Here is a 57,671-nt window from a genome sequence, read left to right as displayed (position 1 = left end):
TCGTGCAGCCGCAGCACGCCGGGGCAGGAATCGGGATTCGTACGCATCATGACCCGTCCAGCCTACGACCCCGCCGCCGCGCAATCAGCGACGGTTGCAACGCGTGACCGCCGACAGGGCCAGTCGCGAAATCCGGCGACGACAGTGAGGCTCGACTGCGCGAGTGCCTCGTCGCCAATCCCGCGCAATCGGCCCGCTCGGCCGTGACCGCCGCATCGGCTTGGGAACTGCGTCCAGCGCTGGATCGCGGCTTGATCATGTGAGCGGGCAAATGGCCATGCACTGTAAGACTTCCGAGCCTGGCAACGCACAGCCAAGACGGCGCCGATCTCCGATACTTCGCACTACCGCTCGGGCGCAGCCGGACAAATAGCGACCGACCAGTCGGCGTAGATCCTGGCCCGCCATTAAGGTTGGCGGAATGAGCGAAATCTCCACTGTTGCCGACCGACTCACGATCATCGATGTTGTCACCAGGATGTTCGTCTACACCGATCAGAAGCGCTGGGATGACCTTCTCGCGGAGGTATTCACACCGAAGGTCGACTTCGACGGTGGCTTCGGCGGCGAGGTGGCGGTGCGGCCCGCGGCCGATATCGTCGGCGATTGGCGCGCGGGCCTCGAAGACCTCGACGGAGTCCATCACCAGGCGGGCAATTTCCTGGTCGACCTGCAGGGCGACCACGCCGAAATCCACGCCGACGCCATCGCGGTGCACGTGAAGAACGATGCGTCCCACGGCAAGACGCGCACCTTCGTCGGCAGCTACAGCATCGGCGCCGAACGCACCGTCGCGGGCTGGCGCGTCGACAAATTCCACTACCACCTGAAGGTGATCGACGGAAACGCCGACCTGACCTGAGCGCCGGGCACTCACCTGTCGGCAAGCGGTGCGAGGCGGCGGGCTAGCATCTGGTTGCTCGGCGGGCGATGAGGAAACCGGTGGAACTCCGGTGCGGTCGCGCCACTGTCGAAAGCCAGACCCTCTCCGGCGAGCACCGTAACCGATGGGCGCGTCACCCGAGGAAGGCTGCCACCTGTGATTTTTCTGCTGTCGACATCCGACACCGATCTGTTGAGCGCGCGTGCGAGCGGTGCGGAATATCGGTGGGGGAATCCGGCTCGGTTGTTGGTCGACGACCTGCCCGCGCTGCTCGACGGCGTGGATCTGGTGATCGTGCGGATCCTCGGGGGCAAGCGCGCCTGGGAGGACGGGCTCGCGGCCGTGCGCGCGAGCGGGGTGCCGATGGTGGCGCTCGGCGGTGAGATCGCACCCGATGCCGAACTGATGGAATGCTCGACGGTGCCGGGCGGTGTAGCCGCCGACGCGCACAACTACCTCGCCGCCGGCGGTGCGGAAAATCTCCGTCAGCTGCACAACTTCCTCTCGGATACGGTGCTGCTCACCGGCCACGGCTTCGAGCCGCCGGTGCAACTGCCGAGTTGGGGCGAGTTGGAGCGCACGCCGAGCACCGATCTGGGCGCAACCGCCCAGTGCCCGCCGACTGTGGCCGTAATCTATTACCGCGCACAGCATCTCGCCGGAAACACCGCCTACATCGATGCTCTCTGCACGGCAATCGAAAACGCGGGCGCGAAGGCCCTGCCGCTGTACTGTGCATCCCTGCGCACCGCCGAGCCGGAACTCCTCGATACCTTGCGCACCGCGGACGCACTGGTGGTAACCGTGCTCGCGGCAGGCGGCACCAAGCCCGCGAACGCATCGGCCGGTGGCGACGACGAGGCATGGGATGTCGCCGCCCTCGCCGAACTCGATGTGCCCATCCTGCAGGGCCTGTGCCTCACCAGCGGCCGCGCCCAATGGGAGGCCAACGACGACGGACTCTCCCCGCTGGATGTCGCCACCCAGGTGGCCGTCCCGGAATTCGACGGCCGCATCATCACGGTTCCGTTCTCCTTCAAGGAATTCGACGCCGACGGACTGTCCACCTACGTGCCGGATCCCGAGCGCGCGGCCCGGGTGGCCGGTATCGCGGTCCGGCACGCACGGTTGCGCCACATCCCGGCCGAACGGCGACGCATCGCCATCATGATGTCGGCCTACCCGACCAAGCATGCGCGCATCGGCAACGCCGTCGGCCTGGACACCCCCGCCAGCGCGATCCGGCTCCTCACCGAGATGCGTACTGCCGGTTACGATCTCGGCGACGAGAGCGAGGTGCCGGGACTCACCGAACGCGACGGAGACGCGCTGATCCACGCCCTGATCGCCGCGGGCGGTCAGGATCCGGACTGGCTCACCGCCGAACAGCTGGAAGGCAACCCGATCCGCATCAGCGCCGACCAGTACACCAGCTGGTTCGACACCCTGCCCGATGACCTGCGCGAAGCAGTGGTCGAGGCCTGGGGACCGCCGCCGGGCGAACTCTACGTCGACCGCTCCGCCGATCCCAAGGGCGAAATCGTCATCGCCGCATTGCGTTTCGGCAATATCGTGTTGATGGTCCAGCCGCCGCGCGGCTTCGGCGAGAACCCGGTCGCCATCTACCACGACCCGGACCTGCCGCCCAGCCACCATTATCTCGCCGCGTATCGATGGATCGCCGCGCCGGACGGTTTCGCCGCCGACGCCATGGTGCACCTCGGCAAGCACGGCAATCTGGAATGGCTGCCCGGCAAGACCCTCGGCATGTCCGCCTCCTGCGGCACCGACGCCGCGCTCGGTGAGCTGCCGCTGATCTATCCGTTCCTGGTCAACGACCCGGGCGAGGGGACCCAGGCCAAACGCCGCGCCCACGCGACCCTGGTAGACCACCTCATTCCGCCCATGGCCCGCGCCGAAAGCTATGGCGATATCTCGCGTTTGGAACAGCTGCTCGACGAACACGCCAATATCTCCACCCTCGATCCGGCCAAACTGCCCGCGATCCGTCAGCAGATCTGGACGCTCATGCGCGCGGCCGCAATGGACCACGACCTGGGCCTCGCCGAGCGTCCTGAAGAGGATGTCTTCGACGATATGCTGCTGCACGTCGACGGCTGGCTGTGCGAGATCAAGGATGTGCAGATCCGCGACGGTCTGCACGTCCTCGGGCAGGCGCCCGCGGGGGAGACCGAACTCGATCTGGTCCTGGCCATGCTGCGCGCGCGCCAGCTGTGGGGTGGCGAACGGAATGTGCCGGGTCTGCGGGAAGCCTTGGGGCTGAACGAATCCGGTAGCGAGGTGCGCGAACGAGTCGACGCGGTGGAGACCCGAGCCCGTGGGCTGCTCGCCGCACTGCAAGCTGCCGAGTGGTCCGTAGACGCCGTCGACGGAATTGTCGACTCACTGGACGGACCCGCCCCGGCGTTTGCCGCGGTGCGAACCGTGCTGCGCTTCGCCGCGACCGAGGTCGTGCCCCGCCTGCGCCGGACCGGCATCGAAATCGACCGGATCCTGCACGCGCTCAACGGCGGTTTCATCCCTGCGGGGCCCAGCGGATCCCCATTGCGCGGCCTGATCAATGTCCTGCCGACCGGTCGAAACTTCTACTCGGTCGACCCGAAGGCGGTTCCGTCCCGACTGGCCTGGGAGACCGGGCAGGCCATGGCGGATTCGCTGCTCGAGCGGTACAAGGCCGATCACGGTGAGTATCCGCGCTCGGTCGGGCTGTCGGTGTGGGGCACCTCCGCCATGCGCACCTCCGGCGACGACATCGCGGAAGTCCTTGCGCTGCTGGGCGTCCGCCCGATCTGGGACGAGGCGAGCCGCCGGGTCACCACCTTGGAGGTGATACCGCTCGCGGAACTGGACCGTCCACGCATCGACGTGACGGTCCGCATCAGCGGCTTCTTCCGCGACGCTTTCCCGCATGTGCTCGCGCTGCTCGATGACGCGGTCCGTCTGGTTGCCGACCTCGACGAACCCGCCGAGTCGAATTACGTTCGCGCCCACGCCCAGAACGACCTCGCCGAACACGGCGACAAGCGCCGCGCCACCACCCGCATCTTCGGCTCCAAACCCGGCACCTACGGCGCGGGCCTGCTGCAATTGATCGACTCCAAGAGCTGGCGCACCGACGACGACCTCGCGCAGGTGTACACCGCATGGGGCGGCTTCGCCTACGGTCGCGACCTCGACGGCGCACCCGCCGCCGCCGATATGCGCACCGCGTACCGCCGGATCACGGTGGCGGCCAAGAACACCGACACCCGTGAACACGATATCGCCGACTCCGACGACTACTTCCAGTACCACGGCGGCATGGTCGCCACCGTGCGTGCGCTGACCGGCAAGAATCCCGAGGCCTACATCGGCGACAGCACCCGCCCCGACGCCGTGCGCACCCGCACGCTCTCGGAGGAGACCTCACGCGTGTTCCGTGCCCGAGTGGTGAACCCGCGCTGGCTCGAAGCGATGCGCCGCCACGGCTACAAGGGTGCATTCGAAATGGCGGCCACCGTCGACTACCTCTTCGGCTACGACGCCACCACCAATGTCGTGGCCGACTGGATGTACGAAAAGCTCGCGGAGAGCTACGTTTTCGATGACGTGAACCGCAAGTTCATGGAACAGTCCAACCCGTGGGCGCTGCACGGCATTGCCGAGCGGCTGCTGGAGGCGGCGCAACGGGAGTTGTGGGAGCATCCGGAGCAGGCAACACTGGACCGGTTGCGCCAGATCTACCTGGAGACCGAGGGCGAACTGGAATAGCCGGAAAAGCAATACCCCAGTTCCTTGGGTATTTCCAATTATTTGATCTTGCAGCATAATTCGATTTCCTGATTCCCGCGACGCCGAGTGTGTCGAGGGCGCATGATGATTGATGTCCGATGTCCGTTTCTCGGGAACATCGATCGAATCGGCTGGATGATTGGAAATCATAATGAAGATCAAAAAGTTGGTAGCGACAACGGTTTTGACCGTTGCCGCGACAGGCATCACCGCAGCCACTGCCTACGGCTCGCCCGAAGTATCGTCGGAAACCGTTCTCAACGGCGTTGATCACGGTGTCCGATACACCGCTGCGGTGGCGACGGACCGCTCCGATGCCACCATCACGCTGGCTGCGGGCAAGTTCGTCCTTACGCCCGATGCGGGCATCACGGTGCTCGCACCCGACGGCTCCGTGGTTGCCACCGTACCGACCACACTGCAGACAGTGGCGGGCCAGCATGTGCAGGTCGCGCCCGAAGTCGACGCCACGGCAACGACATTGACGCTGACGCCGGTCAACGCGCCCGCATCGCAATCGGCTCCGTTGCAGTTCATCGGTGATGCGGGCACGACGGTCGCCGGTGTGCTGATCGGATGCGCCGTCGGTGCGCTGATCGGGCTGCTGTTCTTTGTCGTCGGATTCCTGCCCGGATGTGTCATCGGGGGAATCATCGGCGGCATCGCCGGTGCCAATCAGTAATGAGTTGATTCGAGCTGTTCGAATAAGTCTCGAACGGGTGATCCCGGCCGGGCAATCCGTAGAATTCGCCCGACCGGGATTGCCGCTCATCGAAATTCAGGACACATCGAATTTCAACTATCGCCCGCTGCTTTCCGAAACCGTTCGGCAGTTGCTCGGAGGTGTGCGGCGAGCTCCGGAGCGTCCAGGACTTCGAAATCGACATCGAGCAGTCCGAGATACAAGGTCAACGAATGGGGTGTGTCCGAACCGACCTGGATCACACAGTGGTTCGGGCCATCGGATTCGATAGTCACAGCGACGGGCAGTCGCGTACGCACAGCATTAGCCGGAGCCGCGACCCGCACCCTGGCCCGGTAGCGCCACGTCGCCGCACCGACCCCGCGCTGTATCCGTTCGGCCACTTCGGTTTCCGGAACGCTGCGCGGGGTGAAGCGCGCACCGTTCGGTGTCCGCGGCGTCATCCGGTCGACCCGGAACGTGCGCCAGTCCGCGCGCACGACATCCCATGCCACGAGATACCAGCGGCCGTTCCAGTGCGCGAGCCGATGCGGTTCCACCTCACGCCGCGACGGCGATCGTTGCTCGATTGCGTCCGAATGGGTTTCGTAATCGAAGCGCAACCGCTCGCTCGCCCGGATCGCCGCGGCGACGGCGGTCAGCACTCCCGCATCCACATTCGTCTGACCCGGATGCGGCACATGCACGGTGGCGGCGGTCAGCGCACGCACCCGGTGCCGCAGCCGCGACGGCAGCACCTGCTCCAGCTTGGCCAGCGCCCGCACCGAGGTCTCCTCGATCCCGGTCACCGCCCCATTGGCCGCCGTCGCCAACCCCACCGCCACCGCAACGGCCTCCTCGTCATCCAAAAGCAATGGCGGCAGCGAAGATCCGGCCCCCAGCCGATACCCACCCGTGACCCCTGGCGTCGCATCCACCGGATACCCGAGCCTGCGCAACCGCTCGATATCCGTACGAATAGTCCGCGTCGAAACCCCGAGCCGCTCAGCCAACGCAGGCCCGGTCCAATCCCGATGCATCTGCAGCAACGACAACAACCGCAACAACCGTGCCGAAGTCTCCAACATGGGTCGATCATCTCAGGAATTGCGGAACAAAACCTTCCGCGTTCGTCGAGCAGGTATCGGGTCCGCCGACGGACCCGCATCTCATCGACCCGATTCCAGTGCCCGCCCCAGAACACGCGCCCTCGAACAACGCCAGCCCACGTCCCGGCGAGTTGCGGACCCGTGAATTTCGGCCGAGACGGGCGTCGACCACGAGGGCGACCAATCCGATCGCAACACGGGTTGCGGATACGTCGACCGTCGCGGGATCGGTATCTCCGGTGAGCGCGTCGCCGAGGGCGGCCAAGGCGATCGTGCCGGTGTCATCGCATGGCTGGGCGCTGCACCGGATCTGTCCTCAGCGAGGCGGACATGAGTAGCGGAGCTGAATTTGCGCAATGTTCGCGTACTCGGCTACTCGTGATTTCGCCGGATCTACGGCCGACCATGGTTAGGAGCCATCCTGAATCCGGGGCGACGGGCCAACGTTCGCGTGATCGACTTGGTGCGCCGCGTCAGACCACTGGAGATCGATGCGGGTCGGACCGCATGGCCACCGTTCAGGATGAACCTCAACCCACAATTGCACTTCGGATTATCAGTGGTCCGCTGTTCATTTCGGGCGGTACGGCTCGGTGTCGGCGCAATCCGATCAGCAGGCTCAGGTGGCTGGTGCCGCAGTTGCCGGGCGGCAGCGCGACCAGCTATTCCGGAAGAATTGGTTCAGACCCCCGAGGTGGCCAATACGTAAACCATGCCAGTAATTCCTTTCAAGAGGTGTCCGGATGCGGCACAAATTTCTACTCACGGCTCGATGAGCGCTTGTGACCAGCTGTGGAATCAGACAGCGTATGCGAATCCATCGGTGCCTATTGCTCATAACTATCGCCTTAGCTGCGGCGGACGTCGGTTTCTCTCGTCGGGCCAGGGCTATTCGTCCTGCGTCGAGCGCTTTCCTGGCCACACTTGACCAGACCCGGCGCGCGAGGCGGAGGCCCGCTGCTGCCCCTGCCACTTTCGCGGCAGGGGCAGCAGCGGCCGTCGCGGTCTGCGCCGGTGCTGTAGCCGAACTACACGACCTTGAAAGTGGTCCGGTACAGGCCACTTGCCCCCTTGAACTCCAGTACGGCCGGTTGTTTCGTCGGCAGTGCCTGCGGGCGGCCGATCTCGTCGTCGTTGCCTTTCGGGAGTTCCATGAAGACCTCGTTCAGTGCACGCAGCGAGTCCGAGATCGCCTGGGCGAGAACGGGTCTGCGCTGACTGGCCGATTGCCCGATGGTGCGAGCGAGGGCGGCGGTCCACGCCAGATTCAATCCGGTCCGGTACGCGCCCGTCACATCGCCGGCCACGTCCCGCCCATCGTCCTTTTCGATGAGCTGGACGACATAGAGCGACGCGGGGTCGAAGGTCGCTACCAGAACGTCACGGCTGCGCCGGTCACCGTCGTCCATCACATCCCAGAATCCTCCGGGACCGGTGACCGTGAACTCCGTCGACGACTGCACGGCAGCCCCGGTCGGAATCCGGCCACGGAACAACAGCAGATACACGTCGTCCGAACCCCACTCGTCGATGCCGGAGCCGGATTCGTCGACACATTTCATCTCGTCCACATATACGTTCGCCATGAGATTGTTTCCTCGAATTCTCCTTCCGGAGCAGCTCCGGAAGTTGCGGTTGATTACAGGAAAACCGTATGTCGCCCGAGTGGCGATGCGCGTCGGTGCGGACACGGGAACTCGGATCCGTGCCTGTACGGAATTTATGCCCGTGGCTGCATCGATTCTCGCTTTCGCACCGATATCAAAAGTGCGGACGTATTCGTTCGTGCTATACCTGCACACCGCGGAGGAGGCCGATAATGGCAGGCCGTCCGGCCAGTTCGATGAGCCGTCGGATTTCGATATCGGTGCTGTGCATGGCGGCGCTGTTGATCGGAGCGGTAACGGCGGCGACCGACTGGTCTACCCCTGCGCGGCGCGATCCGGCGCGCGCGCTGCTGCTCGGCCCCCGCGAGGCGTTTGTCGCGGGGGCGGGTCCGAATCCTCCGGTATTCGAAGTCACTGAACTGGTGTTGTTCCTCGCCGCAGGCGCGGCGTTCGTAGGGACGGGGGTGATCGCATGGCGCAGAAGACCTTCCGATTTGACCGGCCGACTCGTCGTCGCCGCGGGATTGCTCTGGTTGGCGGGCGGGCTGCGCCGCTCCGGTGAACCGGCCGTCTTCACCGCGGCGATCATTCTCACCAATCTGTATCTGCCGGTCCTGATTCAGCTGATGCTGGGATTTCCGTCCGGCCGACTGCGCTATCGGTGGGAACGTTGGTTTGTCGGCAGCTGCTGGGTGCTCGCGACGGTCGGCGTCGCCGGTGAGTGGATCTTCTTCGACCCCCGCGCCGTCGCACTCGAGTCGCGGTCGACATCGGTGCATCTCCTGCTGATTCGGCACAACCCGGCGCTGGCCGCGATAGTGCAGATGGTGGTGGGTGCGCTCGCCGGTGTGGCCGGACTCGTGCTAGTGGTCGTCGTCCTCATCCGGTTGCGCACGCGATCGCCCGCCTATCGAGCTGGATTCGCGCCTCTCGGGCTTGCTTGTCTGGTCGCCGTGCCGGTGACGATCGCGATCCTCGCCAGCGCGATCCGGTTCCCCGGATCGCAGACCGGATGGCTGCTCGACCTGCGCTATCCGACAACCGCTGTCCTGCCGTTGGCGATCGCGGTCGGTGTCGCGCGCTATCACGTCGCACGCGTCGCCCTCGCCGACGCGATGGTGGAAATCGGCGGCGCCTCGCTCGACGAGGGGTTCGTCGCGGCGTTGCGGCGGGCACTGCACGACCCCTCCCTTGAACTGTGGACCTATTCGCACCACGAGCGCCGCTACGTCGATCACGAAGGCAATCGCCGGGATCCGCGGATTACGGCGGTCGGGCGAGCCGTCACGGTGTTCGAACGAGACGGCACACCCGCAGGGGTTCTCGTCCACGACGAGTCGTTGCAGGCACAGTCGGAGTTGCTGGCCGCGGTGCGCGGCGCCGCCGAGCTCGCGCTGAATCACCAGCGGATGGACGACGAGTTGCGCAATCGACTCGGCGAAGTCAGGAGGTCGCGCCAGCGCATCGTGACCGCTGGCGATGAACAGCGGCGCCGGTTCGAGCGCGACCTGCACGACGGGGCGCAGCAGCGTCTGGTCGCCGCATCGATCATGCTCGGCCGGGCGAAGCGTGCCGCCGACGAGCAGATCAGCCGCGGCCTGCTCACACAATGCGCCGACGAAATCGACTCCGCCCTCGCAGAATTGCGCGAATTGGCCCGCGGCTGCTATCCGCCCGTCTTGTCCGAACGAGGCCTCGGTGCGGCGCTGACCTCACTTGCCGAGCGCTCGCAGGTTCCGGTCGAGATCACCGGAACGCTCGATGGTCGGCCCGACCGCGACACCGAACTGGCCGCGTATTACACCGCCGCCGAGGCCGTCACCAACGCGACGAAGCACGCCAACGCCACGCTCGTCCGAATCAGTCTCGACAGACACAACGACGAGCTCCGAATGATCATCTCGGACGACGGCCGAGGCGGCGCGACGCCCACACCGGGTGGTGGGCTCGCGGGCCTGTACGACCGGATATCGGCGCTCGACGGCCACCTCGAACTGGACAGCCCTCCCGATGCGGGGACCACCATCGAGGTCACCCTTCCGTGGCAGGGAGGTGAGAGGTCGTGACGCTGAAAGTCGTTCTGGCCGAGGACTCTCCATTGCTCAGAGCTGGAATCGCCCGGTTGCTCACGGACGAGGCGATCGATGTCGTCGGCCAAGCCGCCGATCCCGACACGCTTCTCCACATCGTCGCGGCCCACGTCCCCGACGTCGCTGTCATCGACATCCGGATGCCGCCCACTCACACCGTCGAAGGCATCGAGGCCGCCGTGACCATCCGCGCCGAGCATCCGTCGACCGCGGTCGTGCTGCTCTCGCAATACATCGAAACCGAACACCTCAACACCCTGCTAGTGTCCGGTGCCGCGGGTCTGGGCTACCTTCTCAAGGATCGCGTCGCCCATATCGGTGAATTCGTAGAGGCCTTGCACCGAGTGGCGCGGGGCGGGACGGCGATCGACCCCACTCTGATCGACCGAATTCTCGCGCGACCGCATCGGGTACGCCAGCCGATCGACGCACTGACCCTCCGTGAACGTGAAGTGCTCGCCCTCATGGCACAGGGCCGATCCAATCGAGCCATTGCCGCCGGACTGTTCCTTACCGAACGCACCGTCGAAACTCACGTCGGCGCCATCTTCGCCAAACTCGGCCTCGCACCCGAACCTGAGAATCACCGCCGCGTCCTTGCGGTGCTGACCCACCTCGACGCACAGCACAGCTGAGGGATGGCTGCGGCACTATGTTGGGCTGCCGGTGTCCGGATGGCCGGAATTGATGGATGGCGAAGGCTACTGGAGATTTTCAGTCGAATCCTGGTATTGCGGAAGTAGATCTTCCGCAATGGGGATGAGAGTGGTTCACATGACGAACACAGGAGATATTCGCCCCTTCCGGATCGACATTCCGCAGGCCGAACTCGACGAGTTGCGCGCGCGGCTCGCGAGCGCGCGGTTGCCTCATTCGGTGCCAGGCGCCGAATCCGATTGGGGCCGTGGCATTGCGCCGGATTATCTGCGGGAGCTGGCCCAGTATTGGCGGGACGGGTTCGATTGGCGGGCGCAGGAGGCCAAGCTCAATGCGTATGACCAGTTCACGACCGAGATCGATGGGCAGACAGTGCATTTCTTCCATGTGCGGTCGCCCGAGCCGGACGCGGTGCCGCTGCTGATCACGCACGGGTACCCGAGTTCGGTCGTGGAGTTCCTCGAGCTGATCGGGCCGTTGACCGATCCGCGTGCGCATGGTGGGGATCCGGCGGACGCGTTCCATGTCGTGATTCCGTCGCTGCCGGGCTTCGGGTTCTCCACGCCGCTCGCATCGACCGGATGGGAACTGGCGCGCACCACCGAGGCCTTCGCCGAGCTCATGGCTCGGCTCGGCTACGAGAAGTTCGTCGCTCAGGGCGGTGATATCGGTGCGGGTGTGACCGGGCGCCTGGCTGCCACGCATCCGGAGCGGGTCATCGCGACGCATGTGAACAGTGACCGGGGCTCACTCGGTTTGGTGGGCGAGCAGCTGCCGATGCCCGAGGGTTTGACCGAGGACGAACTGGCCGCCATCCAGACCGCGCAGGCCAGGTGGAACCAGCAGAAGGGCTATCTGGTCCTGCAGTCCACCCAGCCCAACGCCATTGCCGACGCACTGACCGATTCGCCGATCGCGCAACTGGCGTGGATCGCGGAGAAGTTCCAGGTCTGGACCGATCCGTCCCGCGCAACCGGCGAGGCGGTGGACCGCGACCTGCTGCTGACCAATATCAGCATCTACTGGTTCACCCGCAGTGGCGCTTCGGCCGCGCAATTCCTCTGGGAGACAGCGCATTCCGGCATGGACTGGGTGGCGCCGTCGGGTGTGCCGCAAGGGTGGGCGGTATTCAATACCGATCCACTGATGCGTCGGGTGATGAATCCGGAGGGGTACATCGAGCACTTCAGCGAATACGCCGAGGGCGGTCATTTCGCCGCGCTGGAGCAGCCGCAACTCCTCGTGGACGATATCCGTACGTTCTTCCGCACCTATCGCGGCTGATCAGGTCAAATGCGGCGGGCGTCGGCTCACACCCCATTACGTCGTCAGGCGTACGCGCGAGTCTGTCCGCATACGGATGTCGCGGCCCTCGCCCCGGCCTACCGTTCAGGTATGACTTGGAACGAAGTGAGCACGAGCAGTTTCGCCCTGCTGACCACCTACAAGAAGGACGGCACACCGGTCGGCGCCCCCGTATGGGTGGCTCCGGACAGTGAGCGGATCGTGGTGTGGACCAATTCGAAGACCTGGAAGGTCAAGCGGATTCGCCGCAATCCGGCGGTGACCCTGCAGATATGCGACGCTCGTGGCCGCCCGAAGAGCGAGGAGCAGGTCGCTGGCAAGGCCGAGTTGCTGGATGCCGCGGGAACGCAGCGAGTGCGCGATCTCGTCTCGCGCAAATACGGGATCATCGGCACCGTGCTGATCCGTCTGCACAAGCTGTTCAAGGGCGCGGACGGATCCATCGGGATCGCGATTACACCGGCGTAGGTCAGGCCGATTCCGCGAGGCCCGCCGAGCGCCAGGTATCGGCGAGTTCCTGCAGCGGAATTTCCAGCGCAGCCGCCAACGACACGATCGTGCCGAATGCGGGCGTCGGCAGCCGCCCGGTCTCGATCTTGCGCAGCGTCTCCGGTGAAATTCCGGCTGCCTGGGCGATCCGAGCCGGATCGCGGTCGGCGCGGGCGGCCCGCAGCCGGGCCCCGAGACGGCGACCTGCCTCGACCTGGGCGGGAGTCAGCGGAAGTCGGACCATGTGTTCATACTATGGACGGTATTTAAATACCGCAAGCTGCCGCAGGGCCGAGTGCGCGAGGTTGCCGAGCGACTCCGCGAGCGGCGCGGTGCATCCCTGAAATCCGTCCACAGTGCGGCATCGGTGTCGTCAGGGAGATTTCATCGCCGGCGGGCAGTCTGGGCGAAGGTTTCCTCGGTCGTGCGATCGGGGATTCGCAGCAGACTGTTCGGGACGGAGGACATCTCGATGGTGCGACCGAGTTCTATCAATGCCGGTGTGTTCGATGCGGAGTATCAGGACACGCTGCACACCCTGTCGAATGCTTCGGTGCATCGCAGGTTCGATCCATATCTCGATATCGATTGGGAATCACCGGAGTTCACGATCGAGCCTGACGACCCGCGGTGGGTGCTGTCGGCGGTGGAGGATCCGTTGGGGGGCACGCAGTGGTACCGGGATCTGCCGCTCGCGCGGCAGATCGAGATCGGGCGGTGGCGAGAAGCCAACACGCTCAAAGTGGGGCTGGCGTTCGAGAGCATGCTGGTACGGGGCCTCATGCAGTACGCGATCAAGCTGCCGAACCAGACGCCGGAGTTCCGGTATTGCCTGCACGAGCTCACCGAAGAGTGCAACCACATCCAGATGTTTCAGGAGCTGATCAATCGGATCGGCGCCGACGTTCCGGGTATGCGGCCGCTGCTGCGGATGCTGTCGCCATACGTCGGTGTGCTCGGCGGGTACTGGCATACGGTGCTGTTCATCGGGATCGTGGCCGGTGAGGACCCCAACGATCGGCGACAGAAGGCGCTGATCCGGGAGGGGCGTGACCGTCGGCTACCCCCGGCACTGGTCAGGACCATGGAGATTCACGTCGCCGAGGAAGCGCGGCACATCTCCTTCGCGCATCAGTTCCTGCGCGTGCAGCTGGCGCAGAAGGGACCGCTCGGGCGGGCCTGGATCGGGTTGCTGTTCCCGCTGTTCATGCGCTGGCTGGCGGGGCAGATCATGACGCCCCCGCGATCGTTCGCCAAGCAGTTCGGTATTCCGAAAGACGTGATGCGGGAAGCGTTCTGGCATGGTCCGCACGCCCGTGAGCTGATGCGAAGCTACTTCGACGATGTACGCACGCTGGTGGAGGGCCTCGGGCTGATGAACCCGTTCACCCGGCTGGTCTGGAAACTGCTGCGCATCGACGGGTTTGCCGCGCGCTACCGGGGTGAGCCGTACCGCGTCGCTCGCAGCGTGGCCTGATGTCTCATGTGGTGACGGAGTCGTGCTGCAACGATGCCTCGTGCGTCTACGCGTGCCCGGTGAACTGCATTCATCCCACTCCGGACGAAGCCGACTACCACACGGCCGAGATGCTGTACATCGACCCGGCGGCCTGCGTGGACTGCGGGGCCTGTGTCGCGGCGTGTCCGGTCGGTGCGATCAAACCGCACACCGAACTCGACGACAGCCGACAGGTGTTCCTTTCGGTGAACGCGGAGTTCTATCGGGAGCCACGCTCACGCCCACTGCTCGCACCCTTCGTACCACCGTTGACCGTGAGCACGCGGCACGCGCCGTTGCGTGTCGCGATCGTCGGGTCCGGCCCGGCCGGAATGTATACGGCGGAAGAGCTTCTCACCGTTGCGGACGTGCGGGTCGATCTGTTCGAGCGACTCGACGCACCGTACGGGCTCGCCCGTTTCGGCGTGGCCCCCGACCATCGCGAAGTGCGGAAGATTCTGCGGCTGTTCGACCGCATCCGCGACGATCCGCGCGTGCGTGTGCTGTGTGGCGTCGAGATCGGCCGGGACCGCACCTACGCGGATCTGGCCGCAACCTACGACGCGGTCGTCTACGCCGTCGGCGCGGTCGGGCGACGGCTCGACATCCCGGGCAGCGCATCGGCCGGTGTCGCCTCCGCGCCCGATTTCGCGGCCTGGTACAACGGGCATCCAGCGCTGAAGAACCGGGTCTTCGACCTGTGGCACCCCCGGGTCGTCATCATCGGCAACGGCAATGTCGCGCTCGACGTCGCGCGCATCCTGGTCACCGATCCCGAGCGGCTGGCCTCGACGTCGATCTCCCCGTACGCGTTGGACACGCTACGGCGCAGCGGTGTCGAGGAGGTGGTGGTCGTCGGGCGGCGCGGACCGGCCGATGCCGTGTACACATTGGCGGAACTCATTGGTCTGCAATCGAATTCCGAGGTCGACTTCGTCGTTGCGGCAGAGGAGCTGGCCCGCGAGCAGCGCCCGGATGCGCGTGTGGAGCTGTTGCGCAAGGTGTCGGCGCGCAGTGAGCCATCCCGTGGTGACCGGCCGCGCCGAATCGTATTGCGCCACCATCTGTCTCCGACACGTATCACGCACACCGGCCAGATCTCGCACGTCGAGTTCCGCCGCACCGGACCCACGGCAGCCGAGCAGGTCGAGTCGATCTCGGCGGGCCTGATCCTCACGGCTATCGGCCATCATGGCCGCTCGGTCGCGGGACTCCCGTTCGACCACGCCGCCGGTGTCGTTCCCAACGAGCACGGCCGAGTGGTGGATCCGGCTCACCGTCGCATCGTCACCGGCACCTACGTCGTCGGCTGGATCAAACGGGGACCGACCGGATTCATCGGAACCAACAAGACCTGCGCTCAAGAGACCGTGCGAGCGCTGATCGACGACTACAACGCGGGGAAGTTGACCGGAGCAGCAAGGGAGTTAACCGTATGAGTACCAACGACAGTCGTGTCTACGATGTCGCCATCGTCGGTGGCGGCATCGGCGGAGCCGCCCTGGCGGCTGTTCTCGCGCGACACGGAGTGCGCGTCATCATGCTCGAAGGCGGCGGCCACCCGCGTTTCGCCATCGGCGAATCGACCGTTCCCGAGACCATCCTCTTCCTGCGCGCGCTCGCACTGCGATACGACGTGCCCGAGCTGAGCAACCTGGCCTCGCACGGCCCGTTGCGCAGGCATGTGAGCTCAGCGTGTGGAGTCAAGCGCAACCTCGGCTTCGCGCACCACACCGAAGGCGTGCCGTTCAATCCGGCCGAGTGCACGATGAACCCGACCTTCGGCGCACCGCTGGGGCCGGATGTGCACTTCTTCCGCCAGGACGTCGACGCATACGCCTATCAGGTGGCGTTGTCCTACGGTGCCGACGGGCTGAATCGAACCTATGTGACCGACGTCGAATTCGATGCGGACGGGGTGACCGTGTCGACCGCCGACCGCGGCGAGTTCCGTGCCCGCTTCCTCGTCGATGCCGGTGGGATGAAGAGCATCCTCGGGCAGCGATTGAACCTGCGTGTGGAAGAACCGAGCTATCGGACGGCCACCCGCACAATCTTCAACCACTTCGTCGGCGTCGAGCCGTTCGATCGGCTGGTTCCTTCCCGTGAGCACAAGATGCCGAGTCCCTTCGCGCAGGGAACGCTGCATCATCTGTTCAAAGGCGGCTGGGCCTGGGTCATCCCGTTCGACAATCACAAGACCTCGACCAACCTGCTGTGCAGCGTCGGAATCAGCCTGGACCTGAACCAGTATCCGAAGGGCGACGAGTCGGCGGAGCAGGAATTCTGGCGTCAGGTGCGCAGATTCCCGACCTTCGCCGAGCAGATGCGCAACGCCACCGCCGTGCATCCGTACACAGAGTCGACGCGGAATCAGTTCCAATCGACGAAGATCGTCGGCGAGCGCTGGTGCCTGCTGCCGCATGCGTCGGATTTCATCGATCCGCTGTTCTCGAGCGGTCTCTCGGTGACCTTCATGGCGTTGAACGCACTGGGCCACCGCCTGATCCGCGCGGTCCGCACCGACGACTTCGCCGTGGAGTCGTTCGAGTATCTGGAGACCTGGATCAAGAAGTCGTTCGGCTTCTACGACGACCTCGTCAGCTGCTCCTACTCGTCGTTCGACAGCTTCGAGTTGTGGAATGCCTGGTTCCGGGTCTGGGCGATCACCTCGGCGTATGGCATCAACGGCCTCATGGGGTCCATCTTCGCCTTCGACAAACACCGGAGCGCAACGGTATTCGATGCGCTGGAGCGGGCACCGTATCGAGGAGTCCAGGGCATCGACTACCCGCCGTGCGCGGAGATGTTCCGCGCGGCGTCGGTCGCGATGCAGGAGTACCGCGACAAGGAAATCGGCGTCGACGAAGCATGTGAGCGCATCTACGCCGCCATTCGCGACAGTCGGCTCTCTCCGCCGGTGTGGAAGATGCTCGATCCCGAATCCCGTTGCCCAGCACCGTCATTGACGCTGGTGCCGATGTCACAGGTCCTGTTCTGGGGCAAATACCTCAGTCCCGGCCACGTGCGGGGACAGTACTTCACGAGCGGGTACAGCGCCGTGGCGAAGATGTCGCTCGGCTACTTCCGTGGACAGCTGGAACAGAGTGGATCGACGGTCTACCAGGCGACGCGCGACCTGTTCTTCATTCGGAATCGCGACTGGCGCACGGTCGGTGGAGATATCCGGCCGGGGGAACTGACTTCCTGAGCGGGTGTCGGATGCGGTCCTGACTGCGATGCCGGGCGTCGAGGTCAGGACCGTTCGCCTGTACAGCACATATGGACCGGGGCGAATATGCCTTCGCCGGTGCGGGGTGACCTGATTCGGCCGAACTTCAGAATACGTCTTTTATTGTTCTTAAAGTTATGTCACGATCATTGGACGGCTCTTACCGTGCCCGGGAGGAGAAGCAGTTCAATGGCTCGGAAGCTTGTTGTCCAGATAACCGATGATTACGACGGCGGAATCATTTCCGACGGCAACGTCGAGTCCGTGTCATTCGGTTTGGATGGCGTGAATTATCGGATCGAGCTACGACCGGACAATGCGGAGAAGTTGCGCCACGACCTCGGAAAGTGGATACATGCCGCGCAACGGGCGGACGACGGGCAGGACCGGCGGTTGCGGAGGGTGTCGGTCGAATGCGGGACGCGCTCTCGTGAGGAGTTGAATATCATCCGGGAATGGGCCCTCGGGCAGGGGTACCGAGTGGCGGCCCGCGGGCGAATCCCCGTGCGCATTCTCACCGCGTTCGCCGACGCGCATCTCATGTCCGGTGGTGGCGAGCACGAGGATGATCTGTCGCGCCAACGCGAGGCCGGCTAGTTCAGAAACCCGATGCGCGCAACGAACTCTCGTAGAAATCTTCGCGGGCAAGGCCGGGGCCGCCGAGCGTATGCTCGAACGCCGTGCGTAGTCCGCTGCCCGGCCGGACGCCCAATTCGTCGCGCAGTACTCGTTCGGCCAGCTTGTACGCCTCGACGGCCTCGGTATGACGACCGACCCGGCGAAGCGCGGTGATCAGTTGTAGTCGCATCCGCTCGTTGAGCGGGTCATCGTCGATGAAGCGCTTCGCGTTCCCGATCACCCGGTGGTCGTGGCCGAGCGCGATCCACGCATCGAGCAGCAATTCACGGGCGGTTCGCCGAGCCCGGTGGAGTTCATCGGCGGCCGCCGCGGCCAGCGGTCCGTCCAGCACACCGAGTAGGTCGTGATCGTGCCACAGGTCCAGGGCTTCCTCGAGTACCGTGACCGTGCTGGACGGGGCGGCGGGACCCAGGGTCACCGCGTGCTCCACCTGAGTGAGGAACCGGTGTGCGTCGACCGCCGAAGGGGGGACGCCGAGCCGGTATCCCGACGGGGTTGATTCGAGCATTGTGCTTGCGGCGCCGGCGCTTTGGCTGTTGAGCCAGCGTCGCAGGCGCGTCATGTGTGCGTGCAGGGTGTTCGAGGCGTTGCCGGTGGAGGCCAGCAGATCGAGCTCTTCGATCAGCTCGTCGCGGCGCACCTCATGACCGGCGCGCAGCGCGAGGACCGCGAGGATGGCCTGCAACTTCCGGCCGGGGAGCGTGGCCTCGACATCGTCGACGACCGATCGTATCGGGCCGAGAACCCGAAACTCTATTCTGGACATATGTTCATCTTTCCGGTCTCGGTGGGCCGCACCGGGTAGACGACACTGTCCCGGGCAATGCGCGAGTTCCGCGGCGTTCGTGAGATTTTCGGCGAGTATGCCGAAAATTGAGAATAGTTCTCGACTCGAACGAGCCGTCGGAATACTACGCTTTGCTCTCCCCCCGGTCCTGCTTTGTGATCGATCGACTATTGCTATTACTGCCGATCCTTCGTCGATTCGAATAATCGTCGATCGTGTTCGGTAGGTCACTATAGTCGACTATCGTTAGGCTATCATCGGGATATGTGCGTGTCAATCGATGGGTAAAATGTCCGACAAGTGCTGATTCGGCGCGGATATTCGTCATATCTGCGTACTTGTCCGGATATCAATCGGAAACAATTCGAATTCTTTCGGGGATGCGCTGCGGCAGTATTCCCCGCAGCACGACCAGCGCTGCCGCATCGCCCTGGAGGGCGATTCGTCCGGTGGCGATCGCCTCGTCGAGGGCGAGGCGCCCAGCGCTCAGGTCGCTGATGGTCGCCGAATCGGAGATGAGTGTCGCATCGACCGGCGCGAGCGGACCGGCGGTCACCTCGGCCTTCCCGTTCCGGATCGACAGCAACGCCGAGGAGTCGCCGAGGCGGAAATGGTAGGTATAGGCCGCGTCGACCGCGCTCGCGTCGATGAACCGGGCAAGGACGACCAGCGTCCACTCGGCCTTGTAGGCGTCCTCGGGTCCGGGCGCGAACAGACGCCGCATTCCCCACAGCGCCAACGGAATCAGCGCCTCGGCCAGCTCGTTGCCCGACTCGGTCAGTTCGTAGACCACCGCGGCGGCCGGTGGCGGCAGTTTCCGGTGGCGGACGACCGCGTCCTCTTCCAGTTGCCGCAGGCGCGCCGCGAGCAAGCTCGAGCCGATCCCGTCGAGCGCATCCGAGAGATCGATGTAGCGCTTCGGCCGGGCCATCAGCTCGCGCACGATGAGCAACGTCCAGCGTTCCCCGACGATATCGAGACCTCTTGCGAGACCACAGAATTGGTTGTAGGTGCGTCGAGCCACCGAGCCAGTCTAGCGACGCCGCCGTAAACCGGCGGGCGGTCGCTTCAGCGCCGTTTCAGTAGGTGTCAGGCCCGTTGCGGCGCTGCGGAAGATCGCTCGTCGACGACTTGGATTCCCGCCGTCTCGAGCAGCCCCTGCATCTGGCGCAGGGCGAAGACCTCCTCCAAGCCGAAGCAGCCGGTGGACCCGGCCCCCTCGACGCGGTGCAGGAGTTCTTCGCCGAATACCGCGGCAGCGGCTGCGGCGTGGGCATAGCCGCCGCGGCATTCGACAGTCCTGGTGGCGAGCCGAATGTCGCGGCGTTTCACCGACATCCAATGCATGATGGGTTCGGCGCTCGGCTGGGCGGGCGGGGTGCGGCGTCCGACCAGAAACGGCGCCATCGGAACCTCGGACAGCAGGCCCAGCGGATTGAGCGCGACCACGGTGCTGTGCAGGCGGTGCCGGTCCAGATACGCGTACGTGCGCACGACCCGTCCGGCCGAGGTGTCCAGCAGCCACGCCCGTTCCCGCTCCGCGAATCCGAAACACCGCTTGCGGCCGATGGGTTCGGGAAGGTCGATCGACGCGGTGTCGTGCCGGGGCGAGCGGCGGTTGTAGACGCCGTGCCGCCCGATGGTGGTGAGATTCTCGTGCACGAACGCGACCCCGGCGCGGCCGCTCATTCCGGTGGCGGGCAAGCACATGACGAATTCGATCGTGTCGGCCTCGGGGTACTCGCTGAGCAGATGAGCGATGACCAGATTCGTCACGCCGGGGGAGAGGCCCGCGTTCAGGACGACGGTGCCGTATGCGCGTTGCTGGGCCGCGCGCACGCGCAGTCGGCGTGCGGCGCTCGTCGGAATCGTCGCCAGATTGAGGACTCGGCCGCCATGGTCGAGGACCCAGCGCTCGACCGTGAGGTCGTGGTCGGGGACGGTATTGACGATCAGGTCGGCTCGGAAGGCGGTGTCGTGCAACGTCTCCGGGCGAGTGAGGTCGATCTGGACCGTACCCGGAGCTTCGGCCGGGCGTCGGCTGCCGCGCAGTACCTGCCATCCGATCTGAGCGAAAGTCGTTGCGACAGTGGAGCCGAGTACTCCGTCCGCGCCGACAACGAGCACAGTTCCCATCATCATTCGCTCCTCACTCTCGCGCGATAGAAAGCCGTCCCAGCCTGATTTGTACCGACCGTTGGTCGGCTACATACTTCAAGTATGTCATGTCGGGAGCGGCTTGGCAACGAGGTCGAGACAGGTGGGCGCGCGGCATCGACGCTGATCCGGACGGTCGGGTCGCAGACGAGGAAACGGGCGTGTCACCGATCGCGCGTAGATGTGGCCGACCGGATTGCGCGCAGAGGTACGACGATCACGACGAGGGCGGCCACGGGCGCGATGACAGGTATCCACGGCAGGTGCGCGGCCCCGACATCGGCCAGCAGGGCGATCGCGCTGAACGCGACGGCTCCGGCCGTACCCGCACCGATCTCCCGGATCGACGCGGGAGTCCATTTCATCTGTGTGCCAACGAGATACACCGTGGAGCCGAGACCGGCGACTGCGAACGACGCGGGGGAGGCGTCGAGCAGCACCAGCGTGACAGCCGCGACCGCTACCGCGGCGCACGCGGAGCGGACGTCGCGCAGACCCGCGAGCGTGAGGACCCCTGTCACGGCGAGCGCGACGACGTCGATCACCGTGACCTCCGCGGTGCCTCGAATCGCTGCGGCAGGGCATGGATGACCTCCGCGAGTTGCTCGGACCCGCCCCAGCCGAGGACCTCGACACCGGCGATGCCCATGGCGCGGTGCAGGGCCGCGCGGTCGAACGACCACAGGCGCGCCACCAGCGGATCCCCGTCGTCACGGAACGGGCTGTCCGGCAGGACGTCCACGACCACGACCCGATGGCCGCGCTTGCGTAACTCGATGAGCGACAACGCGAATCCGCTCTCCAGCAGCGTGGAGAACGCGACGATCGTCGCACCGGCGGGCATGGCCGCCGGCGGTGGCACGCTGCCGGTGAACCGGATCGCCGGACCGTCGTCGGGATCGAGCAGCGCATCGACGAGGCCGTAGAACTGGCGCCGCCCGCCGCGCGTCGGAACCCACCGGGACCCGGCGCCGGTGCATACCAGCCCGACCCGGTCGCCGCCGCCCAAGGCGGCCCAGGTGAGTTCGGCGATGGCGCGCACGGTCCGATCCAGGGCTTCGGGAGGTGCGCAGGTCGTGGACATCGACTCGTCGAAGAGCACCGCGACATCATTGGCGAGTTGCAGACAGCGCTCGGTGGTATGCAGGCTCGCCCGCCGTGCGGTCGCAGGCCAATTGACCACTCGCAGTGTGTCTCCCGGCGTGAAGGCGCGAATGCCCGCGAATTCCTGGCCCGAACCACGCAATCGGGAGTCGTGCCGTCCGATTCGCCGGGAGCGAGCCGTGCCGGACACCAGCGCAGTGCCCGGGACTACCAGCGGGTGCACCACCAGCTCGGCGACGTGGTGCCGGGATCGGAGGCGCACGAGCCCACCGCCGACGACCGCGAATAACTCGACAGGGATCGAATACCGCCCCCAGCGCCGCGCGGTGACCCGCAGTGTCATGGAGGTGGATGTCTGTGCTCGGATCTCTATCTCCAGTCCCTCGACATGCAGCGGATGTGCAATGTGCACTGCGCCGCTGCCGCGTGGCGCGATCGCGAAGACGAGATGGACTGCGACGGTGTCGGTTTCGATACACCGCACCTGCGCGGCGCATCCTGGTTCGGCCCCGGCCGCCGTGACCCGGATCTGTTCGGTGGGCGTGCGCCAGCCCAGCGACACCATGCCGAGCATCGGCGCCGCGAAGACGACCAGCTGCGGTTCGGTCAGCGAAACCGCCAGCGCGAGAACCAGTCCCGAACAGATTGCCAGCGCGACGGCGAGCGCGGTCGGATGGTAGGACGACCCCACCGGTGCGAGGTTGCGATCTCGTACCGCGGTCACAGCCGAGTCATCCGTTCGAGAATTTCACCGAGCGTGGCGCGCCCCGGACCGGGGACGCTGTCCGCGGTTACCATGGCCGCGGACGGGTCCACCCACCGCCACAATTCGGGGCCGAAGAAGTCCCGTCCGGCCTCGCTGAGGGCGTTCCCACCAGGCTCCGGAGATCCGATCGCCAGCAGGAATTCCCGCGCCAGCAGCGGTCTGACCTGCCGGTCCCACTCGCCGCGCGACCCGTCGGCATATTGCAGCAGGACCGAGGTCCGTGCGCGCCAGCGCGTCACGGACTCCATGCCCGGGGATTCCACCGGCGGTGTCACCACATCGCCTGATGCTCGCATCGACAGTGCAGCGAAGGCCACGACGATCGTCGCGAGCGCGATCCCCGACACGACAGCGAGCAGGCGCCGGTCGACAGCCACCGCCGCGAGTTCGACACCGGCGACAGCCAGCACTGCGACGAAGACGCCACGGTCGAAGGTCATTGTGCCGAATCCTCTTTCAGTCCGGCCAGCACGGCGCGCAGCAGTGCCGCGGCCTCGATCCGATCCCGCTCACCCATCGGGTGAGCGCTGTAGCGGGCCTCGGCGAACAGGGCGACCAGGCGGGCAGCGGTGTGGTGCGCGACGACGCCGAGTTCGACCGCACGCGCCAGCACATCGGACGGGGTGTCGGCGAGTGCGGGCGACAACCCGGGAACGGCGGCGAACTCCGCCTCCATCGCGCGATAACACGAGATGATCGTGGCGCGCGGATCTCGTTGGGGCGCAGCGGTTTCGTGGACCGCTGCGGAGACGGCGCGGGCCAGCGCCGTCCGCACGGTAGCCGTGTCGGGCACCGGGGCGGCTACTGCGGCGCGGCGACGGACGGCCCGCACCATGACCGCACCGACGGCGGATACCGCCGCCAGTATCGCCGCCGCTGCCGCAATGCCGAGGACGCGGAATTGGTTGTCGTCCAATGGAATCAGCGTGCTGCCCGGCGGTGCCGGGGTCGCTGCGGCCGCGTGCTGTGCGCCCGCATCAGCGGGCCGGGCAGGATGGTCCGCCGACGGCCGCAGAATCAACCAGCTCGCCGCGACGGCGGGTCCAGCCATGACCGCGAACAGGACGGCGAGCATCAGCAGCTCCCGCCCCGATACCCGGCGGCGGCGCCGGTCGCCGAGTACACGTTCGGCCGACTGCCTTGCCCCGCCCGCCGGTCGGCGCAGGAACGAGAGAACCGAGACGACCACGATGCACACCGAGACACCAGCAATCGCGGCCAACGGCACCACGGATTGCCGTTCTTTCGGCGATTCCGTCGCTGCGTGACCGGCGACGCCCGGCAGGTAGCCGTGCAAGGCGACCACGGTGACGACGACGGCCACGATCCCGAATACCGACCGCGCGATCCGCCGGTCGATGCCACCGTCGAAATCGCTATCCGGCAAGCTCACCGACCTCCCGACCGTTGTGAGCGAACGTGCCGATGCGTGGCACGGGAGTTCGGCCGAGCACATCCGCGACGATGTTCTCCCCGCGGATCCGGCGCACCCACACCTCCGGTCGCAGCGTGATGCGATGGGCCAGCACGGCGGCCGCGAGTGTCTTCACATCCTCGGGCATCACGAAATCGCGTGCCTGCAGCAAGGCGTGTGCCCGGGCGAGCTGGAGCAGATCGAGTTCGCCGCGCGGGCTGGCACCCACCTCCACCTGCAGGTGCGTTCGCGTGGCGCGTACCAGCGCCACAATGTATTCGAGAATGTCGTCGTGGACGGTGACGGCGTCGACCGCACGCCGCAGTCGCAGCAGCTGCCCGGCACCGAGCACTTGGCGCGCCACCGGTTCGTGCGCGGTCAGGTCCAATCGCCGTCGTAGCAGGGCCTTCTCATCCCCGGCGCTCAGATAGCCCAGCGCGATGCGGATCGCGAAGCGATCCAGCTGGGCTTCCGGTAGCGCATAGGTGCCTTCGTGTTCGATCGGATTCTCGGTGGCGAACACGATGAACGGCGTGGGCAGCGCGCGGGTGGTGCCGTCGATGCTGACCTGCCCCTCGGCCATCGCCTCGAGCAACGCCGACTGCGTCTTGGGGGGCGTCCGGTTGATCTCGTCGGCGATCAGGAGGTTTGTGACGATCGGCCCCGGCCGGTAGTCGAAGCCCCCGGTGCTCATGTTGTAGATCGCCGAGCCCATCAGGTCCGCGGGCAGCAGATCCGGCGTGAACTGCACGCGTTTCGTCTCGAGTCCCAGCACAGTCGCGAACGAGCGGGCGAGCAGTGTCTTGCCCAGTCCGGGCAGGTCGTCGATCAGCACATGCCCGCCGGCCATGATGGCGGCCAGCACCATCCGCACCGGTTGCGGCTTGCCGACGACCACGCGGTTCACCTCTGCCTGCACCCACTGCGCGAGCTCCGCGCACGAGGCCATTTCGTCGGAGTACACCGAGTTGCTCCTCATCCGGACAGCCGGGCTGTCCCCACGGCTGTACCCCAGATAGTCAGGGACATCAGCAGATTCGCGAGAACGGTGACAATGATCGACATACGGATCGCGCGCCCGGCGGCGATGCCGACACCCTCCGGGCCGCCGGTCGCGAAGTAGCCGTAGTAGCACTGGATGAAGACCGCCAGCACCACCAGCACGATCAACTTGAAGATGGAATAGAGCACGTCCACCGGCGTCATGAAGATGTTGAAGTAGTGCATGTAGGTGCCGTCGCTGACGTCGCCGATGAACAGCACCGTCAGCTCGGTGGACAGATACGAAACCGCCAGTGCCGCAACATACAACGGCACCGCGACCACAGCCACGGCGATGATCCGGGTGGAGACCAGGAACGGCATCGGACGGATAGCGATGGACTCCAGCGCGTCGATCTCCTCGGCGATACGCATCGAACCCAGTTGGGCGGTGAAACGGCACCCCGCCTGCACGATGAACGCTTGCGACGCCAGCAGCGGAGCGATCTCACGGGTACCGCCCAGCGCCGTGATCGATCCGGTCACCTGCCCGAGGCCGAGCAGATTCAGGTTGGTGAATGCCTCGATGCCGACCGTCATGCCGCCGAAGGCGCACATCGCCAGCATCACGCCGACGGTCCCACCGCCGGCGACCAAAGTGCCGTTGCCCCAGGTGACATCGACGATCAGCCGTGCCACCTCGCGCTTGTAGTGGCGCAGCGTCAGTGGGATCGCCATCAGTGAGCGCACCAGGAAGAACAGCAGGTGACCGAACGCGGCCAGGCCACGCGCCGGGGGTGCGACCACGCGGGCCGGGCGCAGCGCAGGGGGGATGTAGGTAGCAGCCATGACTCACACCAGTTGGGCGGGGAAGAGGGTGTTGTAGACCTGCGAGATCAGCACATTGGCGCCGAACAGCACGAGCGCGGACTGCACGACCGCCGCATTGACCGCATTCGCGACACCGGCCGGACCGCCGCGGGCATTGAGTCCGTGGTACCCGGCGATGACGGCGGTGAAGAAGCCGAACAGCGCCGCTTTGAACAGCGCAACGGCCACGTCGTTCGCACTGGCGAATCCGATGAAGGCCGCCACGAACGATCCCGGAGAACCGTGCTCGACATAGATGAAAAAGCCATAGGTGGAGGCGAATCCGACGAAGACGACGACGCCGCACAGCATGGTGCTGACCAGCGTCGCGGCCAGCAGCCGGGGGCCGACCAGACGGACCAGTGGATCAACGGCCATGGTGCGCATGGCGTCGATCTCCTCGCGAATCGTGCGAGAACCGAGGTCGGCGCAGATGGCCGAGCCGACCGCGCCCGCGATCATGATCGAAGTGACCAGTGGGGCGCCCTGTTTGACCACGCCGATACCGACAGCGGCGCCGTCGAACGATTCCGCGCCGACCTGCTTGACGACCAGGCTCACCTGCAACGACACGACGACACCGACCGGGATCGCCACGATCATGGTGGGAATCGCCGACACGCTCGACATGAACGCGCACTGCCGTACGAACTCGCGCCAGTTGAATCGGCCGCGCGCCAACGTGATCGCGAGGCCGATCAGCAGTTCGCCGGCCATGGTGATCTGCCGCCCGAAGGTGTCCAGCGCCTGGCCGGGATGGTCCTTCCAGAACCGTCGCACCAAAGCGGGCCGGGCTGCTGGATCGCTACCTCCCGTCGGCGGTGGTGCGACTGGTCGGTTCTGCGTACTCACACACAATCACCTACTCTGCGTATTAAACCGAATCCAAGTATGCGAGTGTGTGCAAGGTTTGTCCAGGGCTCGCGCGATGCGAGAAGGCTTGCGTGCCCGACATGTTCGATTCGGCGTCGGGCTGGGCCCGATGATCGGGGCGTTCCTGGACGTGGAGGCGGGCACGTTGACCACTCGCATACCCTGAGTACTATCACATACGTCGAGTAGGCCAGCGAGCGTCGACGGATATCGATGGAATGGATCGCCGGTCCGAGCAGCGGAAGGACACACCACCGATGTCAGATCACGGTCCGGGGAGATTCCTCGCACGCGTCGCCGGGAACCGACGATGGGGCGGTAGCCGGATGCCGGTTGTACTGGCCCTGCTGCTGGTGCTGCCGTTGCTCGCGGGCGCGGCGTACACGGTCGCGGACCGGGATCGCGATTCGTCGTCACGGCCCACCGTCGCTGTTGTGATCGGTCGAGCCGATCAGCAGACCGAACCCGGGGCGGGGGCGACCAAATTCGTCGAGATGCTTTCCGCCACAGCGGATTTCACCTGGCAATCGCGCAGCACCGACGACGCGCAGCGGGCGCTGACGAGCGGATCGGTGCTCGCGGCGGTCGTCGTACCGACCACCCTCGGCAGCTCGAGTGGTGCCGCGCAACAGATTTCGGTCCTCGCGAGCCGGACGGAGTCCGATCCGATCGCGATCGCCCGCCTGGTCGGTCTGGTCTCGTCGAGTGCGTCCGCGGTGACCGCGAGCGAGGTATCGACCTCGGTGTCGAAGGCGCGCAAGGACCTCAACCTCGCCGCACTCACGGCGACCGGGATCAAAGGCGCCGTCAGCCAGGCCGACACCACGTTCTCACAGGCGCTCGGCACCGTGGATCAGCTGATCACCCAGGCGGAACCGCTGATCGACAGCGCGACGACACTGCTGGCCGGAATCCGGGACAACACAGCGGTCGTCCACGACATCGCCGCACAGCTCGCGACGTTGTCGACCAGCATGCGGGGAGTCGACCTGACCCTTGCCGACATCCAGCGCGGGGTTGCCCTCGCCGACCAGAGCAGCCGATCGGCCGCGGATTTCGTCCGCCAGACGGCCGCGGTCCGCGCCCAGTTGAGCGCCATGATCCGTCCGATCCTCGAAGCGCTGAACGCGGCCGGCCTGCCCGACCAGGGGCTGATCGACCAACTCGCTCGAGTGCTGACGACCGTCGACGGTAGCTCCGACCAGCAGGTGTCCAACGGCGTCGACGCGGTGCACCAGGCATCGGAACAACTCGCAAAGCAATTGGCCGACCTGTCCGGGCTGGTCGGTGCTCCCGTGCAGCCGGAGATGCAGGTCGCCGACGTCCTGGACCTGGCGGTCGAGCGCCTCGGATCCATCGAAACACTGTTGAACCAGGGCGATGCCACGATAAGCCAGGTGACCACTCAGCTCAATCAGGCGAAAGAGCAACTGCCGGGGATCCAATCCACCGTGCGGTCTCAACTCGACCAGTTCAAGCAGGTCAGTGCACAGCTGGTCGACTCGCTCGACCGCGGCGTGCGGGAGCTCCCCGCGCAAACGGGGCCCGCACCGACCGGCAAGAGCGTCAGCGTCGCCGACTCCTCGAACCTAGGGGCCGATGTCGGCGGACACCCCGCGGCCCGAACCGCCCTGCTCTTGATCACCGGAGCGCTGTTGATCGCCGCCGTCTGCTCCGCATTGAAAGACCGTGTCCACGTCGGCTGGTTCACGTCGGCGAAGGTCACTGTGCTCTCGACGGTCGGCCTGATCGTCAGTGCGGCAGCGATTCTCGGGATGTCGGCCCATCGTGTGCTACTCACGGTGCTCGTGGCGTTGTCCGCGTTCGCACTGGTCGGCGCGGCGGTGGCGCTGGAGCGACTGTTCGGGCGATGGGGGCTCGCGGTGATGGCCGCGGTCGTCGTCGCCGCGGCAATGATCGGAACGAGTGGGACGTACCAGGACGCGAGCGGGCGCGCGATACGCCGGTTGCTGCCCACCGACTATGTGATCAGCAGTCTGAAGGAGGCCGCCACCGCGGGCTTCTCCTCGCAGCTGATCCTGCCGATGGCCGTACTCTCGGCGCTCGTGGTGGTCTCCGCCGTTGCGGTCATTGTCACCGACGCCGGTCGCCGACGCGTCGAGGGCGCCGAGTGACCACCATCGGCCGCGGATTCGACGTACCCACCGCGTTGATACCCCTGGTCAGGACTTGGTGTGCAGACCTTCGAACATGCGCAGCATGACGGCCTCGACCTTCTCGGCCGAGGTCTGCGGGTCCGCGGAGAAGGCGATCAGCATCGATGACTCCGACAGTATGTGAAATACCAGCTGCGCCGCGATGTCGATGTCGACAGGCTGCAGTCGATCGGCGTCGTGCACGAGCTGCACAAGGCCGCGGATCAACGGCAGGACCAGTTCTGAGTCCAGCTGCTGCCTGCGCTCTGCGCCGAGTACCGTGCTGGCCTGTTTGAGCAGAGCGCAGCCTTCGGCGTCGGCCGCGCGCCTGCGCAGCACCGTCTGGGAACAAGCGACGATCAGGTCCCACGGGTCGGCGTCGAGTTGTTGCCCGTGCACCTGCATGACCGCTTCCATGAGCTTGCGTTCGGAATCTCGGTAGACCTCGACGAATAGCTCCTGCTTATCGCGGAAATGGTGGTAGACCGCGCCTTTGCTGACATCGCAGTCTCGGGCGATGTCGTCGACCGATGCGGCGTCGAAACCCTGCTCCACGAAGAGCCTGCGTGCCGATTCCAGAAGTGCGGCGCGCGTCATGGCGGCATATTGCTCTCGCCGAGTCATCTTCGCAGTAGTCACATACCCGATAATACTCTCTGGCCGCCGGTCGTTTACATACTCTGCCTGCGGAAGCGCCAGAAACTCCAGGTAATTCGGGTCGTGGACGAGGGCTCGAATTTCAGCGCGATTTCATCGGCGCGGCCGATTATTCGACGCCGGAAAACTCAGCCCGCTTCCCGTTGGGTCTCCGGTGGCGACGGTGTGGGTCTGATGAGCGCCAGTGTGCGTGTGGCACGGGCGGATTCGGCGTCGGTGACGTCGATACGGGCCATGGCGCGCCGCAGGATGGGTGGTGCCATGACCGAGGTCACCACCGCGACCAGGATGAGAATCGTGTAGGCCTCGATGCTCAGCACACCGAGACGCAGACCGACCATCGCGATGATCACCTCGATGACGCCGCGTGCGTTCATTCCCGCACCAAGGGCGATCGACTCGGTGCGGCTCAGGCCGCTCACCGTGCCGCCGAGGTACGCACCCAGGAATTTGCCGACGATGGCCATGACCAGGATCCCGAGGGCCGCGAGCAGCAGGGGCACTGTGGTGAGTCCGGACAGGTCCATCCGCAGGCCCGCGGTGGCGAAGAACAGCGGTGCCAGCACCGACATCACGACCTGGTTCAGGGGGGCCAGCGGCGCGAGGTCGACGCGGGTCGAACCGAGCAGCGATCCGCACAGGAAGGTGCCCAGGATCGCTTCCAGGCCCAGCGACTGGGTCGCCGCGGCACTGGCGAACAGCAGGATGACGACGACGCCGATCGCTGTGGAGGGATCGCCGCTGCCGGTGGCGCGGCGCATGATGAGCTGGGCCAGTGGCCGCCCGAGCGTCAGCGCGAACACGACGATGCCTGCCAGATACCCCAGCGAGGTCAGCACGGTTGCGGTGCGCAGGCCGTGGGTGGCCATCGCCGAGACGACCGAGAGTAGAAACCAGCCGACGGCGTCGTCGATCATGCCTGCGGTCAGAATGAGCTGTCCGACATTGCGATGCGTGAGATCGAGCTCCATCAGCGTCTTGGCGATGACGGGAATCGCCGACACACAGATCGCGATCCCCATGAACATCGCGAACACGGCGGGCGAGGTGTGATCCGGGCGCAACGGTACCGGTGCCAGTAGGCCACAACCGATTCCGAGTGCCAGGGGGACGACCAGACCGGCGATGCTGACCGCGGCGGCATTGCCCACGCGCTGCTTGATCCCGTCGAGTTCGAGTTGCATACCGGCCAATCCGACCAGCAGCAGAACCCCGACTTGGCCCACCGCGTCGAGCAGGTGCGCCTGTTCACCTTGGGCCGGGAACAGCCAGTGCGATGCCGTCGGCCAGGCGTGTGCCAGCAGCGAGGGGCCGAGCAGCACGCCCGCCACCAGTTCGCCGACGATCGAGGGCAGTCCCACTCGGCTCACCACCGCGCCGAGCCCGCGTGCCGAGACCAACAACACCGCGAGTTGCACCAGCAGAACCAGCAGCGCGTGGGCGGGTATGGGGGGAGCTATGGGGCTGCTCGCGAGGATCATTGCCGGACCCACGGATTCATCTCCTCGTATTGATGCGGCCAGCGGCACGCGCGGCCTTGGTTGCGGCGAATTGCCGAAAAACGCGGTTGCCCAACGAGTTCGCCTGGGCCTCGGTGCGCCGGGCGAGATACCAGTCGAGTGCGCGACCGCCTGGACCGCTCGTCGGCACGCTGCGGGCTCGTCTGCGCCACCACAGCGCGACGTCGTGCGGTTCGCCGGTGACGATCCGCTCGGCCACGAGCAGACCGGCATACGTTGCCATCGCGACTCCGTGGCCGCACCATCCGGCGGCGACGAGGGTGTGCTCGTTCGGCGAGCCGATCACGGGCACGCTGTCGAGCGTCATGCCGATGGGACCCGACCACGCGTGACTGAATTGCAGGCCGACCAGACTGGGGTGCAGCAGGCCGAGCGCGGCGGCGAGATAGCCCCGGTCGATCACGCTCGACCCGTGCACGCCGCGGCGGACGGCGCCACCGCCGACGATCACCCGTCCGTCGACGGTGAGCCGGTAGTAGGGGGCGAGCTGGCCGAGTTCGATCAGTGAATGGTTGCCGAGCCAGCCCACGCGGGCCAGCTCGTCATCGGTGAGGGGGTGGGTCGCCGCGGCCTGTGCCCGCATCCCCACCACACCGGTGGGTCCCAATCCGGCGGCGAACCCGTTGAGCGTCAGCACGACACGGTCCGCGGTGACCTCGCCGTGCTCGGTGTGTGCGCGCGTGGGCGTGCCGTACTCCACGCGACGCACCGCGCTGCGCTCGAAGATCCGGACCCCGCGCTGCTCGGCGAGCCGAGCGAGCGCGGTGGTGAGAGCCGCCGGGTCCAGGGTCGCGGCAAATGGGTAGCGCAGCCCGCCACGGTACTGGCCGGGGCGGGTCGGCAACGCCGACGCGGGGACCTCCTCGATGCCGAGCTGAAGTGCTTGGGCCGCTTCGAGTTCGAGCTCCATGGCCCGCTCCGACTCCGCGTCGGCGGCGACGGTCAGCTGGGTGGCGCGGGTCAGGTCGCAGGCGATGCTGTGCCGCGCGCACAGGTCGATCACATGCCGGACCGCGTGCTCGGAGGACTGGTAGAGGGCCCGGGTGTCCTCGTCCCCGTATCTTCGCCGGGCCACCGAGAGCGGTGGTCCGACACGGGGTCCCAGCAGACCTGTGCCGCGTCCGCTCGCCCCGGCCGCCACTCGATCCGCCTCCAGGACGACGATGTCGCGGTTCGGGTCGAGTTCGGTCAGATGCAGTGCGGTGGACAGACCGGCGAGGCCGCCGCCGACCACGACGACCTGGCAGCGCAGGCGCGTGTCGAGACGGCCACGTGACTGCGATGGCTGTTTCCACAGGGGTTGGTCGCCGCCCGCTCCACTCGCGGGTATGCCGCCGTTCGTGCTCATCGCGCGAGGGCCCTCCGCTCGGCGGCCGGGTGGCTAGGCCGTCTTCTGCGCAGGTCACGGCGATCTGCGCGGTCGAGCAATTTCAGATATGCCGCAAGGCCTTTCGTGCGTGCGAACGCCGTCGGGATGGTTGGCGCGCCGGTTCGCAGCCACGGGATCGGCGGTGCCGGGTTGCCCGCGAGCTGCTGACCGAACTGCCACGCGGCCACCACCGAGGTCGACAGGCCGTGACCGGTCCACGCGCCCGCGTAGTACAGACCACCGCGGCGCGGCACCTGCCCGACGACGGGTAGCCGGTCGAGCGTGCCCGCCTCGAGCGCCGACCAGCGCGCGGCGATGGCCACATTGGTGAGCGCGGGGAACCGGCCGATCATTTCTCGGTGCAGCCGTTGATATGTCGCCGATGCGCCGGACCGATCCAGGACCGGGCGCTGTCCGGGCAGCGTGGTGGGTCCGCCGCCGAACAGCAGCCGGTGGTCGGGGGTGAGCCGATAGTGGTTGAAGAAATTCCGTTCGTCGATGATCGCGCCGCGGCCGTTCCAGCCCAAGTCGTCGAGCTGCTGGTCGGTCAGCGGAGCGGTCGCGAGCGCGTAGCCACGCAGGGCGAAGACCGACCGGGGATGCGGATTCAGCACTTCGCCATAGCCATTGGTCGCCAATAGCACGCGGGGCGTGGTGATCCGGCCGTCCTCGGTCTCCACGACGGGGGTGGGCTGGCCGGTGTCGACCGCGACGACCGGGGTGCGCTCGTAGATCTCCACCCCGGCCCGCCGCGCCGCCTCGGCGAGCCCTACCACCAGCCGGTACGGGTCGACCAGCAGCGCGTCGTGCTCGATACCGCAGATGTACCCCTGCCCGGCTTGCTCGTCGAGTGCCGCACCCGTGATGAGCCGCTGCTCGATACCGAGCTCGCCGAGGTTGGTGACCTGGTCGTGCTGGTGGCGGCACTGCGCTTCGGTGAGCGCGACGCGCGTGTGGATTTCATCGCGTGCCGCACAGTCGATGTTCTCGGTGCGCACCAGGTCGCGCAACAGCGCCACGCCGCGCTGCGAGGCGTCGTGGGCCGCGCTCGCCGCGGCGTCGCCATGTTTCGAGCGGCATTGCGCGACAGGAATTTTCATGCCGGGTGTGACGATGCCGGTGCTGCGGCCGGTGCTGCCGCCGCCGACACGGTCGGCCTCGAGCAGGATGATGGTGGCTCCGCGCAGGACCCGGGCCGCGTAGTAGGCAGCGGTGAGACCGGCGATGCCGCCGCCGACGACCACCAGCTCGGCGCGGCGTGCACTGTGCAGGCGTGGACCGGGCGGGACCGTCGTCGCCGAGCGCATCCAGATCGGCGTGGTCTCCGCAGCGTCGCTGTGGTCGTTCATGGGCTCAACTCCTCACAGAGCGTTGGTGATTCGCGCGAGACACCAGATGTCTCGGAGGTGGATACGGTTCGGGAAAGCGATGTACTCGGGGGTCTCCAGGTGGGGACGCCACTTCTGTTTGAACGCCAGCTGCCGCGTGGCCGGATACAGGGCCGCACCGCGATCGCGGATCAGTTCGGCTGTGCGGCCGAGCATTCGGCTGTTGGCACCTTCGATCGCATGCCGGGGTTCCAGGCCGACGAACGGCGTCAGCCCCAGGTGCATCCACGCCGCGCCGTCGCCGCGGAGACGTTCGGCGGCTTCGGCGAAAATATGCTCGATAACGCCGGGAGGGGCATCCGGCCGACGCCGCGTCAGGTCGTACAGCCAGCCCGGCTGTGCGCCGAAGACCGGAGAATACGAGACGTACGCGACGACGCGGCCATCCTGCTCCGCGACGAACAAGCGGCGGTGCTGTTGCATCGGACCGCCGCGTTGCCCGATGAGGAAGCGCATCTCCTTGACGTGACGGCCCTTGTCCCGCAACCATTCCGCGTCGATCGCATCGAGCTGGCCGCTGAACTCCGGGTCACGCAGCCGATCGGCGTCGGCCTCGGAAACGGTGGTTCCCTCCCGCCGTGACCGTGTGATCATGTTGCGCGTCTTGACGAACTTCTGACCGCGCAGGGTGAAGTCGGACAGGTCGATGCTGTACGAACAACCGAATTGGTTGACCACCCAACCGGATTCCGCCACTCGCTCGGCGTCTGTGCGCGGCAGCTGTACCGCGATGACCCGCCGGTGCGCGCGGTGTGCCGCCGCGGCGAACTGCTGCTCCAGCTCGGCCTGGTGACCCGCGGCGGCGCACGGCCCGGTGAATTGCACCCAGTACCGCTTGCCGAAAGGGCGGTAGATGACCAGGCCGGGCACGCGCGGAGTCGTGAAGTATCTGTTGTCGTCGGACAGGCCGAGAAAGGCGGAAGAGCTCTGCGCGAATGCGCGCAGGCTGTCGAGGACGATCGGCGCGTCGGTGGTCGCCGACCGTGCCAGGCTCAGGTTCCGTTCCACAGGTCACCGTTCCAATCGCGGGTCGCCTTGTCGTGCGCAGCGTCCGCGATGTCGGCGAAGCGCTGGCTGTGCCAGATCAGGGGGCGGCCGAGGCCAGTTCCGGCGGCGACCACCTGCCCGACGACCAGGACGTGGTCGCCGTACTCCCGGGCGTCGGTGAGGCGGCAGACGGACCATCCGAGGGTCGCGTCGAGAATCGGCACATCGTGTATCCGGCTGTGGTTGCTGTCGGTGAATCGGGTGCCGGTCGCGGAAGCGAAGTCCTGGGCGACCTGCCGTTGGTGGTCGGCCAGCAGTTGCACCCCGAAACGCCCGCGGTCCTGAATCGCGGACAGGGTGTAGGACCCGGCGGCCAGGCAGACCAGGAGCAGGGGCGGCCGCAGGGACAGGGAGGTGACGGTGGAAGCGGTCAGTCCGACCGGCCCGGTGTGGCTCAGTGCCGAGACGATCGACACGCCTGCGGCCAATTTCCGGTACAGGCGGACACATTCGGCTGGGTCCAGCCCGGAATCATCCTCGGCCAGTAAGGGAGCGGGTGCGCGGGTGTGCGTATTCATGCGGTGCCGTCCTGCCGGAGCGATTGCCGGTCCTCCATGAACTGTTCGATCAAGGCTTCGAACGGTCCGGGCTCGGCCCCGCTCGAACCCCTTCGCACTCGGCGTTCGAATTCGGTGAAGGCGGGAACGGCCTTGGGCTCGAAGGGAACCGCGAACGACTTCACGAAGTTTCCGAACAGCGCGCGATCTCCGAACAAGTGGATCGGCACGACGAGCAGAGCCCATTCCCATCCGCTGACCAGAACCCAGAGCGCAACGACAGCGGATTGTGTTGTCATGCTGTGCATCGTGTTGTACAGCACGTAATAGACGCGGCCCACCTCACCCGTTTCGGACCGCAGGTGGGCGATCAATCCGGGCACGTATCCGATGAGGTCGATATAGACGAACAGGATGACCGCCGGAACCCATCGGATTTGACCGAGGTGCAGGAAGAACGCTGTCGTGCACGCGATCAGGAAGATTCCGTACTCGACGCGGAGCAGGGTGAAAGTGGTCTTGGTGGCGAAACGGTTGATGTGATCCATCGGATTCCTCGCTGTTCAACCCGCCAGGGTCTCCGGTTCGCTCGGCGTGAGAGCCAGCTTGCGCGCCACTGCCGCGGAGACGGCGGGATCGTCGACCACCTCTCCCTTTCCGAGCAGGCGATGAATGACGAGGGCAATTCCTTCCTTCAGCACTTTGCAGGCGATCGGGTCGAGAATCCCGGTGAGACTTGGGATTCCGAAATCGAAGGTGACTTCGAAGGTGACTTCGCAACCTCCGGGCAACGCCTCCACCTGCCAATGACCGCGGAAGATCTCGAAATCTCCGTCGATCTGCTCGAAGACGATCCGCCGTCGGGCCGGTTGAAAGTAGTCGACTTCCGACCAGCGCAAGGGGCCGCTGCGAAAGCAGACCTCCCAGTGGCTGGTGACCGGCCCGTCCTCGGCGCGGGACTCGACTTCGACCGACCGCACTTCGTCGACCAGCGCGGGATACTCCTCGAAATGGCCGATCAGTTCGAACGCGAGGTCGGCATCGACGCTCGCTGCTCGGACCTTCAGAGTCAGAGTCTGCATATGAAACCTCACTTTGTCCGTAATCGGTGGTCAGGCGGCAGCGGTGGCGCAGGCCGCCCGTTCGAACCGTTTCAGGAAGAACTGCACTTCCCATTCGGTGAGAATGGCGGGCGGTGTCAGCCGGAGAACGTGGTCGGAATTGAGCGAAAGATTGGCGATGACATTGTTTTTGACCAGGTTGATCAGCAGCTCGCCAGCGGAGCCGGGATCGGCGATATCGATCCCGATGAGCAGTCCCGCCCCGCGGACCGTGCACCCGCGCGAGCGCAGATATCGATCGACGATCGCGGAGATCTCGGGCAGCAGCCGTTCGCCGAGCACGCGAGCCTTGTCGACGAGCCCGTCCTCGCGGATGGCGCGCAGCGCACCGCAGACGGCCGCCATCGCGATCGGCGCACTGGAGAAGGTCGAAGTGTGCAGCAGCGGATCACGATCGAGCCGGGCGAACACCGCATCGGAGGCGATGGTGGCCGCCACCGGTAGCACGCCACCGCCGAGTCCCTTGCCGGACAACAGAATGTCGGGGCGGATGCCCTCCCGGTCGGCCCCCCACCAGGTGCCGAGCCGTCCGAGTCCGGTCTGGATCTCGTCGAGCACCAGCAGCGCATCGTGTTCGGCGCATACGGCGCGCACGGCGCGCAGGTAGTCGGGTGCCGGAACGATCACACCGGCCTCGGCCTGGATCGGCTCGACGATGACGCACGCCTGCCCCGGATGCCGGGCGAGCGCGCTCGCCAGCGCTTCGGTGTCGTTGTAGGGGATGTGCGTGACGTTGGGCAGCAGCGGCCGGAACGGATCCTGGAACACCGTGCGCGCGGTGAGTGACAGCGCGCCCATGGTCTTTCCGTGGTAGCCGCCGACCATCGAGTACAGGTGGCTGCGGCCGTTGAGCCGCGCCAGCTTGATGGCCGCCTCGGTCGCCTCGGCGCCGGATCCGGAGAAGTGGATGCGGGTCAGCCCGGCCGGTGTGACCGCGGTCAGCATCTCCGCCGCGCGGGCGGCGGCGGGCTCGAGGAACATGCGGGTGCCGATCGGGTGGGTGCGCAGCTGCTCGGCGACCTCCTCGATGACCACGGGATGCCGTGCGCCGGTAAGGAATACGCCGTACCCGCCGAAGTTGAGGTAGCGCTCACCGCCGTTGGTGGTTATCCATGCGCCCGAGGACTCGACCTCGAACTGCCCGCCGAGCATTTCGCCCAGCCGGGCGCGACCGGTGCTGAGATTGGTGCGGTAGATCTTGGTGAGGTGGGCGCGGGTGTCGGCGGCCTCGAGATTCGTCATTATCGGTGTCTCTCAAGCGATCCGCAGCACGTCGCCGGTCAGCCCCGCGGCGAGCGCGCCGTGCCCGGCCGTCCGCGTCGGCGGGTGGAAGCTGACGCAGTGACAGGCCGCTGCCAGGTAGGCGACATCCGGTGCCGAGATGAACGACATGCCGCCCAGGGCCTCGATCGACTTGGCCGCGGCCTCGAGGATCGCGTCCTGTGCGCCGTATCGCGCGATCATGGTGCGCAGCAGCGCCGAATTGTCGGTCTCCTTCGCCGACAGCATGCGGGCGATGTCGTCGAGCAGCAGTGCCGCGGTCTCCAGGCGCACATTGATGTCGGTGAGCCGTTCGGTGCTCACTCTGCCGTGTGCGCGCAGGTCGAACACGCGCCGCGCGAGCGCACTGGCCATACCGAGATAGCAAGAGGTGATGAGCATTTCGAACCAGATGAACCCGACGGTCTGCAGTTCGTCGAGTTCGCCCTGCGCACCGGTCTCGGCGGGGACGACCAGATTCTGATCGACGAACACGTCGGTGAGCCGGACCTCGTCGCTCTCGGCGCCGGTGAGCACGCTGCTGTGCCAGAACGGATGCACCGAGACGCCCGGTGCCGCCTTGGGCACCAGCAGCAGCGCGTTCTCGGTGCGCCCCGTATCGTCGGTGATCGAGACGCTGGCCGACAGCAGGTCCATCGAGGCCGACATGCTGCACGGACGCTTGGATCCGTTGACGATGATGCCATTGTCGGCCCGGGTCGCGGTCATCGTCGGGGTGAGGATGCCCTGTCCGGGATTGCCTTCGGCGAATCCCGAGGACACCAGCAGCTTCTGGTCCGCAATCCCTTCGAGTAGCGCCCATTCCAGGCCGCTGGACTTCAGGCTGTCGGCGAGCGTGAAGATGGTGGCGACCGAGAAGTGATGCATGGCGGTCGCGACGGCCAGCGAGGGCGCCTCGGCCCCGATGGCCCGCACCACCCGGACCGCATCGACGGGCGAAACACCCAGGCCGCCATACGTTGTCGGGATGACCAGTCCAGGTCCGCCGTACTTGCGGAACAGCTCCAGCCCGGGATTTCCGGGTTGCTCGATGTCGTGCAGCGATATGTGCTGCAGTTCGTCGATCAGGCCGGGGAGGTGGCGATCGCACACGGCCATGGCTTCGTCGAGCATGCGCATCGGATGTCCTCCTCTCACCGGTATCGCGGCGCGGTCGCGCCGCTCCGAATCGACACGCCCTGCAGGTGGGTCGTGCGCAGCACCGGATAGTTCGCTTCGCCGAAGACGCCGCCGGTCAGGCCGGTACCGCCGTGGGAGGGCAGCGGCGGCGAGAACGAAATGTGCGAGTCGTTGATTTTCAGCAATCCGCCGTTGACGATGCCGGTGAGAAAGCGCTCGACAACGGCATCGTCGGTGGCCCACACGGAGTTCCGCAGCCCGTACAGATTGGTGTTGACGAATTCCACTGTCTCGGTGAGGAGTTCGTCGTCATCGTCCGCATCGGGAACGATGATCGGCATGAGCGGGAAGAACGTTTCGTGCTCGACGGCGAGAATCTCGCGCGCCCGGCGCAATCCGTTGACGCGAATCACGGTCGGCTCCAGGAAGAATCCCGCGCCATCCGTGCTGCCGTCGAGCGACATGCCGGAGCCGCCGCTGACGAGTACGGCACCCTTCGACAGCGCGTCGTCGAGGCAGGTGCGGAACGCGTCGTGCCGTAGGACGGGGGAGAGCAGCACGCCTTCCTCGTCGGGATAGCCGGGCCGCAGCGCGCTTGCCCGGGCGCTCACCCGATCGATGAACGCGTCCGCGACGGCCGGGTGGACGACGGTCTGATTGGGGATCATGCACAACTGGCCGGATCCGAAGAAGCCCTCGGTGACCGCCTGCGCGGCATGGTCGAGATCGGCGTCGCGCCAGACGACCACCGCGTCGTTGCCGGCCAATTCGAGGATCGGCTTCTTGCCGAAGGTGACACAGCGGCGTTCGAAGGCCACGCCGGTGCGTGAGCTGCCGAAATACATGATGTCGTTGACCAGCGGGCTCTCCAGCCAGGCGTCGAACAACGGGCCCGGATGCCCGCACACGGCGTTGACAGTGCCTGCGGGAGCGCCGATTTCGTCGAGTACGGGCGCCAGCAGGTCGTGGATCGCGTACATGATGCCCAGCGGCACCGACCGGGGTGCGCGCACGATCATCGCGTTTCCCGATGCGATACTGAGCGCGGCGAACAGCGCGCTGACCATCGGCGCGTTGGCCGGAGGATTGACGCAGACCACGCCGTCGGGCTGTCGGCGAATGATCTGGCGCTGGCCCCCGGCGGTGGTCTCGCGCCAGAGTTGTTCGCGGTAGAACTGGCGCGCCTCGCGCGATGAGGCGGCCAGCATGCCCGAAATCTCCCAGCGCGCGAGTTCGAGCGGATGCCCTTCGAGTGTGAGCATGTGCTCGATGGTGGGGATGTTGTCGGTGATCGCCGAGTGCATGAGCTCCAGATAGCCGTCGACGCGGACCGACAGTGGCATGGTCCGCCATTCGGCCGCGGCCTCGGCGGCGCTGTACATCGCCATGCGAATGGTATTGGCGTCGGCGACGGCAACGCGCCCGACGACGGCATTCGTGGCCGCCTCCGACAACGTGGTGTCACCGCGGTCCAGCTTGCGTTTGAGAGCCAGGTTGGCGAACGAATCGTCGAGTACCGCACGGGCTCCCAGTACATGGACCCATTGGTCACTCGGTACGTCCTTGCCTCCTACGTAACTGCCGTAGGTGATGATTCCGTCTCCGTTGACGGAACTCGTTGCGGATCGGATGGTTCCAGCAGTCATTACAGCCCCCAGAATCCGGTGATCCGATCGGCTTTTCCGATCGGTCACCGGAACTCGACCGGTCTCATTTGCAAGATCAAGCTTCGGGACGCGATGTGAAATTCGGCTGAAACCAGCGGGATTCGCGACCGAAGGTTGTTTCAGGCGGCGGGACCAGCTCAGCGAATGTCCAGCTGTTACAAGCGCATTCGGTCGGGGAGGCCTCCGGGTTGGCGCGGATGGTCACGCGCTGTCACCGACTCTTGACAGTCGACATACTCTGAGTATTGTAACATTCGTGAAGTCGCCTACTGCGAGTATGCGAAGCCGGGGCTCGGGGTGTGGGCTCAGCACGGGCGCCACAAGGAACGAAGGACGTGACGCGGAATGATGACGAGACTGGCCCTGCTCGCGCGGCGCTATCCGCGCCGCATCGTCGGCGTGACACTGCTGCTGACGATCCTCGCGGGGGTGTACGGCGCGGCGGCGACATGGAAGCTCCCGGCAGGCGGTCAGGACGTCCCGAGCTCCGAATCCGTCAGGGCCGACCAGATTCTCGACGAGAAGTTCAATGCTGGCGGCGGCATGTCGGTCGTGCTCACTGTGACCTCGCCGAACGGTGTCGATGACACCGCGGCCGTGACGCGAGGCAAACAGGTCGAGGCCGCCCTGCGCGAGTCGCCCTATATCCGACAGGTGGTGTCGTATTGGTCGGCGCCGTCGCAGCTGAGTGGTCCGCTGGTGAGCAACGACCGCCGTACCGGGCTGGTGGCCGCACGCATTGTCGGCGACGACTCCACCGCGCCCATGCGCGCCCACGACCTGACGAAGCCTTTCGTCGGGACGCACGACGGTGTGACGGTGAACGCGGGTGGGCTGGCAATGGGTTACTACACCGGCACGGTGACCTCGCGCCAGGATCTGCTGGTCCTGGAGGCCATCGCCATTCCCGTGACGGTGCCGGTGCTGGTGTGGGTGTTCGGCAGTCTCATCGCGTCGTTGCTGCCATTGATGGTGGCGCTCTTCGCGGTTGCGGGCACCACGGCACTGCTGTGGAGCATCCACTCGGCCACGTACGTATCGATCTTCTCGCTCAATATCGCGACCGCGCTGGGCCTGGCCATGGCGGTCGATTACACGTTGTTCATCCTGAACCGGTATCGCGAGGAGATCGCTTTGGGCAGTGCGCCGGATCGCGCGCTGACCGTCACGATGAACACCGCCGGGCGCACCGTCTCGTACTCCGGCATGACGATGGCGCTGACCATGGCCGTACTGGTGCTGTTCCCCGCACCCCTGCTGAAATCACTGGGCTACGGCGGCGTTGCCGCCGTGGTGCTTTCGCAATTGGCCGCGCTGATCGTCGGGCCCGCGCTCATCGTGCTCCTGGGGGACCGGTTGAACGCCTTCGACGTGCGCAAGCCGGTGCTCGGACTGCTGGGCCGCGTGGTCGGGCGACCGCGCGCACCGGAAGAGCAGTTCTGGTACAAGGTCGCGAAATTCTCCATGCGCCGGGCGATTCCGGTGATCCTGGTGGTCGGTGCTGTGCTGCTCGCGCTCGGCACGCCGTTCCTGGGGGTCAGTCTCGGCTTCCCGGACGATCGAAATGCCGACACTTCCACGACGGTTCGGCGTGCGGGTGACATTCTGCGCGAGCAGTTCCCGCAGCAGAATCCCGTGGGCGAGATCTTGATCGTGATGCCCAGCGGGGTCGCCTCGCCCAAGGAGGTCAGCGCGTACGCGGCGGAACTGTCCAAGGTCGCGGATGTGACAACCGTGGCCGGGCCGAACGGGATGTACGTGGCTGGTCGGCCGGTCAGCGCGGCAACCTTCGATGCCGCGCTGAAGGGTGACGCCGCTTATCTGTCGGTGTCCACCGTCCGGGATCCCTTCGCGGACAGCGGCAAAGAGCAGTTGGCCGCGGTAAAACGGGTGCCGCCCCCGGCACCGGCGCTCTACACGGGACAGGCCCAGCACGACATCGATAACGTCGCGGGCGTCAAGGATCGGGTCCCGCTGATCACCGCGATTATCGCGCTGATCACGCTGGTGCTGATGTTCCTGATGACAGGCAGTGTGCTGCTGCCGATCAAGGCGCTGATCATGAACGTGCTGTCGATGACGGCGGCGTTCGGTGCGATCGTGTGGCTCTACCAGGACGGCCACCTGGGTGGCCTCGGCACGTCGAGCACTGCCCACCACACCATCGCGTTCATCCTGCCGTTGATGGCGTGCATCGTCTACGCGCTGTCGATGGACTACGAGGTGTTCGTGCTCTCGCGGGTGCGTGAGGAATGGCTGCGCTCCGATCGCACGGTGGCGGCCAATGTGCGTTCCGTCGCCCTCGGGATGGCCCACACCGGGCGGATCGTGACGGCCGCGGCCGTCATCATGGTCATTGTCTTCCTGGCCATCGCCACCGCCCAGATCGCGTTCATGCGTGCGCTGGGAACGGGATTGACCATCGCCGTCCTCGTCGACGCCTTCCTGGTCCGCGTGCTGCTGGTTCCGGCGTTCATGAAGCTGGCGGGCAGATTGAACTGGTGGGCGCCGGGCCCGGTCGCGCGCTGGCACGAACGCTGGGGGCTGACCGAGACCAGCACCTTCACCTCCAGCGAGCCCGCGGTTGCCGCCGCACAGGCGGCGCACGTCGAGGATGCACCGCTTGTTCACGATCGCTGACTCACGAGAACGGAAACGACAAATGAAGATTCGCCTCACCATCGTCGCCGCCACCGCAGTTGCAGCTCTGGGGTGTGCGTCCCTGCTGACCGCGTGCGGTTCCGACGACGGCGCCAAGACGACAGCACCCACGGTGATCCAGGCCGACGAGCCCGGCCACTGCCAGCCGAACGGGAAGTACCCGGCGTCGCCGACCGTGGATCTGCTCACCGGGTTGCTCCGCAAGGGACTCGACCCGAATGTTCCTTCGGCAGAGAAGGTTTCGCTCGTCCAGGGCAGCGCGGGCGATCCGGATCTGTTCACCCGGGTTGGCGTCGCACTCAACCAGGCGGGATTCAGCTCGCAGATCACCGCCGTCACCGACTACTGCAACGGGACCGCCAACGCGGACGCGACGCTCACGTTCTACGGGCAGACCAACCAATCCCAGGTGCCGCTGGTCGCCGAGGACGGGGTGTGGAAGCTCGACAAGGGATGGGCGTGCGGTCTGGCGAAGAGCCTGCAGCAGAGTTCGCCCATCTGCGAGTGAGCGCGCCGTCCGGTCTTCGCGGCGTGACCGCCCTGAACGGCCGACGCACTCGGGGGCGTCGTCTGTTCATGTGAACAGGGCTTTCGGCGAATCTTGTGATTACTTCACATGATGTCGGTATGTAACCGACTGCTAGGTTGACAAGACGGACTGTGCTCCGGCAGCCTGATGAGGGTTGCAGTACGAGCGAGTCGTCTCGCGGCACAATCTCTTTCACGTGCGTCAATCGCCGCGTCAATTTCTTGTTCTGCTACCGCGATAGTGGACGATCGCGTTGCGCATCATCGCTGGGTGGGGTGTTGCAATGCAAAGGATTTGATTGCTTTTCTGGGGGGTTGTCGGCGCATGCCCGAAATCGAGATCGCTGTGCTAGGGCCGTTGAAAACGATGTTCGCAGGCCACGAGGTCCGGCTCGCGGGAAGGAAGCTGCGCTGCATCGTCGCCGTTCTCGCCACGCGCGTGGGGGAAACGGTGCACCGCGACGAGCTCATCGAGGAATTGGGACTGGTCAGAACGACCAAGGACGCGAAGAATACGTTGCACGCCCATATGGCACGGGTGCGACGGTGGCTGGCGCACAACTCCGGGGGCGCGGATCTGCTCGAAACCTCGGCGGCGGGTTATCGCCTGGCACTACCCGAATCATCCATCGACGCACACCGATTCGCCGATCTGGTCGACCGGGCGCTGCCGCTGGCGGGAAGGACCCCTGCGGTGGTCGCGGCCGTTCTCGATGAGGCGCTGGGCCTGTGGCGCGGCGAGGCGCTGGTCGATGTCGCCGAGGGGCCGCTCCTGGTGACCGCGGCCGATAATCTCGGTCAGCTGCGCACAGCGGCGCGGCAGGCGTTGCTGCAAGCATGGCTGGCGCTCGAGCAGGAAGGCACGGTGATCTTCCACGCCCGACGGTTCCTGGCCGATGATCCGCTCAACGAAATACTGTGGGAGCACCTGATCGTCGCGTTGCAACGATCGGGACGATCGGCCGAAGCCATGGATTCCTACCATCAAGCCGTACAGGTTCTCCGCCGTGAGCTCGGTATCGGGCCCGGGGCGAGTCTGCGCGCCTCGGTCGAGCATTTGCGGAGGGAATCGATCGCGGACCGCCTTGGTAACCCATTACCCGGTGGTCCGCGATTCTCGACATGGAAATGAGTGCGGGCCGGGGTCAATCCGCGGCTTCCGTCGCACGCCGGGTGCGGTGATAGTCGGCGATCTGCCTGCTCAGCTTCTCCCCGGTGCGCTGGGCGGCGATCCCGAGGAACGGCTCCAGCGCTTTGGCCGTCATCCGGCCGGACACCCCGGGCAAGCGCAGCTCGATGAGCAGATCGACCCGGCAGCGGTTTTCGTCGAGATCGACGAACCGGTAGGTGAACGTGGTGTCGACGCCCTCGACTCCCCGGGAAGCGAGCAGCCGGTCCTCTTCCCACGCGGTGTATTCCATCTTCGCGGATAGGGACACCGGCCCGAACTTCATCGTTCCGTCGAACTGTGCTCCCAGCCCCCGGGTCCTGTCTCCGGTCGGCACCAGCGATTCGAGACCTTGCAGGAACTTCTCGAGATTGCGGTAGTCCGCGACGTACTCCCAGGCCACCGCGGCCGGTGCCGCGCACTCTTTCACGATATTGATCTCAACCATACGGCGGATGCTATCGACGACCCTCTGACATCCTGACCCGTTCTCCCGCAGGGGATTTCAGTGTCTTTTCACTGCTGCGGTGCAGGCTCGCAGACACGAGACGAAGGGGCAATCACGTGGTCAACAAGCGCAAACCAGCGGCGAGTGCAGCCGCCACCAAGAATTCCGCGAACGAAGGATCCGCCATCCTCGACACCTCGAGGCAATTCGATATCGCGATCATCGGCGGTGGGATCGGCGGCAGCGTGCTCGCCTGCATCCTCGCGCGCCACAACATTCGCACCCTGCTCGTCGAGGGCAGCGCCCATCCGCGATTCACGATCGGCGAATCGACGGTTCCCGAGACGACGTTCGGGCTGCGCAACCTCGCGCGCCGCTATGACGTGCCCGAGTTGGAGAACCTGTCGGCGCATGCGCTGACGCGGCGCAACATCTCCCCGTCGACCGGGATCAAGCGCAGCTTCAGCTTCGTCTACCACCGCGAGAACGAGCCGACACGTCCACGGGAGTGCAACCAATTCCTCACCCTGGCACCGCCTCTGGGTCCCGACTCGCACTACTTCCGCCAGGATATCGACGCGTATCTGTTCCATGTCGCGGTCTCCTACGGCGCTACTGCCTACACCCAGACGATGGTGGACAACCTGCATTTCGACGACGACGGTGTCGATGTCGTCACCCGCGACAAGGGCAGCTTCCGGGCCAAGTACGTCGTTGACGCAGGCGGCATGCGCGCGCTGCTGCCGCAGCTGCTGGAACTGCGGCAGGATCCGCCGTATCGCACCAGAACCCGCGCAATCTTCACCCACATGGTGAACGTGCCCCAGTACGACACGATCGGCCCGCCGCGCAAGGAACACAAGCTGCTGAGCCCGCTGAGCCAGAGCACGCTGCACCATATTTTCGAAGGCGGCTGGCTGTGGGTGATCCCGTTCAACAACCACGAGAGCAGCCCGAGCGAACTGTGCAGCATCGGCCTGAATCTCGACATCGACCGGTACCCCAAGCCTGAGGGCATGACGGCCGAAGAGGAGTTCTGGCACCACGTCAACCGATTCCCTTCCGTCGCCGAACAGTTGAAGGCGGCGGTTCCGGTGCAGCCGTTCGTCTCCGGCGAGCGCAGCCAGTTCTCCTCGCGCCGGGTCGTCGGCGACCGGTGGTGCCTGTTGCCGCACGCGAGCGATTTCATCGATCCGCTGTTCTCCGGCGGGCTGGTCACCACGGTCATGTCGCTGCACGCGCTCGGGCACCGGTTGATCGACGCGGTGCGTACCGACAACTTCGACACCGCCAACTTCCTCTATGTCGAGGAATGGACCAAACGGGCCTTTCGCTACTACGACGACCTGGTGTCGAGTAGCTACATCGCCTTCGACGACTTCGAGCTGTGGAACGCCTTCCATCGTGTCTGGACGATGGGAACGTGCTACGGCACCAACGCGATTCAGGAAGCCGCCATCGCGTGGGAGCGCACCAAGGATCCGGCCGTTTTCGCCCGTCTCGAGCGCGCGCCGTACCGGGGCGTGCAGGGCATCGATTTCGAGCCGTTCGAGGAGCTGCTCAACGGCGCGGTCGCCGTCATGCGCCGCTACCGGGCCGGTGAGATGTCGCGCGACCGCACCATCGCCACCATCTACCGGCTGCTGCGCGAGAGCGAGATCTGCCCGGGCAGCTGGAACATGCTGGACCCCAACGATCACACGCCCGCGAAGACCTTCACCCTGCTGCCGAACCTGCGCACCATTCTATGGGGCAAGTACCGCTCGCCCAGCCACGTGCGCGGTACCTACTTCACCGGCGGCGCCCTCATCGGTGTGCACGAAGCGTGGTTGCACGCCTCAGGGGAAGTTCGTCGCAGCGGCCGCGTCACCTGGGAAGCGATGCGCGACATGTTCATTTCCTGGAACGACGATTCCTTCCGGCGCCGCACGCCGCGCTCGGCGGGCAGCCGAGCGCCCCTGACACCCACCAAAACCCCGTCACCGTCCGAAGCGTCTCAGGAGGTTCGGCAGCTCCAGTCACAGCCGTGACCGGAATCGCCCACCGCGCGTCGGCATCCCGTCAGAGGAGAAGACAATGACAACGACGGAACACGAATTACCCATCGCAGAAGCTCCGGTCGATACGACGTTGTTCGCCGAGCTGCGCAGCCAGATCCGCCAGGCCGGGCTGCTGGACATGCGCCCGGGCTACTACGCGGCCAAGATCTCGCTCACGCTCGCGGCATGGGCGGCGGGCTGGGCGGCGTTCGTCTGGCTGGGCCGCTCGTGGTGGCAGCTGCCGCTGTGCGTGTTCATTTCGGAGTGCGCGGTCCAGCTCGCGTTCATCTTCCACGACGCGAGCCACAAGGAGATCACGCACTCCAAGCGGCTGACCCAGTTCATCGGCTACACCATCGGAAATCTGCTGCTCGGGGTGAGCTGGGGATGGTGGATCAACCATCACGGCAAGCATCACAGCAATCCCAACCATCTCGATCTGGATCCCGACATAACCCGCAAGATCGCCATCTTCGATCCGTCCCACGCTGATCAGCGGCAGGGCTGGAAGCTGTGGGTGGTCAAGCACCAGGCGCACATCTACTTCCCGCTGACCTCGCTGGACACCCTGCGGCTGCGGGTCGCCTCGATCGGTGCGATCAGGAACGGTGAAGTGCGGCGGCCGGTGCTCGAATCGGTGCTGTTCGTGATTCATGGCATCGTGTTCTTCGGTGCGATGTTCACCGTGCTGGATGTCGGCAAGGCCATCGCGTTCATCGTGCTGTACCACGCGCTGGTCGGACTGCATCTGGGAATGTCGTTCGCGCCCAACCACAAAGGCATGCCGACCACGCAGGGGGAACCGGCGGGCTGGCTGGAGCGCCAGGTGCTCACCAGTCGCAATGTGCGCCCGAACTGGGCGACCGACTTCCTGTACGGCGGACTCAACTACCAGATCGAACACCACCTGTTCCCGACCATGCCGCGCAGCAACTTCAAGCGCGCACGCCCGATCGTCCGCGGCTTCCTCATCAGCAAGAACTACGGATACACCGAAACCGGCGTCCTCGAATCGATGCGCGACATCGTCGATCACCTCGACTGGGCCAGCCGACCGGTCCGGGACGCCGCGGCCGGGTGAGGGGAGAGGAAACATGTCCCAGAGCGCATCTCTCGGTGAATCCCATCGGATCGCCTTGTCGAACGGCACGATTCTCTACCGCGACCGGGGCACCGGACCGGTCGTCCTCTTCCTGCACGGCACCATCGTCACCGGTGACCTGTGGCGCAATGTCGTCCCGAGCGTCAGCGCGGCAGGCTACCGGGCGATCACGCCCGATCTGCCGTTCGGCGCACACGAAATCGCGGTTCCGGGCGCCGATCTGAGTGCACCCGGCGCCGCGGGAATGGTCACCGAACTGCTTGAGCGCCTCGACCTGTCCGACGTCATCGTCGTGGGCAACCAGTTCGGCGGAGTGGTCGCACAACTGCTGATGGCCGATCATCCCGAACGCATCCGCGGCGCTGTGCTCGCCGCCCCGGACTGCTTCGAATACTTCCCGCCGCCGACCCTGGCCTACCTGCCACTCGCGGGCCGGATCCCCGGCTCGATGCGGTTGCTCGGCCTCGCGACGCGCTCCCGATTCGTCCGGCAGCTGCCCTGGGTGTTCGGCCGCACGGCGAAACGGCCGATTCCCCGCGACATCATGGACAACAACCTGCGCCCGTGCCGGGCGAGCGCCGCGATCCGCGACGATGGCCGACGCATGGTGCTGCGCGTGAACAAACGCGTCACACTCGCGGTGGCACAGCGACTTCCGAGCTTCGAGAAGCCGGTGCTGATCATCTGGGCGGCCGAGGACAAGATCTACCCCAGATCGCTGGCGCACCGTCTCCATGCCGTGCTGCCGAACGCGACCGTTCGGCTGATCGAGGATTCGTATACCTGGATTCCGGAGGATCAGCCGGATGCGCTGGCACGCATGATCATCGAATTCGCCGACCAGACCGTGCACGAGCCGCGGACCACGCCGCTCACGTGACTCAGGAGGAAACGAAAGTCATGGACAAGAACAGCCGACCGTGGTGGCGGCATCCGGATCTCGGCCAGCGACGAGAGATCGACCTACCCCAGGGCACGGTGAACTGCTACGACGCCGGTTCCGGTCAGCCGATCGTGTTCCTGCACGGACCTTTCACCAACGCCAACGAGTACTGCAAGGTCGTCCCGTTGCTGTCGGGGAAATTCCGTTGTCTGACTCTGGAATTGCCGCTGGGCGCCCATGAACACCCGATGCCGAAAGCCACCCTGACGCTGCCCGGCCTGGCGCACATCGTCGCCGACGCGATCGAAGCGCTCGGACTCCGCGATGTGATCCTGGTCGGCAACAGCGGCGGCACCGCGATCGCCCAGATCGTCGCCACGCAGCGCCCCGAGCGCCTCTCGCACCTCGTACTGGCGTCCGGTTCGTCCTACGACAACGCCCCACCCAAGAAGTACCGGTTCATGTTCTTCCTGGTGAGTCGGCTCGGTACGCGAATCATGTTCGGCTCGTTGCGGATTCCGCTGTTGCGTCGGCTTCCGTTCGCGTTCGGATGGATGATCAAGCACCCGGTCGACCGCGCCACCAGCGACACTTTCGTATGGCCGTCACTGGTCACCGCAGGCGTCGGTGCCGACGCGAGCCGCCTGTTCCGCGTGTCGAATCCGCGCTACGTCTACTCGCTCGAGGCCGCGAAACACTTCTCCGAATTCAAGAAGCCCGTGCTGGTCGCCTGGTCGGTCGAGGACAAGATCTTTCCGCCTGCCCACGCCGTCCGGTTGGTCCGCGACTTCCCCAATGCCCGGCTGGAGTGGATCGAAGACTCCTATGCCCTGTCGTCACTGGACCAGCCCGAAAAGCTCGCAGCCCTGATCGCGGACTTCATCGTCGAAGACGTCGCTCGAGCGAGCGCACGGTGACTGGGATCGTCCTGCTCGTCCTGCTGCCGGTCGCCACGGTGTCGAGCTTCGTCGGTGCGTACAGCACCGTGGCGGCGGTCTACTGGTGCGAAACGAGAACCGCTGCGGCAGACAGCATTCGGGTCTGCCGCAGGCCGGTTCGATGACGGCGAGCTTCAACCGTTGTACTTCACCCGGAACGGTCCGCCGACACTGTTGAACAGCAGATCCCCATTCGGGAAGAACTGGATCAGCGCGTAGGCGCCGTTGCCGAGATTGCTCTGCCCGAAGATGGTGCGGTGCACCGTCTTTCCGGATTTCCAGTCCAAACCGGTCACCTCCCAGCCGTCGGCCTTGGTGTAGCCGTTGACGAAAACCACGCCGGATTTGCTGCTCTCGGTGGGCACCATGCTCGTCGAGACCACATCGGCACGCGACCACACCGATGACCAGCTGTGGTTGGCCGGATCCCATTGGAACCGCTCGACACCCGACGGCGGCGCGAATACCGGGCCGCCCGCGAGCACATCGACGAGCCGGTCCGGCGCGCCTTGCGGCCGGGCGTTGTTGACCACGAATGCGCCGTAGCCGTCCACCACGACCGACTGCTCGCTCTGGATGAATTCGGGCTGCGGATTCAGACCGGCTGTCACCTGGATCTGGTCGGCGATCCGATTGGATTTGGCGCCCGGCTTGGGCTGGAATCCTTCGGGAATGCCGTCGCGCCAGAATGCGACCAGTTTCATCCGGTCGGCGCCGTCGGTGAGCACGACGAGCCGGTCGTCCTTGCCGTAGCCCATCAGCGTGGGTGTCGAGCCGGTGCCGATGCCGAACTTCACCCCGGGCGGCTGCCGCCCGAAATCGTAGGGTGATGCCCATGCGCCGTCGTCGGCGGCGGTCGAAAGTTTGGATCCGGTCCAGACGACCTTGCGCATGATCTTGTCGGAGGCGGCGTAGATCCCGCCCTTGTCGTCCACGGCCATCGCATTGGAGACCACCTCGTCGGCGCCGAAATGGACCTGCTGCGGTTCGCCCTGCAGGCTGCGGTCGATGATCGACAGCCCGCGGGTGCTGAGCACGGCCAATTTGCCGTCATAGGTCATATTCAGACCGACGATGGACTCGGGTTGACCGCCCAGACCGGGGCCGCTGCCGAGCCAGGGTTTGAAGTCGAGGGTGCGCAGCACCCGTACGCCCGCTTCTGGATTGTTCGCATTCGTCAAGCCGAACACGACGATCTGCGCGTTCTGCGTGACGTAGTAGACCCGATTGTCCTTGTCCACCAGGCTGTAGACGCCATTGACGATGCGCGTCCAATCGACGCCCCAGTCGTTGTGCACGGCGGCCTCCACCTGACCCGGGTCGGTGAAGTTCTGGTTGAGCACACGGTCCAAGGCTTGCGACGGTATCGGTGTCACGCCCGGTGCGTCCGCACGCGCGATCTCGTGGAACATGCCATTGCCGACCTGGACATAGACCACGCCCTGGGTGGAGGAGACCCACATGTGGTCCGGATCGGTGGCGGCGAGCGTCATGATGTTCACCGGTCCCGAGGTGATGCGCTGCTGCTGCTTCGGGTCGATATGGAATTCGCCCTGCGGCGTTTGGTACGGGAAGGTGTCGGACTGGCCCGGATCGATATGTGTCAGCCCGTAGGTCGCGGCGGCGAGGTAGGGATTGCGGGCGGGGCCTGCGGCGGTGCCCGACTGGTTCTCCTTCTTCGCCGAATTGCCGCCGCAGGCGGGGATGGCCAGAGCCACGGCCAGCGCGACGGCGACGACGAGTGCCTTGCGGCGCGGGCTCATCGCTTGCTCCTCTACGTTCGCTATCGGGGTGTCGATCGGGCGGAACGCATGCCGCTCGGAGCGGCGAACAACCAAACAAACCAGTGCTCTTTCGTGCTCGCGAACATAACACATCGCCTGGTCACGCGAGGTGATTGGTATTTTTATACCGATCGCCGCTATGCTCGGTATTAAAATACCGAGATGGAGGTTTGGGCATGGTGGAGTTGAAGTCGCCGGAAGAGATCGAACGCATGCGGGTGGCGGGGCGCTTCGTCGCCGAGATCCTGGCGGAACTGCGTACGCTGGCTCGGGTCGGAGTGAATCTGCTGGAGCTGGAACAGCATGTGCGGCAGCGGATTCAGGAGCGCGGCGCGGTGTCGTGCTACTTGGACTATGCGCCATCGTTCGGGCGCGGACCCTTCCGGAATACGATCTGCCTATCGGTGAATGATGCTGTTCTGCACGGACTTCCGTTCGACTACGCGCTGCGCGACGGGGATGTGCTCAGCATGGACCTGGCGCTGGGCATCGACGGGTGGGTCGCCGATTCGGCCACCAGCATGATCGTCGGCACCGCCGATGCGGAGGATCTGCGGCTGATCAAGGCCACCGAGGATGCGCTGGCGGCTGCCATCGCGGTGGCGTTGCCCGGCAACCGGATCGGCGATATTTCCGCTGCCATCGCGGCGGTAGCGCGGGCGAACGGGTACCCGGTGAATACCGAATTCGGTGGACACGGAATCGGGCGGACGATGCACGAGGATCCGCATGTGTCGAATGTGGGACGCGCTGGTCGCGGGTATCCGCTGCGACCCGGTTTGACCATTGCGATCGAGCCGTGGTTCGCGCGCACGACCGACCGGATCTACACGGATCCGGATGGTTGGACGATCCGCTCGGTGGATGGCTCGCGGACCGCGCACTCCGAACACACGGTCGCGATCACCGCTGACGGACCCCAGGTGCTGACCGCCGCCGCATAACGGGTCACCGCCGCTCAACTCAGCCGCCGTCGAGCGTGCGCACAACGGCGCTGTTCGAAGTGGTTGCGGACGTCCGTCGGTACGGTCGACGACCTCCAGCGATACTGAATTCCCCCGCATTCTGACGGAGCCGCCGTAATCGGCTCGGAGACTGCTGCGGCAGCCGCGGGAGTGCTTGTCCGCCCGCGCCTTGCGCCCAGTTGCTGGCGGTATGCTCGGGATGAACAGGTCGGAGGTGGATGTTGCGGGTAATTCTGGCCGAAGACGACGTCCTGCTTCGCGAAGGTGTCGCGAGCTTGCTCGCACGCAACGGATTCGACGTGGTTGGGCAGGCCGGAGACGCCGCGCAACTCATGGCGCTGGTTCGCGGCGAAGCACCGGACCTGGTGGTGGTCGACATCCGGATGCCACCGACGCACACCACCGAGGGGCTCGACGCGGCCCGGGTGATCCGGGGCGAACTACCGGAGACGGGCATCCTGGTCCTGTCGGCGCATGCCGATGTCGAGGACGCGATCGAGCTGCTGGCCGGTGGTCAGCGGATCGGCTATCTCCTCAAGAGCCGGATCACCGATGTGGAGGAGTTCGTCGACACCCTTCGTCGGATTGCCAAGGGCGCATCGGTCATCGACCCCGCTCTGGTGCAGGAGCTGGTGTCGGCCCGCCGACGCGACGACCCGCTGGCCGTGCTCAGCGTGCGGGAGCGGGAAGTGCTCGCGCTGATGGCAGAGGGGCGCTCCAACGGTGGCATCGCCCGTCGGCTGTGGGTCACCGAGGGCACGGTCGAGAAGCACGTGCGCAGCATCTTGACCAAACTGGATTTGCCCGAGACCGGGGACGACCACCGCAGGGTCCTCGCGGTGGTTACGTTTCTCGAGGCCCGCTGAGCGGCTCGCGGTGGTCTTCGGCAGCGAGCAGTTCACGGATCGCGCTCGACGACAGCGCGGACTTGGACAAGAAGCCCATCGCGTGGCTCGCAGCGACCATATCCGCGACATCCTGCTCGGCACGGGCCGAGGTCAGTATCACCGCTCCGCCATGGCGGAGCAGGCGCTCGGCGAGTTCGATGCCGTTCTCGGCGCCGAGCTCGATATCGACAAGCGTCACGTCGGGCCTCAGCTCCGCGACACCCCGCAGCGCCGCGGCGCTGGTCGATGCCACGCCGACCACGACGATCCCCTGGCGCTCGAGCAGTTCGCGTCCGGCGTCGAGAAAGCCGACGCTGTCATCGACGATGAAACAGCGCAAACGCTGAGCTGACGGCTCCATGACCTGAGTGTCCGGTAGCCCGCTACGGGCGCGCATCCCCGCTAACGGGAACTTCGCGCCATCGGCTATGCCCAGCGCGCACGGCCGCACGGTGATCATCGAGTCTGGTGGGCGGTGCGCTTCTCGGCGCTCAGCATCCACCGCTGCTTCTCGATGTCGTCGATGAGGGCGTGCAGCAGGTCCGCCGTCGACGGGTCCTCTGCGTCGACGGCGTCATGAACGGCGCGCATCGTGCCCGCGGTAGTGCACAGCCGGTCGCAGATCAACCCGACCACCCCGACGGTGTTCTGTTCGCCAGGAGGGAATGCCTTCAGCTGTGTCATCGCGGCAACGGTCTCGGGTCGTCCGTCGGGCATCGCGTCCAGTGCTCGCATTCGCTCGGCAATGATGTCACTGCCCTCGCGGGCGGTATCGACGACCTGCGCGACTTGCACCTGCAACTCGATGAAATCGACGACTTCATCGAGCGGAAGATGCAAGTCGCGGAAATTGTGGCCGACTACGTTCGAGTGCGCTTGCTTGCCCAGCAAATGCAATGCGACGAGATCGGCAAGGACCTGTTGCAGGTTCGCGCGCAGCCGTGGCGAAGCGCGGAACCCCGAGGCGGCGAATGCGGAGGTGGGGACGATCGACGTGGTGGACATGGTTGCTCCCATTTCGTGGCGGGCCCCGATCGACGGGGGCAATCGGTAGTGGAACGGCTGATAAACGCATGGCGGCTCATGGTGTTCGGCCGCCGTCGTGAGGCGCAGGTAGATGGCTTCGACTTGCCCCTTGTTCGCCCTCCGCTATCAGCTTCGCCATTCGACGCACTCGTGTCGCTACCGCTGACGCCCGTTCACCGCACCTGCTACCCGGAAAGATCCCCTGCCCGCTACCGCGGAACTGCTCTCGACCGGAGCGACCACCCGATTGTCCGATCGTGGCACGGAGGATACTGAATTCATGCCGCCGAGGTGGTCGCGGCTTCCTCATCGGAAGCGGATGCGCGGTTGGTTTCCGGGTGGCGCGTCCGATCGCGGCGGGAGGTCGCGACCGGCCTCGATATGGCCGGTGCTGCGGATGCCGCGCGATGGCTCGACCGAGGATGACCCATCGGTACGAACAGGTCTTCGGTCGGTGTTGCTGCGTCCGGCGACGCTGCCGCTGTCGCTGGGGATCGTGGTCGCCGCGGTCGTCATCGCGCTGGAGACGCTTGTGGTCGTCCTCCTGGAGGATCTGTCGCCCGGCGAGACGTTCGAGCCGGTTTATCTGCTCGGCATCCTGGTGGTCTCCATGGTGTGGGGATTGGGCCTGGCCGTAGCCACCTCACTGGTCAGCGCCATCGCCCTGGCCATTTTCGATGCCAGGTCCGGCGGCCAGGTCGCGCCGTTCGATTCCGAGAACGGCGTGCTCGTCGTCGTATTCCTGGTGGCGGCATTGTGCACGAACTTCATCGCGGGGCTGGCCCGAGTGCGGGCGTTCGAAGCCGATCAACGCCGCAGGGAAGCCGAAGAGGCCAGAACCGGGCTGCAGGAGAGCCGCGACCGGATCAGTGTGCTCGCCCAGCAGCAGGCCGCGCTGCGGCGAGTGGCCACTGGTGGCACGCGGCGCGCCCAGCTTCGAAGTCTTCTCGACGGTGGCCGAGCAGTTGGCCCGCGCGCTCGGCACTGCCAACGCGTCGTTGTGGCGCTGCGAGTCCGACAGCACCGCCGCCCTCGTCTCGGCTCATGACGACCCATTGCAGACCACGGCGATGCCGGTCGGTTCGCGCTGGTCGCTGGAGGGCGACAACATCGTCGGCGTGATTGTCACCAGCGGCCGCCCAGCCCGGATGGATGCCGACAACTCGCCCCGGTGGGCCGCCGCGCGCATCCGCGAGCTCGGCCTGCACAGCGCGGTGGGTGCGCCGATAGTTGTCGAGGGCAGTGTGTGGGGCGCCGCTGTCGTCGGCAATGCCGAACCTGGTCCGCTGCCACCGGATACCGAGGCGCGCGTCGCCGACTTCGCCGACCTCGTCGCGACGGCGATCGCCAACGCCGAGTCGCGTGCGGAACTGACCGCGTCGCGCGCCCGGATTGTGGCGGCCGCCGACGACGCACGGCGCCGCCTGGAACGTGATCTGCATGACGGAGCCCAGCAACGGCTGGTGTCGCTCGCGCTGGAATTGCGCTCTTTGCAGGACTCGGTGCCATCCGAACTCGATGCTCTCAGCGGGCAGATCGCTCGGGTCGCGTCCGGTTTGACCGCCGCGACGGAGAATCTCCAGGAACTCTCGCGCGGAATTCATCCGGCGATCCTGTCGAAAGGCGGACTCGTCCCGGCGTTGAAGACGCTGGCCCGCCGCTGCCCGGTGCCGGTGGACCTCGACATCGCCGTCGAGCGGCGATTGCCGGATTCGGTGGAGATCGGCGCCTACTATGCGGTGACCGAAGCGCTGACGAACGCCGCCAAGTACGCCCAAGCCTCCGAAATTTCGGTCCGGGCGGCGGTGAAAGGCGACAGTCTCTGCTTGTCGATTCGCGACAACGGCATCGGGGGCGCCGACTCCAGGAAAGGGTCGGGGCTGATCGGTCTGAAAGATCGCATCGAAGTGCTGGGCGGCCACGTACTCGTCACCAGCCCGACGGGGATCGGTACGTCGCTGTACATCACGATCCCAGTAGAAGAGGTGCACGACAGCACACGTCTCTTGTAACCGCCACCCTGTGCGGGTTCGGGGTTGTGTCGTCCTGCCGGGGACCGGATCCAGCGGGCTCGATCGGGCGGAGTTGCAGCTAGCAGGTATTCGCACAGTCACGGTGGTAGGGTCTTTCGACTGCGGCCAGCGTCGACGACAACGGGATGCGGCGAGACGACTCTGGACTTCGTTCCATCGGTCCTTTTGTGCATTCGAGGAGTCTCGACATGGTCATACACCGGGAAGCCGTCATAACCCGAGCCGCCGCCGAAGTTTCCACGCGCGCACCGGCCGGGGCGACCACCTCGGCTGGGCGCGAGCGCGTGGCTCGACCCGCGATCTGGTCGGGTGGGCAGGTTGGCGAATTGATTGCCGGACATGTCGACGCGCTGCACGTCACGCACTCGACCATCGCCAACCCGCAATCCGTCGAGTTCGCGGCCAGGATGACCCACCGAACCAGCAGGGGAGTGTGGCGGCTGAGTTGGCTG

53 protein-coding genes (1 of these 53 running past the window's edge) are annotated in these 57,671 nt (G+C 65.9%); 24 read left to right on the top strand and 29 right to left on the bottom strand.

Features of this window, described 5'->3' with window-relative positions:
- Positions 1-50, bottom strand: partial view of a precorrin-3B synthase gene (gene cobG / locus NP3_RS16745; protein WP_063042358.1) — the 5' portion only. Its footprint begins 1,129 nt before the window's first position; 50 of the gene's 1,179 nt are visible here — the first part of the coding sequence; its start codon is at positions 48-50; its stop codon lies beyond the left edge, outside the window.
- Between the two features lie 371 nt (positions 51-421).
- Here cobG and NP3_RS16740 point away from each other — a divergent pair, with 371 nt between their 5' ends.
- The 3 genes from NP3_RS16740 (at position 422) to NP3_RS16730 (ending at position 5,357) form a co-directional block, all read left to right on the top strand.
- Positions 422-862 (top strand): nuclear transport factor 2 family protein, encoded by a 441-nt coding sequence (locus tag NP3_RS16740; RefSeq protein WP_063042356.1) that lies wholly within the window; start codon positions 422-424, stop codon positions 860-862.
- A 177-nt stretch (positions 863-1,039) separates the two neighbouring features.
- Entirely contained in the window at positions 1,040-4,654 is a 3,615-nt protein-coding gene (gene cobN, locus NP3_RS16735; protein ID WP_063042354.1) for a cobaltochelatase subunit CobN, read from the top strand.
- A gap of 172 nt (positions 4,655-4,826) precedes the next feature.
- Positions 4,827-5,357, top strand: coding sequence for a DUF8020 domain-containing protein (locus tag NP3_RS16730; protein WP_063042352.1), 531 nt, complete (start codon positions 4,827-4,829; stop codon positions 5,355-5,357).
- A 113-nt stretch (positions 5,358-5,470) separates the two neighbouring features.
- Here NP3_RS16730 and NP3_RS16725 read toward each other — a convergent pair whose 3' ends face one another.
- Positions 5,471-6,445, bottom strand: a complete 975-nt coding sequence (locus tag NP3_RS16725; protein ID WP_063042350.1) for a helix-turn-helix transcriptional regulator — start codon at positions 6,443-6,445, stop codon at positions 5,471-5,473.
- A gap of 1,049 nt (positions 6,446-7,494) precedes the next feature.
- The gene (locus tag NP3_RS16715) at positions 7,495-8,052 is read right to left on the bottom strand and encodes a hypothetical protein (protein ID WP_063042346.1); all 558 of its coding nucleotides are present in this window, start codon (positions 8,050-8,052) and stop codon (positions 7,495-7,497) included.
- A gap of 233 nt (positions 8,053-8,285) precedes the next feature.
- On the opposite strand from NP3_RS16715, the gene NP3_RS16710 reads away from it, so the two are divergent.
- The 4 genes from NP3_RS16710 (at position 8,286) to NP3_RS16695 (ending at position 12,593) form a co-directional block, all read left to right on the top strand.
- Complete coding sequence (locus tag NP3_RS16710; protein WP_245720971.1) at positions 8,286-10,139, top strand: sensor histidine kinase; 1,854 nt, start codon at positions 8,286-8,288, stop codon at positions 10,137-10,139.
- Positions 10,136-10,798, top strand: a complete 663-nt coding sequence (locus NP3_RS16705; protein ID WP_063042344.1) for a response regulator — start codon at positions 10,136-10,138, stop codon at positions 10,796-10,798. The genes NP3_RS16710 and NP3_RS16705 overlap by 4 nt, the downstream gene beginning before the upstream one ends.
- 139 nt (positions 10,799-10,937) lie before the next feature.
- Entirely contained in the window at positions 10,938-12,104 is a 1,167-nt protein-coding gene (locus NP3_RS16700; protein WP_063042342.1) for an epoxide hydrolase family protein, read from the top strand.
- Between the two features lie 111 nt (positions 12,105-12,215).
- Positions 12,216-12,593, top strand: a complete 378-nt coding sequence (locus NP3_RS16695) for a PPOX class F420-dependent oxidoreductase (RefSeq protein ID WP_063042340.1) — start codon at positions 12,216-12,218, stop codon at positions 12,591-12,593.
- A gap of 1 nt (position 12,594) precedes the next feature.
- On the opposite strand, the gene NP3_RS16690 is transcribed toward NP3_RS16695, so the two are convergent.
- Positions 12,595-12,858: a helix-turn-helix domain-containing protein gene (locus NP3_RS16690; RefSeq protein WP_063042338.1), complete on the bottom strand. Its 264-nt coding sequence runs from the start codon at positions 12,856-12,858 to the stop codon at positions 12,595-12,597.
- 228 nt (positions 12,859-13,086) lie between these two features.
- On the opposite strand from NP3_RS16690, the gene NP3_RS16685 reads away from it, so the two are divergent.
- The 4 genes from NP3_RS16685 (at position 13,087) to NP3_RS16670 (ending at position 17,941) form a co-directional block, all read left to right on the top strand.
- A complete protein-coding gene (locus NP3_RS16685; RefSeq protein WP_063042336.1) occupies positions 13,087-14,091 on the top strand; it encodes an AurF N-oxygenase family protein in 1,005 nt (334 codons plus the stop codon).
- On the top strand, positions 14,091-15,551 hold the full coding sequence (locus tag NP3_RS16680; RefSeq protein ID WP_063042334.1) for an FAD-dependent oxidoreductase: 1,461 nt from the start codon (positions 14,091-14,093) through the stop codon (positions 15,549-15,551). Before NP3_RS16685 ends, NP3_RS16680 begins: the two co-directional genes overlap by 1 nt.
- On the top strand, positions 15,548-17,323 hold the full coding sequence (locus NP3_RS16675; protein WP_063042332.1) for an NAD(P)/FAD-dependent oxidoreductase: 1,776 nt from the start codon (positions 15,548-15,550) through the stop codon (positions 17,321-17,323). The genes NP3_RS16680 and NP3_RS16675 overlap by 4 nt, the downstream gene beginning before the upstream one ends.
- Before the next feature lie 210 nt (positions 17,324-17,533).
- Entirely contained in the window at positions 17,534-17,941 is a 408-nt protein-coding gene (locus tag NP3_RS16670; RefSeq protein WP_063042331.1) for a histone-like nucleoid-structuring protein Lsr2, read from the top strand.
- A 1-nt stretch (position 17,942) separates the two neighbouring features.
- On the opposite strand, the gene NP3_RS16665 is transcribed toward NP3_RS16670, so the two are convergent.
- From NP3_RS16665 to NP3_RS16620, 10 genes are all read right to left on the bottom strand, one after another.
- Positions 17,943-18,749: an AfsR/SARP family transcriptional regulator gene (locus tag NP3_RS16665; protein ID WP_063042329.1), complete on the bottom strand. Its 807-nt coding sequence runs from the start codon at positions 18,747-18,749 to the stop codon at positions 17,943-17,945.
- 370 nt (positions 18,750-19,119) lie between these two features.
- On the bottom strand, positions 19,120-19,794 hold the full coding sequence (locus NP3_RS16660; RefSeq protein WP_063042327.1) for a winged helix-turn-helix transcriptional regulator: 675 nt from the start codon (positions 19,792-19,794) through the stop codon (positions 19,120-19,122).
- Between the two features lie 65 nt (positions 19,795-19,859).
- The gene (locus NP3_RS16655) at positions 19,860-20,909 is read right to left on the bottom strand and encodes a saccharopine dehydrogenase family protein (protein ID WP_157124355.1); all 1,050 of its coding nucleotides are present in this window, start codon (positions 20,907-20,909) and stop codon (positions 19,860-19,862) included.
- Between the two features lie 182 nt (positions 20,910-21,091).
- A complete protein-coding gene (locus tag NP3_RS16650) occupies positions 21,092-21,472 on the bottom strand; it encodes a hypothetical protein (RefSeq protein WP_063042323.1) in 381 nt (126 codons plus the stop codon).
- Positions 21,469-22,755, bottom strand: coding sequence for a DUF58 domain-containing protein (locus NP3_RS16645; RefSeq protein ID WP_063042321.1), 1,287 nt, complete (start codon positions 22,753-22,755; stop codon positions 21,469-21,471). Before NP3_RS16645 ends, NP3_RS16650 begins: the two co-directional genes overlap by 4 nt.
- Complete coding sequence (locus NP3_RS16640; protein ID WP_063042319.1) at positions 22,752-23,237, bottom strand: hypothetical protein; 486 nt, start codon at positions 23,235-23,237, stop codon at positions 22,752-22,754. Before NP3_RS16640 ends, NP3_RS16645 begins: the two co-directional genes overlap by 4 nt.
- Positions 23,234-24,190 carry a DUF4129 domain-containing protein gene (locus tag NP3_RS16635; RefSeq protein ID WP_063042317.1) on the bottom strand — a complete coding sequence of 319 codons (957 nt, stop codon included), beginning with the start codon at positions 24,188-24,190 and terminating at the stop codon, positions 23,234-23,236. The genes NP3_RS16640 and NP3_RS16635 overlap by 4 nt, the downstream gene beginning before the upstream one ends.
- Entirely contained in the window at positions 24,174-25,160 is a 987-nt protein-coding gene (locus NP3_RS16630) for an AAA family ATPase (protein WP_063042315.1), read from the bottom strand. The genes NP3_RS16635 and NP3_RS16630 overlap by 17 nt, the downstream gene beginning before the upstream one ends.
- A 26-nt stretch (positions 25,161-25,186) precedes the next feature.
- On the bottom strand, positions 25,187-26,041 hold the full coding sequence (locus NP3_RS16625; protein ID WP_063042313.1) for an MlaE family ABC transporter permease: 855 nt from the start codon (positions 26,039-26,041) through the stop codon (positions 25,187-25,189).
- A gap of 3 nt (positions 26,042-26,044) precedes the next feature.
- Entirely contained in the window at positions 26,045-26,914 is an 870-nt protein-coding gene (locus tag NP3_RS16620) for an MlaE family ABC transporter permease (RefSeq protein WP_373864760.1), read from the bottom strand.
- A 347-nt stretch (positions 26,915-27,261) separates the two neighbouring features.
- Between NP3_RS16620 and NP3_RS16615 the strand changes: the two genes are divergently transcribed.
- Positions 27,262-29,070 carry a hypothetical protein gene (locus tag NP3_RS16615; RefSeq protein ID WP_063042309.1) on the top strand — a complete coding sequence of 603 codons (1,809 nt, stop codon included), beginning with the start codon at positions 27,262-27,264 and terminating at the stop codon, positions 29,068-29,070.
- Positions 29,071-29,118: 48 nt separating this feature from the next.
- Here NP3_RS16615 and NP3_RS16610 read toward each other — a convergent pair whose 3' ends face one another.
- The 11 genes from NP3_RS16610 to NP3_RS16560 form a co-directional block, all read right to left on the bottom strand.
- A complete protein-coding gene (locus NP3_RS16610; protein ID WP_063042307.1) occupies positions 29,119-29,730 on the bottom strand; it encodes a TetR/AcrR family transcriptional regulator in 612 nt (203 codons plus the stop codon).
- 146 nt (positions 29,731-29,876) lie between these two features.
- Positions 29,877-31,241 (bottom strand): cation:proton antiporter, encoded by a 1,365-nt coding sequence (locus tag NP3_RS16605; protein ID WP_245720970.1) that lies wholly within the window; start codon positions 31,239-31,241, stop codon positions 29,877-29,879.
- A 4-nt stretch (positions 31,242-31,245) separates the two neighbouring features.
- On the bottom strand, positions 31,246-32,616 hold the full coding sequence (locus NP3_RS16600) for an NAD(P)/FAD-dependent oxidoreductase (RefSeq protein WP_084508637.1): 1,371 nt from the start codon (positions 32,614-32,616) through the stop codon (positions 31,246-31,248).
- Positions 32,613-33,986 carry an NAD(P)/FAD-dependent oxidoreductase gene (locus tag NP3_RS16595; protein ID WP_063042304.1) on the bottom strand — a complete coding sequence of 458 codons (1,374 nt, stop codon included), beginning with the start codon at positions 33,984-33,986 and terminating at the stop codon, positions 32,613-32,615. Before NP3_RS16595 ends, NP3_RS16600 begins: the two co-directional genes overlap by 4 nt.
- 12 nt (positions 33,987-33,998) lie before the next feature.
- Entirely contained in the window at positions 33,999-35,033 is a 1,035-nt protein-coding gene (locus NP3_RS16590; protein ID WP_245720969.1) for a DUF2156 domain-containing protein, read from the bottom strand.
- Positions 35,018-35,590 (bottom strand): flavin reductase family protein, encoded by a 573-nt coding sequence (locus tag NP3_RS16585; RefSeq protein ID WP_063824793.1) that lies wholly within the window; start codon positions 35,588-35,590, stop codon positions 35,018-35,020. The genes NP3_RS16590 and NP3_RS16585 overlap by 16 nt, the downstream gene beginning before the upstream one ends.
- A complete protein-coding gene (locus NP3_RS16580) occupies positions 35,587-36,117 on the bottom strand; it encodes a hypothetical protein (protein ID WP_063824792.1) in 531 nt (176 codons plus the stop codon). Before NP3_RS16580 ends, NP3_RS16585 begins: the two co-directional genes overlap by 4 nt.
- A gap of 15 nt (positions 36,118-36,132) precedes the next feature.
- Entirely contained in the window at positions 36,133-36,651 is a 519-nt protein-coding gene (locus NP3_RS16575; RefSeq protein WP_063042302.1) for a type II toxin-antitoxin system RatA family toxin, read from the bottom strand.
- A 30-nt stretch (positions 36,652-36,681) separates the two neighbouring features.
- Positions 36,682-37,932 (bottom strand): aspartate aminotransferase family protein, encoded by a 1,251-nt coding sequence (locus NP3_RS16570; protein WP_063042300.1) that lies wholly within the window; start codon positions 37,930-37,932, stop codon positions 36,682-36,684.
- Positions 37,933-37,944: 12 nt separating this feature from the next.
- Positions 37,945-39,090 carry an acyl-CoA dehydrogenase family protein gene (locus NP3_RS16565; RefSeq protein ID WP_063824791.1) on the bottom strand — a complete coding sequence of 382 codons (1,146 nt, stop codon included), beginning with the start codon at positions 39,088-39,090 and terminating at the stop codon, positions 37,945-37,947.
- Between the two features lie 14 nt (positions 39,091-39,104).
- Positions 39,105-40,736 carry an aldehyde dehydrogenase family protein gene (locus tag NP3_RS16560; protein ID WP_063042298.1) on the bottom strand — a complete coding sequence of 544 codons (1,632 nt, stop codon included), beginning with the start codon at positions 40,734-40,736 and terminating at the stop codon, positions 39,105-39,107.
- 366 nt (positions 40,737-41,102) lie between these two features.
- Here NP3_RS16560 and NP3_RS16555 point away from each other — a divergent pair, with 366 nt between their 5' ends.
- The 3 genes from NP3_RS16555 (at position 41,103) to NP3_RS16545 (ending at position 45,078) form a co-directional block, all read left to right on the top strand.
- Positions 41,103-43,397 carry an MMPL family transporter gene (locus NP3_RS16555; RefSeq protein ID WP_063042296.1) on the top strand — a complete coding sequence of 765 codons (2,295 nt, stop codon included), beginning with the start codon at positions 41,103-41,105 and terminating at the stop codon, positions 43,395-43,397.
- Positions 43,398-43,419: 22 nt separating this feature from the next.
- Positions 43,420-43,926: a WKL family lipoprotein gene (locus tag NP3_RS16550; RefSeq protein ID WP_063042294.1), complete on the top strand. Its 507-nt coding sequence runs from the start codon at positions 43,420-43,422 to the stop codon at positions 43,924-43,926.
- Positions 43,927-44,271: 345 nt separating this feature from the next.
- The gene (locus NP3_RS16545; protein ID WP_063042292.1) at positions 44,272-45,078 is read left to right on the top strand and encodes an AfsR/SARP family transcriptional regulator; all 807 of its coding nucleotides are present in this window, start codon (positions 44,272-44,274) and stop codon (positions 45,076-45,078) included.
- A 13-nt stretch (positions 45,079-45,091) separates the two neighbouring features.
- On the opposite strand, the gene NP3_RS16540 is transcribed toward NP3_RS16545, so the two are convergent.
- Complete coding sequence (locus NP3_RS16540) at positions 45,092-45,562, bottom strand: SRPBCC family protein (RefSeq protein ID WP_063042290.1); 471 nt, start codon at positions 45,560-45,562, stop codon at positions 45,092-45,094.
- A gap of 185 nt (positions 45,563-45,747) precedes the next feature.
- On the opposite strand from NP3_RS16540, the gene NP3_RS16535 reads away from it, so the two are divergent.
- Genes NP3_RS16535 through NP3_RS16520 form a run of 4 tightly spaced genes read left to right on the top strand, consistent with a single transcriptional unit; the run spans position 45,748 to position 50,503 of the window.
- The gene (locus NP3_RS16535) at positions 45,748-47,592 is read left to right on the top strand and encodes an NAD(P)/FAD-dependent oxidoreductase (protein ID WP_157124356.1); all 1,845 of its coding nucleotides are present in this window, start codon (positions 45,748-45,750) and stop codon (positions 47,590-47,592) included.
- A gap of 46 nt (positions 47,593-47,638) precedes the next feature.
- Positions 47,639-48,682, top strand: a complete 1,044-nt coding sequence (locus tag NP3_RS16530; RefSeq protein ID WP_063042288.1) for a fatty acid desaturase family protein — start codon at positions 47,639-47,641, stop codon at positions 48,680-48,682.
- A gap of 13 nt (positions 48,683-48,695) precedes the next feature.
- The gene (locus NP3_RS16525; RefSeq protein WP_063042286.1) at positions 48,696-49,583 is read left to right on the top strand and encodes an alpha/beta fold hydrolase; all 888 of its coding nucleotides are present in this window, start codon (positions 48,696-48,698) and stop codon (positions 49,581-49,583) included.
- 20 nt (positions 49,584-49,603) lie between these two features.
- Positions 49,604-50,503 (top strand): alpha/beta fold hydrolase, encoded by a 900-nt coding sequence (locus tag NP3_RS16520; protein ID WP_063042284.1) that lies wholly within the window; start codon positions 49,604-49,606, stop codon positions 50,501-50,503.
- Between the two features lie 155 nt (positions 50,504-50,658).
- Here NP3_RS16520 and NP3_RS16515 read toward each other — a convergent pair whose 3' ends face one another.
- On the bottom strand, positions 50,659-52,287 hold the full coding sequence (locus NP3_RS16515; RefSeq protein WP_218024865.1) for a hypothetical protein: 1,629 nt from the start codon (positions 52,285-52,287) through the stop codon (positions 50,659-50,661).
- 197 nt (positions 52,288-52,484) lie between these two features.
- On the opposite strand from NP3_RS16515, the gene map reads away from it, so the two are divergent.
- Positions 52,485-53,252: a type I methionyl aminopeptidase gene (map, locus tag NP3_RS16510; protein ID WP_063042282.1), complete on the top strand. Its 768-nt coding sequence runs from the start codon at positions 52,485-52,487 to the stop codon at positions 53,250-53,252.
- A 239-nt stretch (positions 53,253-53,491) separates the two neighbouring features.
- Entirely contained in the window at positions 53,492-54,139 is a 648-nt protein-coding gene (locus NP3_RS16505; RefSeq protein WP_063042280.1) for a response regulator, read from the top strand.
- On the opposite strand, the gene NP3_RS16500 is transcribed toward NP3_RS16505, so the two are convergent.
- Both NP3_RS16500 and NP3_RS16495 read right to left on the bottom strand, forming a co-directional pair.
- The gene (locus NP3_RS16500; protein WP_063042278.1) at positions 54,117-54,521 is read right to left on the bottom strand and encodes a response regulator; all 405 of its coding nucleotides are present in this window, start codon (positions 54,519-54,521) and stop codon (positions 54,117-54,119) included. The genes NP3_RS16505 and NP3_RS16500 overlap by 23 nt on opposite strands.
- Positions 54,522-54,616: 95 nt before the next feature.
- On the bottom strand, positions 54,617-55,165 hold the full coding sequence (locus NP3_RS16495) for a Dps family protein (RefSeq protein WP_063042372.1): 549 nt from the start codon (positions 55,163-55,165) through the stop codon (positions 54,617-54,619).
- Between the two features lie 475 nt (positions 55,166-55,640).
- Here NP3_RS16495 and NP3_RS50440 point away from each other — a divergent pair, with 475 nt between their 5' ends.
- The 3 genes from NP3_RS50440 to NP3_RS16485 form a co-directional block, all read left to right on the top strand.
- Positions 55,641-56,234 (top strand): DUF4118 domain-containing protein, encoded by a 594-nt coding sequence (locus NP3_RS50440; RefSeq protein WP_245720968.1) that lies wholly within the window; start codon positions 55,641-55,643, stop codon positions 56,232-56,234.
- Complete coding sequence (locus NP3_RS16490) at positions 56,140-57,198, top strand: GAF domain-containing sensor histidine kinase (RefSeq protein WP_245720967.1); 1,059 nt, start codon at positions 56,140-56,142, stop codon at positions 57,196-57,198. The genes NP3_RS50440 and NP3_RS16490 overlap by 95 nt, the downstream gene beginning before the upstream one ends.
- 209 nt (positions 57,199-57,407) lie before the next feature.
- The coding region (locus NP3_RS16485) for a hypothetical protein (protein ID WP_157124353.1) at positions 57,408-57,671 on the top strand (264 nt) is incomplete at its 3' end.

It is taken from the genome of Nocardia pseudovaccinii NBRC 100343, assembly GCF_001613225.1.
GTDB lineage: Bacteria > Actinomycetota > Actinomycetes > Mycobacteriales > Mycobacteriaceae > Nocardia > Nocardia pseudovaccinii.
The sequence above is the reverse complement of the archived record's forward strand: the minus strand, read 5'-3'. Positions and strand labels throughout refer to the sequence as shown.

Excerpts from the sequence above, each read along its gene's own strand:
- NP3_RS16585 (WP_063824793.1), bottom strand. The coding sequence starts at position 35,590 with ATGAATACGCACACCCGCGCACCCGCTCCCTTACTGGCCGAGGATGAT.
- NP3_RS16725 (WP_063042350.1), bottom strand. The coding sequence starts at position 6,445 with ATGTTGGAGACTTCGGCACGGTTGTTGCGGTTGTTGTCGTTGCTGCAG.
- NP3_RS16685 (WP_063042336.1), top strand. The coding sequence starts at position 13,087 with ATGGTGCGACCGAGTTCTATCAATGCCGGTGTGTTCGATGCGGAGTAT.
- NP3_RS16640 (WP_063042319.1), bottom strand. The coding sequence starts at position 23,237 with ATGACCTTCGACCGTGGCGTCTTCGTCGCAGTGCTGGCTGTCGCCGGT.
- NP3_RS16545 (WP_063042292.1), top strand. The coding sequence starts at position 44,272 with ATGCCCGAAATCGAGATCGCTGTGCTAGGGCCGTTGAAAACGATGTTC.
- NP3_RS16530 (WP_063042288.1), top strand. The coding sequence starts at position 47,639 with ATGACAACGACGGAACACGAATTACCCATCGCAGAAGCTCCGGTCGAT.
- NP3_RS16520 (WP_063042284.1), top strand. The coding sequence starts at position 49,604 with ATGGACAAGAACAGCCGACCGTGGTGGCGGCATCCGGATCTCGGCCAG.
- NP3_RS16495 (WP_063042372.1), bottom strand. The coding sequence starts at position 55,165 with ATGTCCACCACGTCGATCGTCCCCACCTCCGCATTCGCCGCCTCGGGG.
- NP3_RS16700 (WP_063042342.1), top strand. The coding sequence starts at position 10,938 with ATGACGAACACAGGAGATATTCGCCCCTTCCGGATCGACATTCCGCAG.
- NP3_RS16570 (WP_063042300.1), bottom strand. The coding sequence starts at position 37,932 with ATGACGAATCTCGAGGCCGCCGACACCCGCGCCCACCTCACCAAGATC.
- NP3_RS16665 (WP_063042329.1), bottom strand. The coding sequence starts at position 18,749 with ATGTCCAGAATAGAGTTTCGGGTTCTCGGCCCGATACGATCGGTCGTC.
- NP3_RS16550 (WP_063042294.1), top strand. The coding sequence starts at position 43,420 with ATGAAGATTCGCCTCACCATCGTCGCCGCCACCGCAGTTGCAGCTCTG.
- NP3_RS16500 (WP_063042278.1), bottom strand. The coding sequence starts at position 54,521 with ATGGAGCCGTCAGCTCAGCGTTTGCGCTGTTTCATCGTCGATGACAGC.
- NP3_RS16670 (WP_063042331.1), top strand. The coding sequence starts at position 17,534 with ATGGCTCGGAAGCTTGTTGTCCAGATAACCGATGATTACGACGGCGGA.
- NP3_RS16625 (WP_063042313.1), bottom strand. The coding sequence starts at position 26,041 with ATGGCTGCTACCTACATCCCCCCTGCGCTGCGCCCGGCCCGCGTGGTC.
- NP3_RS16740 (WP_063042356.1), top strand. The coding sequence starts at position 422 with ATGAGCGAAATCTCCACTGTTGCCGACCGACTCACGATCATCGATGTT.
- NP3_RS16715 (WP_063042346.1), bottom strand. The coding sequence starts at position 8,052 with ATGGCGAACGTATATGTGGACGAGATGAAATGTGTCGACGAATCCGGC.
- NP3_RS16540 (WP_063042290.1), bottom strand. The coding sequence starts at position 45,562 with ATGGTTGAGATCAATATCGTGAAAGAGTGCGCGGCACCGGCCGCGGTG.
- NP3_RS16580 (WP_063824792.1), bottom strand. The coding sequence starts at position 36,117 with ATGGATCACATCAACCGTTTCGCCACCAAGACCACTTTCACCCTGCTC.
- NP3_RS16675 (WP_063042332.1), top strand. The coding sequence starts at position 15,548 with ATGAGTACCAACGACAGTCGTGTCTACGATGTCGCCATCGTCGGTGGC.
- NP3_RS16595 (WP_063042304.1), bottom strand. The coding sequence starts at position 33,986 with ATGAACGACCACAGCGACGCTGCGGAGACCACGCCGATCTGGATGCGC.
- NP3_RS16555 (WP_063042296.1), top strand. The coding sequence starts at position 41,103 with ATGATGACGAGACTGGCCCTGCTCGCGCGGCGCTATCCGCGCCGCATC.
- NP3_RS16695 (WP_063042340.1), top strand. The coding sequence starts at position 12,216 with ATGACTTGGAACGAAGTGAGCACGAGCAGTTTCGCCCTGCTGACCACC.
- NP3_RS16575 (WP_063042302.1), bottom strand. The coding sequence starts at position 36,651 with ATGCAGACTCTGACTCTGAAGGTCCGAGCAGCGAGCGTCGATGCCGAC.
- map (WP_063042282.1), top strand. The coding sequence starts at position 52,485 with ATGGTGGAGTTGAAGTCGCCGGAAGAGATCGAACGCATGCGGGTGGCG.
- NP3_RS16525 (WP_063042286.1), top strand. The coding sequence starts at position 48,696 with ATGTCCCAGAGCGCATCTCTCGGTGAATCCCATCGGATCGCCTTGTCG.
- NP3_RS16615 (WP_063042309.1), top strand. The coding sequence starts at position 27,262 with ATGCCGGTTGTACTGGCCCTGCTGCTGGTGCTGCCGTTGCTCGCGGGC.
- NP3_RS16690 (WP_063042338.1), bottom strand. The coding sequence starts at position 12,858 with ATGGTCCGACTTCCGCTGACTCCCGCCCAGGTCGAGGCAGGTCGCCGT.
- NP3_RS16600 (WP_084508637.1), bottom strand. The coding sequence starts at position 32,616 with ATGAGCACGAACGGCGGCATACCCGCGAGTGGAGCGGGCGGCGACCAA.
- NP3_RS16630 (WP_063042315.1), bottom strand. The coding sequence starts at position 25,160 with ATGGCCTCGTGCGCGGAGCTCGCGCAGTGGGTGCAGGCAGAGGTGAAC.
- NP3_RS16505 (WP_063042280.1), top strand. The coding sequence starts at position 53,492 with ATGTTGCGGGTAATTCTGGCCGAAGACGACGTCCTGCTTCGCGAAGGT.
- NP3_RS16515 (WP_218024865.1), bottom strand. The coding sequence starts at position 52,287 with ATGAGCCCGCGCCGCAAGGCACTCGTCGTCGCCGTCGCGCTGGCCGTG.
- NP3_RS16565 (WP_063824791.1), bottom strand. The coding sequence starts at position 39,090 with ATGCGCATGCTCGACGAAGCCATGGCCGTGTGCGATCGCCACCTCCCC.
- NP3_RS16560 (WP_063042298.1), bottom strand. The coding sequence starts at position 40,736 with ATGACTGCTGGAACCATCCGATCCGCAACGAGTTCCGTCAACGGAGAC.
- NP3_RS16680 (WP_063042334.1), top strand. The coding sequence starts at position 14,091 with ATGTCTCATGTGGTGACGGAGTCGTGCTGCAACGATGCCTCGTGCGTC.
- NP3_RS16655 (WP_157124355.1), bottom strand. The coding sequence starts at position 20,909 with ATGATGGGAACTGTGCTCGTTGTCGGCGCGGACGGAGTACTCGGCTCC.
- NP3_RS16710 (WP_245720971.1), top strand. The coding sequence starts at position 8,286 with ATGGCAGGCCGTCCGGCCAGTTCGATGAGCCGTCGGATTTCGATATCG.
- NP3_RS16730 (WP_063042352.1), top strand. The coding sequence starts at position 4,827 with ATGAAGATCAAAAAGTTGGTAGCGACAACGGTTTTGACCGTTGCCGCG.